The organism is Neisseria sp. P0008.S010 (assembly GCF_051962715.1).
Taxonomy (GTDB): Bacteria; Pseudomonadota; Gammaproteobacteria; order Burkholderiales; family Neisseriaceae; genus Neisseria; species Neisseria elongata.
Genome location: NZ_JBQCVA010000001.1, coordinates 1 through 55024, shown reverse-complemented (window position 1 = coordinate 55024; position 55024 = coordinate 1). Strand labels below are relative to the sequence as shown.

Annotated in this window: 62 protein-coding genes, 2 tRNA genes and 2 pseudogenes (1 of these 66 cut by a window edge); 28 read left to right on the top strand and 38 right to left on the bottom strand. The window is 55.4% G+C overall.

Going from position 1 to position 55024, the window contains the following annotated elements:
- The 4 genes from carB to ACTHSL_RS00315 all read right to left on the bottom strand — a co-directional run.
- Positions 1 to 117, bottom strand: the 5' portion of a protein-coding gene (carB, locus tag ACTHSL_RS00330; protein ID WP_440379905.1) for a carbamoyl-phosphate synthase large subunit. Its footprint begins 3099 nt before the window's first position; the window shows 117 of its 3216 coding nt (coding positions 1-117); its start codon is at positions 115 to 117; its stop codon lies off the left edge, out of view.
- A 38-nt stretch (positions 118 to 155) separates the two neighbouring features.
- Complete coding sequence (locus ACTHSL_RS00325; RefSeq protein ID WP_440379904.1) at positions 156 to 1100, bottom strand: FRG domain-containing protein; 945 nt, start codon at positions 1098 to 1100, stop codon at positions 156 to 158.
- A gap of 983 nt (positions 1101 to 2083) precedes the next feature.
- A complete protein-coding gene (locus ACTHSL_RS00320; protein WP_440379903.1) occupies positions 2084 to 2473 on the bottom strand; it encodes an endonuclease domain-containing protein in 390 nt (129 codons plus the stop codon).
- 505 nt (positions 2474 to 2978) lie between these two features.
- The gene (locus ACTHSL_RS00315; protein ID WP_440379902.1) at positions 2979 to 4361 is read right to left on the bottom strand and encodes a nucleobase:cation symporter-2 family protein; all 1383 of its coding nucleotides are present in this window, start codon (positions 4359 to 4361) and stop codon (positions 2979 to 2981) included.
- Between the two features lie 62 nt (positions 4362 to 4423).
- On the opposite strand from ACTHSL_RS00315, the gene ACTHSL_RS00310 reads away from it, so the two are divergent.
- A complete protein-coding gene (locus tag ACTHSL_RS00310) occupies positions 4424 to 4618 on the top strand; it encodes a hypothetical protein (protein WP_440379901.1) in 195 nt (64 codons plus the stop codon).
- Positions 4619 to 4656: 38 nt separating this feature from the next.
- Here ACTHSL_RS00310 and ACTHSL_RS00305 read toward each other — a convergent pair.
- Positions 4657 to 4948 (bottom strand): annotated as a pseudogene (locus tag ACTHSL_RS00305) (DUF2322 family protein).
- 189 nt (positions 4949 to 5137) lie between these two features.
- Between ACTHSL_RS00305 and icd the strand changes: the two are divergent.
- Both icd and ACTHSL_RS00295 read left to right on the top strand, forming a co-directional pair.
- A complete protein-coding gene (gene icd / locus ACTHSL_RS00300; protein WP_440379900.1) occupies positions 5138 to 6376 on the top strand; it encodes an NADP-dependent isocitrate dehydrogenase in 1239 nt (412 codons plus the stop codon).
- Between the two features lie 134 nt (positions 6377 to 6510).
- Entirely contained in the window at positions 6511 to 6855 is a 345-nt protein-coding gene (locus ACTHSL_RS00295) for a cupin domain-containing protein (RefSeq protein WP_440379899.1), read from the top strand.
- Positions 6856 to 7264: 409 nt separating this feature from the next.
- On the opposite strand, the gene hemH is transcribed toward ACTHSL_RS00295, so the two are convergent.
- From hemH to ACTHSL_RS00260, 7 genes are all read right to left on the bottom strand, one after another.
- Positions 7265 to 8275: a ferrochelatase gene (hemH, locus tag ACTHSL_RS00290; RefSeq protein ID WP_440379898.1), complete on the bottom strand. Its 1011-nt coding sequence runs from the start codon at positions 8273 to 8275 to the stop codon at positions 7265 to 7267.
- Positions 8276 to 8321: 46 nt separating this feature from the next.
- A complete protein-coding gene (locus tag ACTHSL_RS00285) occupies positions 8322 to 8579 on the bottom strand; it encodes a hypothetical protein (protein ID WP_440379897.1) in 258 nt (85 codons plus the stop codon).
- Between the two features lie 70 nt (positions 8580 to 8649).
- Complete coding sequence (locus ACTHSL_RS00280; RefSeq protein ID WP_049248405.1) at positions 8650 to 9081, bottom strand: hypothetical protein; 432 nt, start codon at positions 9079 to 9081, stop codon at positions 8650 to 8652.
- Positions 9078 to 9611 carry a hypothetical protein gene (locus ACTHSL_RS00275; RefSeq protein ID WP_440379896.1) on the bottom strand — a complete coding sequence of 178 codons (534 nt, stop codon included), beginning with the start codon at positions 9609 to 9611 and terminating at the stop codon, positions 9078 to 9080. Before ACTHSL_RS00275 ends, ACTHSL_RS00280 begins: the two co-directional genes overlap by 4 nt.
- Positions 9612 to 9666: 55 nt before the next feature.
- Positions 9667 to 12072: a DNA translocase FtsK gene (locus ACTHSL_RS00270; protein ID WP_114922405.1), complete on the bottom strand. Its 2406-nt coding sequence runs from the start codon at positions 12070 to 12072 to the stop codon at positions 9667 to 9669.
- A gap of 96 nt (positions 12073 to 12168) precedes the next feature.
- Entirely contained in the window at positions 12169 to 13302 is a 1134-nt protein-coding gene (locus tag ACTHSL_RS00265; RefSeq protein ID WP_440379895.1) for an anhydro-N-acetylmuramic acid kinase, read from the bottom strand.
- Between the two features lie 276 nt (positions 13303 to 13578).
- Positions 13579 to 14448, bottom strand: a complete 870-nt coding sequence (locus ACTHSL_RS00260) for a c-type cytochrome (protein ID WP_440379894.1) — start codon at positions 14446 to 14448, stop codon at positions 13579 to 13581.
- 269 nt (positions 14449 to 14717) lie between these two features.
- Here ACTHSL_RS00260 and ACTHSL_RS00255 point away from each other — a divergent pair.
- The 7 genes from ACTHSL_RS00255 (at position 14718) to ACTHSL_RS00225 (ending at position 20385) form a co-directional block, all read left to right on the top strand.
- Positions 14718 to 14793: transfer RNA gene (locus ACTHSL_RS00255), tRNA-Arg, on the top strand.
- Positions 14794 to 15083: 290 nt separating this feature from the next.
- A complete protein-coding gene (gene ilvB, locus ACTHSL_RS00250) occupies positions 15084 to 16865 on the top strand; it encodes a biosynthetic-type acetolactate synthase large subunit (protein WP_440379893.1) in 1782 nt (593 codons plus the stop codon).
- The gene (gene ilvN / locus ACTHSL_RS00245; RefSeq protein ID WP_003772004.1) at positions 16862 to 17353 is read left to right on the top strand and encodes an acetolactate synthase small subunit; all 492 of its coding nucleotides are present in this window, start codon (positions 16862 to 16864) and stop codon (positions 17351 to 17353) included. The genes ilvB and ilvN overlap by 4 nt, the downstream gene beginning before the upstream one ends.
- Before the next feature lie 69 nt (positions 17354 to 17422).
- Positions 17423 to 17725, top strand: a complete 303-nt coding sequence (locus ACTHSL_RS00240) for a putative quinol monooxygenase (protein ID WP_440379892.1) — start codon at positions 17423 to 17425, stop codon at positions 17723 to 17725.
- A gap of 47 nt (positions 17726 to 17772) precedes the next feature.
- Positions 17773 to 18786, top strand: coding sequence for a ketol-acid reductoisomerase (ilvC, locus tag ACTHSL_RS00235; protein WP_314934790.1), 1014 nt, complete (start codon positions 17773 to 17775; stop codon positions 18784 to 18786).
- Positions 18787 to 19070: 284 nt separating this feature from the next.
- A complete protein-coding gene (locus tag ACTHSL_RS00230) occupies positions 19071 to 19394 on the top strand; it encodes a hypothetical protein (RefSeq protein WP_440379891.1) in 324 nt (107 codons plus the stop codon).
- Positions 19395 to 19506: 112 nt separating this feature from the next.
- On the top strand, positions 19507 to 20385 hold the full coding sequence (locus ACTHSL_RS00225; RefSeq protein WP_440379890.1) for a prephenate dehydrogenase: 879 nt from the start codon (positions 19507 to 19509) through the stop codon (positions 20383 to 20385).
- 78 nt (positions 20386 to 20463) lie between these two features.
- Here the strand turns inward: ACTHSL_RS00225 and ACTHSL_RS00220 are convergent, their stop codons facing one another.
- Both ACTHSL_RS00220 and rsmA read right to left on the bottom strand, forming a co-directional pair.
- Positions 20464 to 21189, bottom strand: a complete 726-nt coding sequence (locus tag ACTHSL_RS00220) for an amino acid ABC transporter ATP-binding protein (protein WP_003771993.1) — start codon at positions 21187 to 21189, stop codon at positions 20464 to 20466.
- Positions 21190 to 21200: 11 nt separating this feature from the next.
- On the bottom strand, positions 21201 to 21980 hold the full coding sequence (gene rsmA / locus ACTHSL_RS00215; protein ID WP_107885369.1) for a 16S rRNA (adenine(1518)-N(6)/adenine(1519)-N(6))-dimethyltransferase RsmA: 780 nt from the start codon (positions 21978 to 21980) through the stop codon (positions 21201 to 21203).
- 156 nt (positions 21981 to 22136) lie between these two features.
- On the opposite strand from rsmA, the gene ACTHSL_RS00210 reads away from it, so the two are divergent.
- A complete protein-coding gene (locus ACTHSL_RS00210; protein ID WP_159070394.1) occupies positions 22137 to 22271 on the top strand; it encodes a lipoprotein in 135 nt (44 codons plus the stop codon).
- Between the two features lie 37 nt (positions 22272 to 22308).
- Positions 22309 to 22728, top strand: a complete 420-nt coding sequence (locus ACTHSL_RS00205; RefSeq protein ID WP_107885267.1) for a hypothetical protein — start codon at positions 22309 to 22311, stop codon at positions 22726 to 22728.
- Between the two features lie 81 nt (positions 22729 to 22809).
- Here ACTHSL_RS00205 and ACTHSL_RS00200 read toward each other — a convergent pair whose 3' ends face one another.
- Entirely contained in the window at positions 22810 to 23016 is a 207-nt protein-coding gene (locus tag ACTHSL_RS00200) for a glycine zipper 2TM domain-containing protein (protein WP_040665813.1), read from the bottom strand.
- 123 nt (positions 23017 to 23139) lie between these two features.
- Between ACTHSL_RS00200 and ACTHSL_RS00195 the strand changes: the two genes are divergently transcribed.
- Positions 23140 to 23589: a CopD family copper resistance protein gene (locus ACTHSL_RS00195; RefSeq protein WP_003771983.1), complete on the top strand. Its 450-nt coding sequence runs from the start codon at positions 23140 to 23142 to the stop codon at positions 23587 to 23589.
- Positions 23590 to 23913: 324 nt separating this feature from the next.
- Here ACTHSL_RS00195 and ACTHSL_RS00190 read toward each other — a convergent pair whose 3' ends face one another.
- Together ACTHSL_RS00190 and ACTHSL_RS00185 are read right to left on the bottom strand one after the other, a co-directional pair.
- On the bottom strand, positions 23914 to 25419 hold the full coding sequence (locus ACTHSL_RS00190; protein ID WP_107970416.1) for a S41 family peptidase: 1506 nt from the start codon (positions 25417 to 25419) through the stop codon (positions 23914 to 23916).
- A 180-nt stretch (positions 25420 to 25599) separates the two neighbouring features.
- Positions 25600 to 26892 carry a murein hydrolase activator EnvC family protein gene (locus ACTHSL_RS00185; RefSeq protein WP_440379889.1) on the bottom strand — a complete coding sequence of 431 codons (1293 nt, stop codon included), beginning with the start codon at positions 26890 to 26892 and terminating at the stop codon, positions 25600 to 25602.
- 150 nt (positions 26893 to 27042) lie between these two features.
- Here ACTHSL_RS00185 and ACTHSL_RS00180 point away from each other — a divergent pair, with 150 nt between their 5' ends.
- The gene (locus ACTHSL_RS00180) at positions 27043 to 28137 is read left to right on the top strand and encodes a hypothetical protein (RefSeq protein ID WP_440379888.1); all 1095 of its coding nucleotides are present in this window, start codon (positions 27043 to 27045) and stop codon (positions 28135 to 28137) included.
- 250 nt (positions 28138 to 28387) lie between these two features.
- Here ACTHSL_RS00180 and ACTHSL_RS00175 read toward each other — a convergent pair whose 3' ends face one another.
- From ACTHSL_RS00175 to purN, 4 genes are all read right to left on the bottom strand, one after another.
- Positions 28388 to 29182 carry a thymidylate synthase gene (locus ACTHSL_RS00175; protein ID WP_440379887.1) on the bottom strand — a complete coding sequence of 265 codons (795 nt, stop codon included), beginning with the start codon at positions 29180 to 29182 and terminating at the stop codon, positions 28388 to 28390.
- Positions 29183 to 29248: 66 nt separating this feature from the next.
- On the bottom strand, positions 29249 to 29809 hold the full coding sequence (locus ACTHSL_RS00170) for a nitroreductase family protein (protein ID WP_070453001.1): 561 nt from the start codon (positions 29807 to 29809) through the stop codon (positions 29249 to 29251).
- A 15-nt stretch (positions 29810 to 29824) separates the two neighbouring features.
- On the bottom strand, positions 29825 to 30856 hold the full coding sequence (dusA, locus tag ACTHSL_RS00165; protein WP_440379886.1) for a tRNA dihydrouridine(20/20a) synthase DusA: 1032 nt from the start codon (positions 30854 to 30856) through the stop codon (positions 29825 to 29827).
- A 7-nt stretch (positions 30857 to 30863) separates the two neighbouring features.
- Positions 30864 to 31490: a phosphoribosylglycinamide formyltransferase gene (gene purN, locus ACTHSL_RS00160; RefSeq protein ID WP_049252315.1), complete on the bottom strand. Its 627-nt coding sequence runs from the start codon at positions 31488 to 31490 to the stop codon at positions 30864 to 30866.
- A 191-nt stretch (positions 31491 to 31681) separates the two neighbouring features.
- Here purN and recD point away from each other — a divergent pair, with 191 nt between their 5' ends.
- The 5 genes from recD (at position 31682) to ACTHSL_RS00135 (ending at position 35442) form a co-directional block, all read left to right on the top strand.
- On the top strand, positions 31682 to 33409 hold the full coding sequence (gene recD, locus ACTHSL_RS00155) for an exodeoxyribonuclease V subunit alpha (RefSeq protein ID WP_440379885.1): 1728 nt from the start codon (positions 31682 to 31684) through the stop codon (positions 33407 to 33409).
- Between the two features lie 107 nt (positions 33410 to 33516).
- Entirely contained in the window at positions 33517 to 34014 is a 498-nt protein-coding gene (locus ACTHSL_RS00150; protein ID WP_440379884.1) for a hypothetical protein, read from the top strand.
- Positions 34015 to 34201: 187 nt separating this feature from the next.
- The gene (locus ACTHSL_RS00145) at positions 34202 to 34645 is read left to right on the top strand and encodes a DNA polymerase III subunit chi (RefSeq protein ID WP_440379883.1); all 444 of its coding nucleotides are present in this window, start codon (positions 34202 to 34204) and stop codon (positions 34643 to 34645) included.
- Positions 34646 to 34649: 4 nt separating this feature from the next.
- On the top strand, positions 34650 to 34901 hold the full coding sequence (locus ACTHSL_RS00140) for a DUF1289 domain-containing protein (protein ID WP_003771954.1): 252 nt from the start codon (positions 34650 to 34652) through the stop codon (positions 34899 to 34901).
- Positions 34902 to 34929: 28 nt separating this feature from the next.
- Positions 34930 to 35442 carry a DUF6636 domain-containing protein gene (locus tag ACTHSL_RS00135; protein ID WP_440379982.1) on the top strand — a complete coding sequence of 171 codons (513 nt, stop codon included), beginning with the start codon at positions 34930 to 34932 and terminating at the stop codon, positions 35440 to 35442.
- A gap of 152 nt (positions 35443 to 35594) precedes the next feature.
- Here ACTHSL_RS00135 and ACTHSL_RS00130 read toward each other — a convergent pair whose 3' ends face one another.
- The 12 genes from ACTHSL_RS00130 to lolA all read right to left on the bottom strand — a co-directional run bounded on the left by ACTHSL_RS00130 (position 35595) and on the right by lolA (position 42703).
- Entirely contained in the window at positions 35595 to 35924 is a 330-nt protein-coding gene (locus tag ACTHSL_RS00130) for an NGK_0946 family protein (RefSeq protein WP_440379882.1), read from the bottom strand.
- 43 nt (positions 35925 to 35967) lie between these two features.
- Positions 35968 to 36216 (bottom strand): hypothetical protein, encoded by a 249-nt coding sequence (locus tag ACTHSL_RS00125; protein WP_440379881.1) that lies wholly within the window; start codon positions 36214 to 36216, stop codon positions 35968 to 35970.
- Between the two features lie 486 nt (positions 36217 to 36702).
- Positions 36703 to 37041, bottom strand: a complete 339-nt coding sequence (locus tag ACTHSL_RS00120; protein ID WP_440379981.1) for a hypothetical protein — start codon at positions 37039 to 37041, stop codon at positions 36703 to 36705.
- Between the two features lie 144 nt (positions 37042 to 37185).
- Entirely contained in the window at positions 37186 to 37686 is a 501-nt protein-coding gene (locus tag ACTHSL_RS00115; protein ID WP_107918776.1) for a DUF1841 family protein, read from the bottom strand.
- Between the two features lie 89 nt (positions 37687 to 37775).
- On the bottom strand, positions 37776 to 38234 hold the full coding sequence (locus ACTHSL_RS00110; RefSeq protein ID WP_003771941.1) for an NfeD family protein: 459 nt from the start codon (positions 38232 to 38234) through the stop codon (positions 37776 to 37778).
- A 145-nt stretch (positions 38235 to 38379) separates the two neighbouring features.
- Entirely contained in the window at positions 38380 to 39381 is a 1002-nt protein-coding gene (holA, locus tag ACTHSL_RS00105) for a DNA polymerase III subunit delta (RefSeq protein WP_440379880.1), read from the bottom strand.
- Between the two features lie 68 nt (positions 39382 to 39449).
- The gene (gene nqrM, locus ACTHSL_RS00100; RefSeq protein ID WP_003771937.1) at positions 39450 to 39662 is read right to left on the bottom strand and encodes a (Na+)-NQR maturation NqrM; all 213 of its coding nucleotides are present in this window, start codon (positions 39660 to 39662) and stop codon (positions 39450 to 39452) included.
- Entirely contained in the window at positions 39659 to 40714 is a 1056-nt protein-coding gene (locus tag ACTHSL_RS00095) for an FAD:protein FMN transferase (protein WP_440379879.1), read from the bottom strand. Before ACTHSL_RS00095 ends, nqrM begins: the two co-directional genes overlap by 4 nt.
- Positions 40715 to 40776: 62 nt before the next feature.
- Positions 40777 to 40869: transfer RNA gene (locus ACTHSL_RS00090), tRNA-Ser, on the bottom strand.
- A gap of 140 nt (positions 40870 to 41009) precedes the next feature.
- Positions 41010 to 41372 carry a hypothetical protein gene (locus ACTHSL_RS00085; protein WP_440379878.1) on the bottom strand — a complete coding sequence of 121 codons (363 nt, stop codon included), beginning with the start codon at positions 41370 to 41372 and terminating at the stop codon, positions 41010 to 41012.
- A 45-nt stretch (positions 41373 to 41417) separates the two neighbouring features.
- Positions 41418 to 41972 (bottom strand): DUF1287 domain-containing protein, encoded by a 555-nt coding sequence (locus tag ACTHSL_RS00080; protein ID WP_440379877.1) that lies wholly within the window; start codon positions 41970 to 41972, stop codon positions 41418 to 41420.
- 110 nt (positions 41973 to 42082) lie between these two features.
- Positions 42083 to 42703: an outer membrane lipoprotein chaperone LolA gene (gene lolA / locus ACTHSL_RS00075; RefSeq protein WP_049252203.1), complete on the bottom strand. Its 621-nt coding sequence runs from the start codon at positions 42701 to 42703 to the stop codon at positions 42083 to 42085.
- Between the two features lie 237 nt (positions 42704 to 42940).
- Here lolA and ACTHSL_RS00070 point away from each other — a divergent pair, with 237 nt between their 5' ends.
- On the top strand, positions 42941 to 43783 hold the full coding sequence (locus ACTHSL_RS00070; protein ID WP_440379876.1) for a ferritin-like domain-containing protein: 843 nt from the start codon (positions 42941 to 42943) through the stop codon (positions 43781 to 43783).
- Positions 43784 to 43807: 24 nt separating this feature from the next.
- Here the strand turns inward: ACTHSL_RS00070 and ACTHSL_RS00065 are convergent, their stop codons facing one another.
- Positions 43808 to 44062, bottom strand: coding sequence for a hypothetical protein (locus tag ACTHSL_RS00065; RefSeq protein WP_440379875.1), 255 nt, complete (start codon positions 44060 to 44062; stop codon positions 43808 to 43810).
- A 243-nt stretch (positions 44063 to 44305) separates the two neighbouring features.
- On the opposite strand from ACTHSL_RS00065, the gene ubiA reads away from it, so the two are divergent.
- The 7 genes from ubiA (at position 44306) to ACTHSL_RS00030 (ending at position 50240) form a co-directional block, all read left to right on the top strand.
- Entirely contained in the window at positions 44306 to 45202 is an 897-nt protein-coding gene (gene ubiA, locus ACTHSL_RS00060; protein WP_440379874.1) for a 4-hydroxybenzoate octaprenyltransferase, read from the top strand.
- 200 nt (positions 45203 to 45402) lie between these two features.
- Positions 45403 to 46476 (top strand): MBL fold metallo-hydrolase, encoded by a 1074-nt coding sequence (locus tag ACTHSL_RS00055; RefSeq protein WP_440379873.1) that lies wholly within the window; start codon positions 45403 to 45405, stop codon positions 46474 to 46476.
- Positions 46477 to 46709: 233 nt separating this feature from the next.
- The gene (locus ACTHSL_RS00050; RefSeq protein WP_049248904.1) at positions 46710 to 47849 is read left to right on the top strand and encodes a PilT/PilU family type 4a pilus ATPase; all 1140 of its coding nucleotides are present in this window, start codon (positions 46710 to 46712) and stop codon (positions 47847 to 47849) included.
- 78 nt (positions 47850 to 47927) lie between these two features.
- On the top strand, positions 47928 to 48245 hold the full coding sequence (locus tag ACTHSL_RS00045) for an HLGFF motif protein (protein ID WP_440379872.1): 318 nt from the start codon (positions 47928 to 47930) through the stop codon (positions 48243 to 48245).
- Positions 48246 to 48247: 2 nt separating this feature from the next.
- Positions 48248 to 48442: a cbb3-type cytochrome oxidase assembly protein CcoS gene (ccoS, locus tag ACTHSL_RS00040; protein ID WP_003773124.1), complete on the top strand. Its 195-nt coding sequence runs from the start codon at positions 48248 to 48250 to the stop codon at positions 48440 to 48442.
- A 15-nt stretch (positions 48443 to 48457) separates the two neighbouring features.
- Positions 48458 to 49753 (top strand): MFS transporter, encoded by a 1296-nt coding sequence (locus tag ACTHSL_RS00035; RefSeq protein WP_440379871.1) that lies wholly within the window; start codon positions 48458 to 48460, stop codon positions 49751 to 49753.
- A gap of 121 nt (positions 49754 to 49874) precedes the next feature.
- Complete coding sequence (locus ACTHSL_RS00030; RefSeq protein WP_440379870.1) at positions 49875 to 50240, top strand: YkvA family protein; 366 nt, start codon at positions 49875 to 49877, stop codon at positions 50238 to 50240.
- 453 nt (positions 50241 to 50693) lie between these two features.
- On the opposite strand, the gene ACTHSL_RS00025 is transcribed toward ACTHSL_RS00030, so the two are convergent.
- The 4 genes from ACTHSL_RS00025 to ACTHSL_RS00010 all read right to left on the bottom strand — a co-directional run bounded on the left by ACTHSL_RS00025 (position 50694) and on the right by ACTHSL_RS00010 (position 54531).
- Complete coding sequence (locus tag ACTHSL_RS00025; RefSeq protein WP_440379869.1) at positions 50694 to 52142, bottom strand: dihydrolipoyl dehydrogenase; 1449 nt, start codon at positions 52140 to 52142, stop codon at positions 50694 to 50696.
- A gap of 289 nt (positions 52143 to 52431) precedes the next feature.
- Positions 52432 to 53184 (bottom strand): glutathione peroxidase, encoded by a 753-nt coding sequence (locus ACTHSL_RS00020; RefSeq protein WP_214038370.1) that lies wholly within the window; start codon positions 53182 to 53184, stop codon positions 52432 to 52434.
- Positions 53185 to 53339: 155 nt separating this feature from the next.
- Complete coding sequence (locus ACTHSL_RS00015; RefSeq protein WP_440379868.1) at positions 53340 to 54011, bottom strand: 1-acylglycerol-3-phosphate O-acyltransferase; 672 nt, start codon at positions 54009 to 54011, stop codon at positions 53340 to 53342.
- A gap of 268 nt (positions 54012 to 54279) precedes the next feature.
- A complete protein-coding gene (locus tag ACTHSL_RS00010) occupies positions 54280 to 54531 on the bottom strand; it encodes a hypothetical protein (RefSeq protein WP_440379867.1) in 252 nt (83 codons plus the stop codon).
- Positions 54532 to 54590: 59 nt separating this feature from the next.
- Between ACTHSL_RS00010 and ACTHSL_RS00005 the strand changes: the two are divergent.
- Positions 54591 to 55024, top strand: a pseudogene (locus ACTHSL_RS00005) (transposase family protein); the annotation flags it as partial.

Below are 55024 nucleotides of genomic sequence, written 5' to 3'. Positions count from 1 at the left end.
TTCACGCAAAGCCTTGCAGGCCTGTGCGCCCGAATAGTCAAATTCGCAGGCCTGACCGATAACGATAGGGCCGGCGCCGATGATAAGGATGGATTTTAGGTCGGTACGTTTGGGCATGAGTGGGTCTCTTTAAACTGAATTGAATGATAAATGATTTACATGAATTTTTTTATATAACGTGCATGGTTTATAATCTCAGGGAAAATGGTGGCATCATTAATCGACATGAGTTTATCTAGTTCTATTTTAAGATCTTTTTTTTGTCCGGCAGATATTTTCAATTTTCTTATAGGAATGATTTCTTTTTCTTCTTCTAAACTATTTAGCCCACATAGTAAGAATGCGCCTTGTTGAGCCAATATTCTTCTATTATTCATTTTTCCCTTAACAATATAATTTGAAAGTAGGTCTTTGGGATTAATATTGTCATCAAAATGATTTTTTTCCATTTTAATAAAATGGAGAAGTCTTTTTACACTAGGAGTCGAATTAAATTCGTTTATAGCTGTTTGACGTTCTTGTACAGCAGTGGGTTCATTTTTTACAAAATTTACACATAAATCTTTAATTTCTTCCCTTTCTTTTTGTGTTAGAAATGCCAAATTTGCAAGACAACTTACTGTATCACTATCATAATATTTCAAGATGCTTTTTTTGACTCTGAAAATAAAAACACATCCATCAGCCTTTTCTGGATCGCCGTTTTTATCATATATTGGTTCATTATTTTCGTTCTTTTTATCAGCAGGATTAAGAGAAAAATATAGTGCAACCAATGGATTAAATGTTAAATCTATTAATCGGGTAGGTAATTCATAATGCTGAGCTTTTATTAGCTGTTCAAAAGTTGTATTTGTATCTGAAAATTCATTTGGATACGAAGAAATAAGTTCTTTGATAAAAACATTTTCTTTCCCATCTAATCCATCTCTTTTAATAGATGGTACTAGCTCCCATTGAATACTTGATTGCCCTCTATATAATAGAATCTCATCATCTGGAACATCTTTAATGTTATTTAAAGTCTTAATTAAAGTCTTAATTATCCCATTTAAATCTGAATGAGGGCGTTTTGATTGTTTAGTCTTTTGAGTACTCATGAATTTTCCTAATGAAATGATTATATTGTTAAAACATAGTAAACGTAGCGAGTTGTAGCCAGAATACAGGGTGTATGCGCGGTACGCACGCACGCATTCTCCATTTTCCCTGCAACCCCAACCCACCGCGTGCGTGCCTTGCAGCACACACCCTGCCGATGGGTTCAAAGGTCGTCTGAAAAAACGTTCGCGGCGTTTGTTCCATCTGCCTTGCGATAAAGGCTACCTGAAAAATTCTCGCTGTTGATGTTTCGGGCATTCTTTTTCAGATGACCTGTAACGCTTGAATCTGCTGCAACCTGCTCCCTCCCCGTGGGGGAGGGCTGGGGAGAGGGCATTCTCCAAATTTCGGCAACCTTTCCCAACAACTCAACCACTCAAAATACAAGCCTTGCGGCTTGTTGCCCTCTCTCTAGCTCTCTCCCACGGGAGAGAGGACGGGTGGCTGTTGAGCAAGCCGTAGCCCGCATGTAGGGTGTGTGCGGTACGCACGCACGCGTTCTCCATTGTCCCTGCAACCCCAACCCGCCGCGTGCGTGCCTTGCGGCACACACCCTACCGATGGTTCAAAGGTCGTCTGAAAAAACGCTTGCGGCGTTTGTTCCATCTGCCTGATGATAAAGGCTATCTGAAAAATTCCCGCTGTTGATATTTCGGACATTCTTTTTCAGACGACCTGCAACGCTTGAATCTGCTGCAACCTGCTCCCTCCCCCGTGGGGGAGGGCTGGGGAGAGGGCATTCTCCGAATTGCGGCAATCTTTCTCAATACCTTCACCGCCCCAATACAAGCCTTGCGGCTTGTTGCCCTCTCTCTAGCTCTCTCCCACGGGAGAGAGGACGGGGTGGCTGGGGATTAAGGGTTCTGCAAGGAAAACAGGTTGTACAGGCTGTTTTTTACTTTTCAAACAACCTTTATAAATACTCAATTCAGGCAGCCTACACACTATAATTTTCAAAAATCCAATCAAAATCAGCCATCTGCTACCGTGCAGGCTGCTTTTCCAATTCTTGCAACATGCGCAGGATTTCCGCCAGTACATCGTTTGTCTGCTGCAAAATCTCGTGATTCCAAAAACGCAGCACAGTAAAGCCCAGGCTGTTGAGATATGCCGTCCGCGCGTGGTCGTATGCGGCTCGTTCTGTGTGCTGCCCGCCGTCTGCTTCGACAATCAGCTTGGGCGTTACGCACATGAAATCAACAATATAATTTCCCATCGGCTGCTGGCGGCGGAATTTATGGCCGTTCAGACGGCCTGCCCTCAGGTGCTGCCACAATTTTGCTTCCGCCTCGCTCATTTTTTGACGCATGGCTTTGGAGCGTTGATGCAGGGCGGGGTTATCGGCAGTCAATAGTTTTTCGGGCGGGGTCATTTTTGTTGTCGGGTGGGTGTTTGTGCAATCCTTCCGGCTTGCTGCCCTCTCTCTAGCTCTCTCCCACGGGAGAGAGGATGGGCAGCTGTTAGGGTTCAGGTTTACTGTAATGGAAACAAATGGTGCAGGCTGCTTTTTCAGACGGCCTTTGATGGGTTGGATTCAGGCATCCTGCAAACAGTTTCTTATTTTTCAATTATTTCTGTTTGTTGCTGTTTATACAAGCCTTACGGCTTGTTGCCCTCTCTCTGGCTCTCTCCCACGGGGAGAGAGGACGGGGCGGCTGTTGGGATTAAAGGTTCTGTAAGGAAAATAGGTTGTGCAGGCTGCTTTGTGTTTTTCAGACGGCCTTTTAAACGTTCAATTCAGGCAGCCTGCACTTTAATAATCTTCAAAAATCCAATCAAAATCAGCCATTGCCGTCATACAGGCTGCTTTTCATTCCTGCCGCCGCACTCCGCCATTATACGCCCAACGCCGCCTGTTCCGGCCATCTGAAACGGGTTTACACTTCCAAATCGTCGCTGAGATAAACGCGGCTTGCGTTGTCGTCCGGCATCACGAGGTTCATCAGCAGCGCGGCCAGCCCGCCCATGCAGATGGGGTTTTGGAACAGCTCTTTCAGCGGCAGTTGGCCGAACACTTCGGGTTTGAAGCTCACGCCGAGGCCGAGTCCGATGGAGGTGGCGGCAATCACCATTTCGCGGCGGTTGATACCGTGGCTCATGAGGATGCGCACGCCGGCCACGGTAATCAGGCCGAACATCAGCACCATTGCGCCGCCGATAACGGGGCTGGGAATGGTGGTGAAGGCGCGGCCGACGACTGGGAACAGCCCCAACAGCACCAAAATGGCGGCGATGAATTTGCCGACATGGCGTGAGGCGACGCCGGTCATCTGAATCACGCCGTTGTTCTGCGCGAAGGTGGTCAGGGGCAACGAGCCGAGTGCGGTGGCAATCACGGACACCAGCCCGTCGGCCAGCACGCCGCCGCGCAAACGCCGTCTGAACGCTTCGCCTTCGTAATCTTCGCCGGACACCATGGCGGTGGCGGTCAAGTCGCCCACGGCTTCGAAAATGCTGAGCAGGTACACCAGTCCGGCCACGAAAAACGCCGTCCAATGGAATTCAAAGCCGTATTTGAACGGCACGGGCAATGTGAATGCAGGCAGGTTTTGCAACACGGAAAAATCGACCATGCCCATTACCAACGCGGCAATATAGCCCGCCACCATGCCAACGGCGATACCGCTCATCCGCAGCAGCGGATTTTTCATGCAGTTGAACACCAGCACCACGAGCAGCACAAACGCCGCCAGCCCGATGTTCTGCATCGAGCCGAAGGTGCCGTTGCCCAACGCGGCAAATCCGCCGCCGAATTCGGTAATCGCCACGCTAATCAGGCTCAGGCCAATCATCATTACCACCACGCCGCTGACGGTGGGCGTAATCACTTTTTTCAGATACGGCAGCAGCCAGGCCGAACCGGCCACCAGAAACGCGCCGACAAAGGCCACGCCCAAAAGCGCGGACATCATGGCGTTGGTGTCCATGCCCTGCTCTTTCATGCCGCTGCCCAGCGCAATCATCACGCCGACAAAAGAAAAGTTCACCGACTGGATGGACAGCAGCCCCGAACCGACCGGCCCGAAGCGGTTCACCTGCAAATAAGTGCCGACGCCGGAAGCGACCATCGCCATCGACACCAGATAAGCGGTCATTTCAGACGGCAGTTTCAATGCGCCGCCGACAATCAGGGCAGGAGTAATCATGGGGACGAAAATCGCCAGCAGGTGCGTTACCGCGCTGAGCAGCGCATTGGCAAACGGCGGCTTGTCTTCGAGGCGGTAAACCAAATCGGTGGTGGGGGATTTCGGTGCGGACATTCGGATTCCTTACAGTTGGCAGATACGGCAAAGCCGCTGCCGTAAATCCGGTGCGGCTTGCTGTGAAGATTTGTAAAGGCGGCATTATAGGCCGTTTGCCGGCGGCGGGCAATTCTCTGCTGCTGCAAATGAGCCGGCTGTTTTATTTTTCAGACGGCCTATATGTTGCCACCGCCATCCATATGTTCGGAGGCCGTCTGAAAACGGCTTACGACCGATTGCGGCAGGTTTCTGCAAATCTAAAAAAGGCCGTCTGAAAAAACGTCGTTCCGTTTTTCAGACGGCCTCTGCATCGTCAGTCGGCAACAAGCGGACGGAGCCGCAGTTTCAAACCTTCGTTTTTCACTTTGAACAGCAGGTCGATGTTTGGATGTTTACCTGGATTGGCCTGCGCGTCGGCAACATGTTCGGCAAACCATTCCAAGCCCTGCTCCGCCGCTTCGCCGTCCAATATGCCGCCGAAGCGTTCGGCCAATGCGTTATACAGCTTCCGAACCGAGTTTGCCCGGCGCGGCCGGGATGTGGTGGAGGACGCCGCCGTTTTCACCGCATATGTCCAGCCCGCTCAGGCGGAAAATGTCGGGCATGACGGCCAGATTGTCTTGAAAAGCCATTTTTGTTTCCTTTGAACAGATATGATTCGGAGGGCGTATGGTAACAAGTAATTATTGGCACGCCCTAGCAAAAGTTTACCAAATCAAGCATAATCGCACGGCACGCGTATCCGTGCCGATATGCGTTTCAAAAGAAAATGATCAACTGTTTTAGGAGACACCATGAGTCATATCAAAGTACCGGCGGAAGGCAAAAAAATCATTCCGGGCCAAGCCGTTCCCAACAATCCGATTATCCCCTTCATCGAGGGCGACGGCATCGGCGTGGACATCACGCCCGTCATGATCGACGTAATCGACGCGGCGGTTGCCAAGGCTTATGGTGGCGAGAAAAAAATCCACTGGATGGAAGTATATGCTGGCGAGAAAGCCACCAAAGTGTACGGCGACAACGTTTGGCTGCCGCAGGAAACCTTGGACACACTGAAAGAGTATTCCGTATCCATCAAAGGCCCGATGACCACGCCCGTGGGCGGCGGCATCCGCTCACTCAACGTCGCGCTGCGCCAAGAACTCGACCTCTACCAATGCGTGCGCCCCGTGCGCTACTTCAACGGCGTGCCTTCGCCGCTGAAAGACCCGAGCAAAACCGACATGGTAATCTTCCGTGAAAACACCGAAGACATTTACGCCGGCATCGAATGGGAAGCCGAAAGCGAAAAATGCAAAAAAGTCATCGACTTCCTGCAAAACGAAATGGGCGTGAAGAAAATCCGCTTCCCCGAAACCTCGGGCATCGGCATCAAACCCGTTTCCAAACAAGGTACGCAACGCCTGGTCCGCGCTGCCATCCGCTACGCCATCGACAACGACAAACCGAGCGTTACCCTGGTGCACAAAGGCAACATCATGAAATTCACCGAGGGCGGCTTCCGCGACTGGGGCTATGAACTGGCGCAAAAAGAATTCGGCGCAGAGCCGATCGACGGCGGCCCGTGGTGCAAATTCAAAAATCCGAAAACCGGCAAAGACATCATCGTTAAAGATGCGATTGCCGACGCCTTCCTGCAGCAAATCCTGCTGCGTCCTGCCGAATACAGCGTCATCGCCACCCTCAACCTGAACGGCGACTACATTTCCGACGCGCTGGCGGCACAGGTCGGCGGCATCGGCATCGCCCCGGGTGCGAACATTTCCGACGAATACGCCATCTTCGAAGCCACGCACGGCACCGCGCCGAAGTATGCCGGACAAGACAAAGTGAACCCCGGTTCGCTGATTCTGTCGGCAGAAATGATGCTGCGCCACTTGGGCTGGAAAGAAGCGGCCGACTTGGTAATCGAAGCGATGGAAAAAGCCATCGGCGACAAACAGGTAACCTACGACTTTGCCCGCCTGATGGACGGTGCCAACGAAGTTTCCTGCTCCGCCTTCGGCAAAGCGATGATTGAGCGCATGTAAAAATCCGTTCGGCCAATAACAAAGGCCGTCTGAAAACCCGTTGCAAGATTGAACTGCACCCTAAAGGCCAAATACGCACTCTGGCCGGTTAGGGTACAGTTTTTTATGATTCGATCCATGCAAGGAGCAATGGCATGAAACTCCCGCAAATTATCCGTTTCGCCGATTTTTTACAACAAAACCCCACCGAAGCCGTGCGCACCGTGCTGCATCAAGACGGGCATGACAACATGGTGCTTTGGCAGATTCCGCCACAAACCATGCTGCCCGCCCACCGTCATCCGCGCGGTGCGGACATCTGGATTGTATTGCAGGGCGAAGCCGAGCTGGTGGACGACGCACAAAGCGGCCGCATCATCCGCGCAGGTGAGAGCGTGATAGTCGGCAACCACCAAATCCACGGTGCGCGCAACAACGGCAAAGAAGACTGCATTTTGATTTCGGTTATCAGCCCGAAAGCAGGATTTGAACAGGTATAACCTTTTTCAGACGGCACCAATCTATCGAAGGCCGTCTGAAAACAGATCAACCATAAAAATTTCAACATCCCAAAAATGAAAACCCCATCAGACTGTGCCGCCATTTTCTCATCCTTATCGACAGGGAAACGGGCAAAGTGATTGGGTTCGGCCTTGGAAGGCGGACAGGAAAATTTGAAAATTCCATCAAAGGGAGCAGACTCAACAACTGACAGACTGCCGTCTAAAAGGGCTTTTATCGGTTGCCGATATTTGGAGCCGTTCATGCTCCCTCAATCCCACACCCTTCCACACTGTCCGCATACAGGGGAAACGCGGACTTGCACCCGCTGATGACGACACGAGCATGTCAATTTGAATCGGCCGGAACGGCAAGGTGCAGCGAAGGCCGGTTCATCCACCGCACGCCTTACAGCCAGCCGGCGGCTTCTTCCCTAACCAAAGTTTCCAAAGCGTCTATCCAAGCCGGATTGTCGTTCAGACAAGGAATGTAGCGGAATTCGCGCCCGCCTGCGGCATGAAAAGTTTCACGTCCGGCAATAGCGATTTCCTCCATGGTTTCCAAACAGTCGCTGACGAAGGCGGGACAGATGACGTCCAGCCGGTCGGTACCGTTTCGCGGCAGGCTGATGAAAAGGTCTTGCGTGCTCGGTTCCAGCCAGCGTCCGCGCCCGAAGCGGCTTTGGAAGGAGACGGTGTATTCTTGCTTGTCCAAACCGAGTGCGGCAGCGAGCAGGCGGGCGGTTTCGCCGCATTCGTCGGGATAGGGGTCGCCCGCGTCGTGATGCGCCTGCGGGATACCGTGAAAACTCATCATCAAGTGCCCTCCCCTGCCGTGCTGCTGCCAATAGGCGGAAACCTGTTGGCGCAGGGCCTCGATGTAGGCGGGGTGGTTATAGAAGCTGCGGACGGTACGCAGCCCGACTTGGTTGCGCTGGCGCAACATGGCGCGGAACACTTGATCCAATGCCGCACCGCTGCTGGAGGACGCGTATTGCGGATAAAGCGGGACGGCCAAAATCCGGGTAACGCCCTGCGCTTTGAGTTCGGCCATGGTGTCGGCCACGCCGGGCAGGCCGTATGTCATGGCTGGACGCACCAACACGCCGGGCAGGCGTTGCGCCAAGGCATCGGCCTGGCGGCGGCTGTAAATGTAGAGCGGCGAGCCCTCCTTCAGCCAGATTTTTTTGTAATTTGCCGCGCTGCTTTTTGCGCGGAAAGGCAAAATTGCGCCGCGCAATATGGGCTGCCACAGGGCGGGCTTGAGTTCGACGACGCGCCGGTCGGACAGGAAATCACGCAAGAAGGGACGGACAGCTTCCGCAGTGGGCGCGGACGGTGTGCCGAGGTTGATGAGGAGGACGGCGGTTTGCGGCTGCCGGTCGTGCGGCAGGGCGGGTTCGGTCTGGAAACGGGTCACGTTTTTCCTTTCAGACGGCCTGTTATGCGGCAGGCGGACGTTGGGTTTAGGGTTGGCCTTCCGTCGATGCGGCGGAAGCGGCAGAAGCGGCGGTTGCGTGTTCGGCCGATGCGGCAGACGCATCGTCTTCCGGCACATCGGCCGGCGCAGTATAGTCTTTGCTGCCTTCTTCGATAACGGTGGCCGCTTCCTGCGCCTGGATTTCGGACGCACTCAGTTCGGGCTGGGGTTGGCTGTTGCAGGCAGCCAGCACCAGCGTTACCGCTATCAGGCAGACAGATCGGGCGGTTTTCGGATTGCTCATGTTTTATCGCTCGGAAGCATGGTTTCAGACGGCCTCCCTATTATAGGCCGTCTGAAAGCCTTATTCGGGTTTAACGGGTTTGCAAGGCCTGCACGCTGTCCAGCAGCCATTGCTGTGTTTCTTTGATTTTTGCTTTGGCGGCATCGCTGCAACCGCCCGTTTCGGCAAACAGGCGTTCTTTCTTGCCTTTGCCTTGCGCGTAGGCGCGGGCGGTGATGATTTGGATGTCGTTGTCGTTCATATCGAGTTTGAGTTTGGCCGCCGTCTGTTTGATGCCTTTCAGCAAGGCGGTGTGCAGTTTCCCACCCGGTGCGTAGAAGGGATCGTCCTGACGGCTGATGCCGCATTCCATCGCCTCTTTGTGCAGAATACCGCTCAATTCGGCCATGTCGAACAGGTTAATCAGCCGGGCCTGATCTGCCGCTTCGCCTGCGGCGGATGCGGGTGCGGCAGAGAGTGTCAGCGGCAGCAGAATCAGGGCGGCAAGCAGGTGTTTTTTCATCTTTCATTCTCCGGTTGGTCGGCCACGGGCTCTCCGTTGTCTTCAAGCCAGCGGCGGTGTTGGAAATCGTATTGGTAGTGCTCGAACAGCAACAGCGGGTCTTTGCACAGCAACAGCGGTTTGCCGTCTATCCAATGATAGCGCAGGCAGGATATTTTCCCGCCCAAACCCGCTGCGGCCAACGTTTCGGGATAACGCCCGTGCCGTGCATAATATTGCCCGAAAGCGGCAGCCGAAACGGCCATTTCGTGCCGCGCATGGTAATAGTTGAAGATATTTATCCCCACCGACAAAGCAGCCGCGATTATCCACACAATGTTTCTGAGCCGTTCTTTCCGTGCCGCCTCCGGCCGTTGCCGGACCGACCTTGATGCGGACAGGCGGACGGCAAACAACAGGGGCAAGGCGAAAACCAGCATGTAGGCCGAACCCGGCGTCGCGGTTATGCCGAGGAAGAAAGCAATGCCTGCCAAAGTGGCGGAACAGGAAATGACCGTCATCACAACAGACTTCAAGCTGTTTCTTTCCATCGCCTCTCCGTATCCGCTTTTCAGACGGCCTCAAGCATCGGAGGCCGTCTGAAAACTATAAATCATCTTTCCGCGCCAACACCTTGCGGCTGCCGCCGACATCGGCGGGCGACACCACGCCCGCTTCTTCCAAGGCCTCCATCATATTGGCGGCGCGGTTGTAGCCGATTTTCAGGTGGCGTTGCAGCGAGGAAATCGAGGTTTTGCGCGTTTCGATGACAAAAGCGACGGCTTGGTCGAACAGTTCGTCCGCACCCGCGTTCGGATTGACCGCATTGACGGTTTCCATCGCCGCTTCGCCCGACAGCAGGCCTTCGACATAATCGGCCGGAGCCTGCCGTTTGATGTGGGAGACGACTTCATGCACTTCGTGGTCGGATACAAACGCACCCTGCAGGCGGGTCGGCTCGGCATTGCCGGGCTGGAGGAACAGCAGGTCGCCGTATTTCAACAGGTCTTCCGCGCCCATTTGGTCGAGGATGGTGCGGCTGTCGATTTTGCTCTGCACGGTAAAGGCCATGCGCGTCGGAATGTTGGCCTTAATCAGGCCGGTAATCACGTCCACACTCGGCCGCTGGGTGGCGATAATCAGGTGGATGCCGGCGGCGCGGGCTTTTTGCGCCAGGCGGGCAATCTGTTGTTCGACCGCCTTGCGCTCGGTCATCATCAGGTCGGCCAATTCGTCAATCACCACCACAATCAGCGGCAGTTTTTCCAGCGGCTCCGGCTCGTCGGGATTCAGGCTGAACGGATTGGGGATTTTCTGCCCTTCTTCAGCCGCTTTGGCGATTTTTTCGTTGTAACCGTCCAGATTGCGCACGCCCAAATGCGACAGCAGGCGGTAGCGTTTTTCCATTTCGGCCACACACCAGTTCAAGGCCTGCCCCGCTTCGCGCATATCGGTTACCACCGGGCAAAGCAGGTGCGGAATGCCGTCGTATACCGACAACTCCAGCATTTTCGGGTCGATCATGATAAAGCGCACTTCGTCGGGCGTGGCTTTGTAAAGCATGGACATAATCATACCGTTCACGCCCACCGATTTGCCCGACCCGGTCATACCCGCCACCAGCAGATGCGGCATTTTGGCCAAATCGCCCACCATCGGCACGCCAGCGATGTCTTTGCCCAGGGCGACGGTGAGCTTGGATTTGGCTTCTGCAAACACGGGAGCGGCCAGGATTTCGCGCAGGGTAACTTCCTGACGACGGTCGTTCGGCAACTCGATACCCATGGTGTTTTTGCCCGCAATGGTCTCGACAATACGCACAGACTGCAACGACATCGAACGTGCCAAATCTTTGGCCAGATTCACAATCTGACTACCCTTCACGCCCTGCGCCGGCTCGATTTCATAACGTGTGATGACAGGGCCGGAAGTGGCGGAAACCACCTGCACTTCAATACCGAACTCGGCCAATTTGCTTTCGATGCGTTCGGCCGTTTGTTGCAGTTTGTCGGGATCAATCGGCAGCGCCTCGCCTTTCGGATTGCTCAACAGGCCGAGCGCGGGTTTGACATATTCGCCCGTCGGCGGTGTTTCGACCGCTTCGCCCTTGCTGTCAAACAAGGCCGTCTGAACGGGAACGGGCGGGGTGACTTCCAACGCCACGGTTTTTCGGTTGCTGCTGGCGGCAACGTGCTTGTCCAATGGTTCGGCCATGATGGTTTCCGCTTCTTTCACCATGCGCCGCGTGGTTTTTGCATCAGGCAGGTCTTTGATGTAGGGCGAATGGCGGCGGGTGATTTTTTCCCACAGCCATTCCAGCCTGCTGCCGATGTTTTCCAGCATATCCAGCCAAGAAATCTGCGCGACAAAGGAAAAAGCCAGCAATACGATGACCAGCATCACCAAGAAACTGCCGCCGTTGCCGAGCAGATGGCTGAATATGCTGCCAATCAGCAAACCTGCCAGACCGCCCGCCCCGGTGGGCAGGGAATCGCCGAGCTGCTGCTGCCACAAGGCATATTCCAAAACCGGGCTGCCCAAAAGCAGCACCGTCAGCCCCGCCACAGCCAGTTTCACACTGTACGGACGACTGTCGGGCGAACGCAGCGGGCGGAAACTTTTCCACAGCCACACCAGCGCGGCCAACACCAGCCACCACACCGACAATCCGAACAGGTAATAACCGACGTCGGCAAAATACGCGCCAAACAGGCCGCCGAGATTGTGGATGGTCTCGTCGGCAATCACGCTGCGCGACCATGCGGGGTCGTTCATATCGAAACTGGCCAGCGTGATGGCGAAATAGATGGTTACCATCAGGCCGAACAGCCAAAAGGTATCGCCGATTAAATTGGCAATGTGCTCGGAACGGCGGCGGACGGCCTCATTGCTGACTACGCCCGTGCCGCGCCCGCTTTTGCCGTCGTCCTGCTTTTTCTTTTCTGCCGGCGTCCGGCGGCGCGTGCCTGTGGTTTTGCGTGTGCTTTTTTGGGGTTCGGGTTTGCTGCTCATAAAAACTTCAAGATTATTCGAATAGGCCGTCTGAAAACAGGGACGGCGGTAAAAACGCGGAATTATATAGTATTTTCAGACGGCCTGAATGACGAGTCAGGCAAAATGGCCGCAACCGAGGATGCAGTCGTGCCGCGCACCTGTGGCACGGCGCGGGTTGGACGGGATTCGGTTGACCCAGCAGGCGGCCAGCCAGCCGAAGGCGGCGGCCTCCACCCACTGCGGATCAAGATTGAGTGCCGACGTACCGAGTATTTCGCATTGCGGCAGGCGTTCCGCCAAATCCGCAGTCAGCAGGGGATTGCGGATTCCGCCGCCGCAAACGTAAACCCGTCGGCACTCCGGCGCGGCGCGGCGGATTTCGGCGGCGGCGGTTTCGGCGGTAAAGGCGGTCAGCGTGCGCAAAACATCGTGCGGATTTTCCCCGCCGGAAAGCCGTTCGGCCAAATACGGCAGGGCGAACAATTCGCGGCCGGTACTTTTGGGCTGCGGTCGGGAAAAATAGTCATGGCAAAGCAGGTTTTCCAGCAATGGCGGCAGCACCCTGCCCTGCGCCGCCAGTCGGCCGTCTTCGTCGTACGGCTTCTGCCAAAATTTCTGCGTCCATGCGTCCATCAGCATATTGCCCGGCCCGGTATCAAATCCGAAAGCCGGCGCGTCCGGCGGCAGTACGCTGATATTGGCGATACCGCCGATATTGAGCAGCACGCGGGTTTCGTCGGGTGAGGCAAATAATGCCTGATGAAACGCCGGAACCAGCGGCGCACCCTGCCCTCCCGCCGCCAAATCGCGGCTGCGGAAGTCGCCGACGGTAAAAATCCCCGTCAGCTCGGCCAGCAACGGCAAGTCGGCAAGCTGGATGCTGTAACCGTGCTCCGGCGCATGGCGTACGGTTTGCCCGTGGCAGCCGACTGCGGCAATATCAGACGGCCGCAAGCCTTGCCGTTCCAGCAGTTGCTCCACGGTATCGGCATACAGGCGGCTTAACTGTTGCGCCAATATCCTGCTGCGGTGCAATTCGTCCCCGCCGCTGTCCTGCAAGGCCAGCAGTTCGCTTTTCAGACGGCCCGGATACGGTAAAAAACTGTGCGCTTCCGCACCCAGCCAGCGGCCGCCGTCCATACGGATTAACACGGCATCCGCGCCGTCCATGCTGGTGCCGGACATAATGCCGATATAGAGTTGGCTGCTTGATGCCGAATCGGTTTGGCTTGTAGAAGTGTGTGTCATGATTGAGGCCGTCTGAAAAATAATGATGGGCTGCCGATTAAGGACAGCCCGTATTGTAACGCGCTTTGCCGCCTGCGGCAGAATCGGCAAACAAAGGAAAGGCCGTCTGAAAACCAGATTCGGCATTCAGACGGCCTTTCCATAATCATATGAAGCTGGAGCTTTAAAAATTTCTCCGTCCCCAATATGAATTGCAGACATCAAATCCCAATGCAATATGCGTCGGCCGACAAAAAAGGGCATGCAGTTTTTGCATACCCTTTTATTATCGCATTTTTAGAATTTGCCGCCGGATTCGTTTACCATATAAACAACGGCCGCTTTCACTTCGTCGTCGCTCAATTCGGTGTTTCCACCTTTGGCCGGCATCATGCCTTTATCTTGGAAACCTTCGAGAGCATGTTTAAACAAGGTATCTTTGCCTTTTTTGATACGCGGAGCCCATTCGTCTTTATGAGTGACACGCGGCGTATCCGGGATGGCGGAATTGGCACCATGGCAGCCGAAGCACAAGCCGTCAAACACTTTTTTACCGGTTGCCATCACATCGCCGTTTCCACCTTCGGCAGGAGCAGCAGCTTCGGATTTCCCGGCAGCCGGCGCAGTACCGGATGCGGCGGCCTCGGACGCGGCACCTGAAGCAGCCGATTCGGTTGGGGCAGGCGCTTTGTCAGGATCAGGCAGATTACCGCCGGATTGATTAGCCATATAAACAATCGCGCGCTTCAACTCCAGTTCGGTCAGGTCGGATTGACCGCCTTTTGCCGGCATGGCGTTAAAGCCGTTCAAGGCATGATTGAACAAGGTGTCGAAACCTTGAGCCAGGCGGGGAGCCCAATCGGCATTGTGCGTGATTTTCGGGGAACCTGCCGTCGAGCTGTCGGCAGCATGACACTGGTAACAAACCTTAGCGAAGATTTTGTCGCCTTTACGCTCGCCGACGGGAACACCGTCCCCCTCGACAACGGAACCTTGCGGCTGAATCCGTGTCTGAGTGGCCGCCTCGGTAGTTTCTTCAACCGTTCCGTGATAGCCGCTACTGGCCAATTTGACCAAAAAATAAAGGGTAGCCAACAGAATGACGATGCCGCCGATCAGCGTGGTTAGGGCGGAACCGCGGGCATTTTGGTTGGTAGGATGGTTCATATTTATAAGCCTCGCCGTTTTTTGTTTAGTGATGAGGAAATTGAATTTTATGTGGTGTTAATATCAATTAACAATAATTTGCGGATTATACTGAATCCGTTCCGTCTTTCCAATCTCTAAATTTTGGCCTATCTCAAAAAAATAGGAAATATCCGCGCAGGCCATACAGAATAAACCCGATTAAATTTCAATGCTTCGACAACAAGTTGCCGAAACCATAAAGATTGATTTTGTGAAACAGCCGAAATGTGGGATAATGCTGGGACTTTGTACCCGTAGCTCAGTTGGAAGAGTGTCAGCCTCCGAAGCTGAAGGTCGCTGGTTCGATCCCAGTCGGGTGCGCCAATTCCCAACAGGCCGTCTGAATTTTTTTCAGACGGCCTGTTGTTTTCCTATTATTTCAAGACAGCCTCCGCCGCGTAATCAGTGCTTGCCTGTTACCCAAGTTTGCGTTATCTTATGCGCTCTTTACTTTTTTAAACACTTTGCGCTCTAAGCGCGATTCTGAAACCCGCAAGCTGTCGCCGGCTCATCCGTTCGCGTACCATAAACCGCCGTCCGGAAAACCGGCATTACCGTTGCATCGCGAAGCACGGGTTTATTATCGCCTTACAGGCAGAATTAAAGAGGCAATCATGCAACTATCCGGTGCACAAATTCTTGTGCAAAGTCTGAAGGCGGAGAACGTCGAATACGTTTTCGGCTATCCCGGCGGCGCGGTACTCGAAATCTACGACGCGCTTTTCCAACTCAACAAATTCAAACACATCCTGGTAAGACACGAACAAGCTGCGGTACATGCGGCCGACGCCTATGCCCGTGTCAGCGGCAAGGTTGGCGTGGCTTTGGTGACTTCGGGTCCCGGCGCGACCAACGCGCTCACCGGTATCGCCACGGCCTATTCCGATTCGATTCCGCTGGTGGTGATTTCCGGCCAGGTCGGCTCGCCCGCCATCGGCACGGATGCGTTTCAGGAAATCGATATGGTCGGCGTATCGCGGCCGTGTGTGAAGCATAATTTCCTGGTCAAGAATATCGATGATTTGACCACTACGGTAAAAAAAGCCTTCCAAATTGCCCGCAGCGGCCGTCCCGGCCCGGTGGTTATCGACATCGCCAAAGACGTTACCCAGTCTATGGCCAAGTTCAGCTATCCTCAGGAAGACATTTTTATCCGCTCCTACCAGCCGGTTCTCAACGGACACATCGGTCAAATTAAGAAGGCCGTACAAATGCTGGTGGCAGCGAAACGGCCTTTGGTGTATTTCGGCGGAGGCGTGGTTTTGGGTAATGCTGCCGACGAGCTGACGGAGTTTGTCAAACTCGCCGGCCTGCCCTGTACCGCGACGCTGATGGGCTTGGGCGCGTATCCGTCCGATGACAGACAGTATTTGGGCATGCTGGGCATGCACGGCACTTACGAAGCCAATCTGGCCATGCACAATGCCGATGTGGTTTTGGCAGTCGGGGCGCGTTTTGACGACCGTGTGGTTTCCGTTCCCGCCAAGTTTTTGGAAAAGCCGAAAAAAATCATCCATATCGACATCGACCCGTCCAGTATTTCGAAACGCGTCCGCGCCGATGTACCGATTGTCGGCGACGTGAAGAATGTTTTACGCGAGATGGCGGCGATTTGGAAAAGCCAAAATCTTCAGGTAAACAGCCAGCATTTGGAAAAATGGTGGCATAGCCTGGAAAGCTGGCGCGCGCGCGATTGTCTGCGCCTGCCGCAGGCGACCGACAATATTATTCTGCCGCAGATGGTGATTAAAACTTTGGCCGAAGTAACCAACAACGACGCCATCATCACATCCGACGTCGGTCAGCATCAAATGTTTGCCGCCCAGTTTTATCCGTTCAGACGGCCGCGCCAATGGCTTAATTCGGGCGGTCAGGGCACGATGGGGGTGGGCCTGCCCTATGCAATGGGCGCGTATTTGGCCGACCCGTCCAAAGATGTGTGCTGCATTACCGGCGAAGGCTCGATTCAGATGAATATCCAAGAATTGAGCACCTGCTTCCAATACCGCCTGCCGGTAAAAATCATCTGCCTGAACAACGGTTATCTGGGCATGGTGCGCCAGTGGCAGGAGCTTTATTACGGCGAACGCGAATCGGAAACCTATTTCGACTCGCTGCCTGATTTTGTGAAACTCGCCGAAGCCTACGGCCATGTCGGTATGCGTATCGAGAAGCCGTCCGATGTGGAAGACGCGCTGCGCGAAGCCTTGGCCATGAAAGACCGCTGTGTGTTCTTGGACTTCATCACGGACAAAAAACAAAATGTTTTCCCGATGGTCGGCAACGGCAAGGGCTTGGACGAGATGGTACTGCCGCTGCACATGCGCGAAACCAAGGCCGACAGCGATGTCAATGATGTAAACGACCGCGATTACGATACAAGGAGCGTGCCATGAGACATATCCTATCCGTTTTGATGGAAAACGAATCGGGCGCGATGAGCCGCGTGGTCGGCCTGTTTTCGGCGCGCGGCTACAATATCGACTCGCTGTCGGTATCGGCCACCGAAGACAAAACGCTCTCGCGCATGACCATCGTTACCCACGGCGACGATGTGGTTATCGAGCAAATCACCAAACAACTCAACAAATTGATTGAAGTGGTCAAAGTGGTCGATTTGAACGAAAGCCGCTTTGTCGAACGCGAACTAATGCTGGTAAAAGTCCGCGCCGTAGGCAAGGACCGCGACGAAATCCTGCGCCTGACCGATATTTACCGCGGCCAAGTGGTCGATGTTACCGACAAGAGCTATACCGTCGAAGTAACCGGCACGACCGACAAACTCGATTCTTTCTTGGAAACCGTTGGCAAGCCGCTGATTTTGGAAACGGTGCGTACCGGTGCGGCAGGCATCGGGCGCGGCGAACGGATTTTGAAGATTTGAGTTTTTGGGCTTTCAGACGGCCTGAAACGATTCAAAAGCCGTCTGAAAGCCGCCCCGAAAGGAAAAAACATGAGCAACATCAAAATTACCGCAATCATCACCGTCAAGGCCGAACACCGAGCCGAACTGCTGGACGTGTTCACCGCACTGGTCGGCGAAAGCCGCAAGGAAGGCGGCAACCTGCGCTACGATTTGCATCAAGACCTGCAAAACCCGAACCGCTTCGTTTTCTTTGAAAACTGGAAAGACCAGGCCGCCGTGGACAGCCACAACGCCAGCGTCCATTTCCAAAACTTCCTGAAAGCCATCGACGGCAAAACCGAAGCCGTGGACATCGTCATGATGAAAGACGTATCCGACAACGGCAACTGATTCCCCCTCCAACCGATTTACTTTTAATCAAACTTAAGGAAAAAACAATGCGAGTTTATTACGACAAAGACGCCGACCTGTCCCTGATCAAAGGCAAAACCGTCGCCATCATCGGCTACGGCTCACAAGGCCACGCCCACGCAGCCAACCTGAAAGATTCGGGCGTAAACGTAGTGGTCGGCCTGCGCCAAGGCGGTTCTTGGAAAAAAGCCGAAGCGGCCGGTTTCGAAGTATTGTCCGTGGCCGATGCCACCAAAAAAGCAGACGTGGTGATGATTCTGCTGCCCGACGAAAACCAGCCCGTCGTGTACAAAAACGAAATCGAGCCCAACCTGAAACAAGGTGCGGCACTGGCTTTCGCCCACGGCTTCAACGTCCACTACAACCAAATCGTGCCGCGTGCCGACTTGGACGTGATTATGGTCGCCCCCAAAGGCCCCGGCCACACCGTGCGCAGCGAATTTTTGAAAGGCGGTGGCGTACCTTCGCTGATTGCCGTTTACCAAGATAAAAGCGGCAAAGCCCGCGACATCGCCCTGTCTTACGCCGCAGCCAACGGCGGCACCAAAGGCGGCGTGATTGAAACCAACTTCCGCGAAGAAACCGAAACTGACCTCTTCGGCGAACAGGCCGTATTGTGCGGCGGCGTGGTCGAGCTGATCAAAACCGGCTTCGAAACCCTGACCGAAGCAGGCTACGCGCCCGAAATGGCATACTTCGAATGCCTGCACGAAATGAAGCTCATCGTTGACCTGATCTACGAAGGCGGTATCGCCAACATGAACTACTCTATTTCCAACAACGCGGAGTACGGCGAATACGTTACCGGCGTGGAAGTCATCAACGACAAATCGCGCGAAGCCATGCGCAATGCCCTCAAACGCATCCAAACCGGCGAATACGCCAAAATGTTCATCCAAGAAGGTGCCGTCAACTACGCCAGCATGACCGCCCGCCGCCGCCTGACTGCCGACCACCAAATCGAAAAAGTCGGCGCGCAACTGCGTTCCATGATGCCTTGGATTGCCAAAAATAAATTGGTGGACCAGGATAAAAACTAAACGTTTGGGTTGAAAAAACCGAAAGAGGCCGTCTGAAAACTGGGAAATGGGTTTTCAGACGGCCTTAATCTTTTGATTTGTATGCACAGATTGCCGTTTTTCATTTCGCGGTACAATGCCGTCTGAAAACGCCCTGCCCGGCTGCCCAACTTCATTCTCGATACAAAACAGCAAACCGCAGGCACGCATACAAAAGCGATTTTCCTGCCGTCCCGATGCCTTTAAACCAAAAGGCAACAGCGGCACAACAAAGCCGAACCCGCCAACTGCCTCAGGACAAAACCATGAAAAAACTCATCCTCACCCTCTGCCTAACCGCCGCTGCCGCTACATCCGCGGCCGCATCCGACGAAGGGCGCATCGCCGCATTAGAAGCCCGAATCGCCGATTTGGAACACCGCATCGCCGCATTGGAGCGCAACGACAACACGGCATACCGCCCGAACCGTTCGGTTTACGTATGCAGCATTACCCCCTTCCAAAAAACTTTCGAAGCCGCCGACCGCAACGAAGGACTGGCACGCAGCAAAGTCTGCCGCGCCTGCAACGCCGAAACCTCGGCCATGTTCTGCGAAGACCGCGACATCCGCTGCAAACGCTTCGATTAAACCGCTCCGCGCTTGCAGCGGCAGACTGCGCTCGGTTAAGATTCAGGCCGTCTGAAAAACACGCCCGCCGTCTTTTCAGACGGCCTCCATCCATACTTTTACATCAACCCTTATGAACCCGCCCATCCTCAACCAAATCACCCTGATCGGCGTCGGCCTGATCGGCGGCTCGTTCGTCCTTGACCTGAAACGGCTGGGCTTGGTGCGCCACGTAACAGGCATCGATGTAAACGAAAGCAACCTCGAACGCGCACTGGAACGGAAAGTCATCGACAGCGCAGCCGTCGGCATCCGGGCCGAACACATCGCGGCGGCCGATTTGGTGCTGATTGCCACGCCGGTCTCCACACTCGGCAACATCTGCCGCACCATCGCGCCGTTTTTACAGCCCGACACCGTCGTCAGCGACGTCGGCAGCACCAAACAATCCGCACTGGCCGCCTTCGCCCAACACCTGCCGCAACACCTGCCGCAATGCGTGGCCGCCCACCCGATTGCCGGTTCCGACCGCAGCGGTGCGCTGGCGGCACAATTCGGCCTCTATCAAGACAAAAAACTGATTCTCTGCCCGCACGAAACGCAAAATCTCGAAGTGGAAGCACTCGTCGGCAGATTATGGCAAGCGGTCGGCGCACAAATCTTCCGCATGAGCGCGCAAGAACACGATGCCGTCTTCGCCGCCGTTTCCCACCTGCCGCACATACTGGCCTTTGCCTACGTCCACCAAATCCTCGACCATGCCGACGGCGCAACCTATCTCGATTTCGCCGCCACCGGCTTCCGCGACTTCACCCGCATCGCCTCCAGCCACCCCGCCATCTGGACGGACATCTGCTTTGCCAACCGCGACAGCCTGCTGAAACTGCTCGAAGGCCAACAACGCCAGCTGGAAAAAATCGCAAGCCTGCTCCGCAACGGCGATTCAGACGGCCTCTACCGCTATTTCGCCGAAGCGAAACAAACGCGGGACGACTGGCTGGAACGGCAATAATCCGTCGTCCGCAAAAAGGCCGTCTGAAAACATTCCGACGAAACCGAAACGTTTTCAGACGGCCTGACCGCCACTCGATTAGTGCATCACTTGCGCGAGAAACTGCTTCGCCCGCTCGCTTTTTGGCCGGGTAAAAAACTCTTCCGGCGGCGCGTCTTCGACAATTTGGCCGTGATCGACAAAAATCACCCGGTCGGCCACCTCGCGGGCAAAGCCCATTTCGTGGGTTACGCACATCATGGTCATCCCGCTTTGCGCCAAATCCTTCATCACCTTCAACACTTCGCCGACCATTTCCGGGTCGAGTGCGGAAGTCGGCTCGTCAAACAGCATCACGCGCGGCTCCATCGCCAGCCCGCGCGCAATCGCTACACGCTGCTGCTGCCCGCCGGACAACTCCCCCGGCAGGGCATCTTTCTTGTGGGACAAACCGACGCGTTCCAACAGGTGCAAAGCCTTGGGAATCACATCTTCCCGCCGCTGCTTTTTCACCACCACGGGCGACAGGATGATGTTTTCCAACACGCTCAAATGCGGATAAAGGTTAAAATGCTGAAACACGAAACCGACTTCGGTGCGTACCTTGTTCAAATCGGTTTGCGGGTCGGCCACATTGATGCCGTCCACCCAAATTTCGCCGCTTTGGATGCTTTCGAGTTGGTTTACCGTGCGGATCAAAGTCGATTTGCCGCTACCCGAAGGCCCGCAAATCACCACCACTTCGCCCTGCCCGATTTCCAAATTGACATTATTGACCACGTGCAGGTCTTTAAAGAATTTATTGACGTTTTTGAATTTAATCATGTTTATTTCTTTCAGACGGCCTTACGGACCAAATAATTGCTCAGTTCCACATATTTTTCCGGCGCGATGTGTTCGGCGCGGTCTTGCGGATTGATGCCGACTGCCTGCAAATCCTCGTCGCCGGCCAGTTCTTTCAGATTGTTGCGTATGGTTTTGCGGCGTTGGTGGAAGGCGAGTTTCACCAGTTTGGCAAAATGCTCGAAATCGTCCGCCTTGCCGATGCGGTGTTTCAACGGAATCATGCGCACCACCGCCGAATCCACTTTTGGCGCGGGGTCGAACGATTCGGGCGGCACGTCAATCAACAGCTCCATATCGAAAAAATATTGCAGCATCACGCCCAAGCGGCCGTAGTCGTTGCTTTTCGGCGCGGCGACCATGCGCTCGACCACTTCTTTTTGCAGCATAAAGTGCATATCGACGACATCGTCCGCCACTTCCGCCAGCTTGAACAAAAGCGGCGTGGAAATATTGTACGGCAGGTTGCCGACGATTTTCTTTTTGCCCGCTATGCCGTTGAAATCAAACTGCAACACATCGCCTTCGTGAATCACCAGTTTGTCGGCAAACGGCAGCGTTTTCAGACGGCCTACGATGTCGCGGTCGATTTCGATAACGTGCAGGCGGTTCAGCTTTTTCGCCAAAGGTTCGGTTATCGCCGCCAAGCCCGGCCCGATTTCAATCACCACATCTTCGGCCTGCGGGCGCACGGCATTGACGATATCGGCAATGATGCGCGTATCCTGCAAAAAATTCTGCCCGAAGCGTTTTCTGGCTTTGTGTTCTTTCATGATGCTGACAGGTGGGGAAAACTGCGTATTGTAGCCCAAACCGCATCAGGCCGTCTGAAAAATCCGCCGTAACGGCGGTTTTCGATATAATGCGGCGGCTGACGGGCCGAGATACCCAAAAGCCGTCTGAAAACCAAGCCATCCAAAGGGATTCATATGAAAAAGATTGTTTTCACGATTGCCGCTGCCGCCATATTGGCCGCCTGTGCCGCCCATCATTCTAACGGCGGCAATGAGTTATACGGCGAAATCAAAGGCGGCGTCAGCGTCGGCCATACCCACACCCGTTAGGCAACCACCTGCCGCGCCGCAAAGCAGATCGCCCGTTATGAAGCATCCGCATCCGAATGATCCGCCGCCGTTGTTTGCCTGGCTGTCCGAGCATGGCCGTTCGGCTTTGCCCGCATTGGCCGCATTATCGTTGGACGAAAAAGTGCGGGTGCAGAATTTTGCGGCATTAAAAACGGTATTCGGACGGCAAAACGCCCGTCTGCTTCCCGCACAAATGGATTTCGGCCTGACCGAGCTGCTGGATTACGCCATCTTCGAACCGCACGGCCGCCCGTATGCCTACACGGCCGCCGTTCTGCTAAACCTGCAATACGGCATCGAACACAAACGCCCGAGCATGGATTTGGCACTCTGCCGCGATGCCTATACCGCCCGTATCCGCGCCACGCTGCCGCAGGATATGCAAACCGCGCTGGACGGTGCGTTTGCCCTTGCGGCAGAACATGGGATACTTTGACCAACTATTCCGATGCGCAAGATAGATAATGAAACAGGCCGTCTGAACTTTTCAGACGGCCTGTTTGTCTACAGATAGTGTTTAGCGGTCGATTTGGCTGCCGATTACGCCACCCAGGGCAGCACCGCCCAAAGTCGCGCCGGTTGTACCGCCGATCAGATTCCCGGCTACACCGCCGATGGCTGCACCGGCGGCAGTATTGCGCTGGGTGCGGGTCATGCCGTTACAAGCAGTCAGGGAAACGGCCAAAGCGGCTAATACGGCGGTTTTCAAGAATAAAGATTTCATTGTGAAACTCCTTGTTTTTATGGGAATGAGAAACACCATTTGCTAAAATGGCGATGTAAGGATACACGTCTGTCGTGCGTATTGCCGTCTATTTAGGTTAAATTCTCCAAAGGTTCGTTAGCTATGCCGGATTATGCCTGGGCGCATCTTGCCCATTTGTTTTTCGCCGTGATTTTTGTCGGCGGTGTTTTTTTCGAGGCCTTGGTTTTGAGCGTGATGCACACCTCGGCCGTTTCGCGCGAATCGCGCCGCGAAGTCGAACGTGCTTTGTCCCGACGCGCCGTAAAGGTGATGCCTTGGGTGGTGGCGGCCGTATTTTTGTCCGGCCTGACCATGGCTTACCTGCGCTATCTGCCGAACTTGGCCGCGCCCTTCGCTTCTTCCTTCAACCTGCAACTGACGCTGAAAGTGATTATTGCGGCAAGCATCCTGCTGCATTTTGTCGTGGCCGTTACGAAAATGCGGCGGCACACGCTGACCAAAGCCTGGTCGCGCTATATCCATACCGCCGTGCTGTTGCACATGACGCTGATTGTGATACTGGCAAAAACCATGTTTTATTTTGTATGGTAAACCCGTCATACATCCCAACTTCCACGCCAATAGCGGTGGCAAATATCGCAGCCTTCTTTTTTCCGAATGGCTGACACTTTGGAATGGAAGCCGAACAGATGGCGGATTTACCCGCCCCGCCCCAAACAGTTTTATTGACTGTTGCACGTGCCGCCTTCCCGACAGGGGAAACCGCCATATCGTTCGAGGGCATTTCTCCCTCCGTCGGCAGTCTTTGCACGGATATTTCCGCCTGCTTGCTTTAAACGCGGGTCGGGACGTAAAAAGGCCGTCTGAAAAACATCTTTCAGACGGCCTTTTTGCTACAAACTATATCCGACGGGTTTATTTGTCTTCTTTAGTTGTTTCTTTTTTGTCTTTTTTTGCCGGTTTTTTGGCAGCCAAACCGAGCGATTCACGCCATTTGGCCGGGTCTTTCACCAAATCCAGCGCGGCTTTCAGTTGGGCATCTTTCGCAGGATCGGGATTGTGGCGCGAAGAGAGTTCTTCTTCCGCCTCTTTCTCTTTATCCTTGCCCTTGTTTTTGCCTTTGGCAGCCTCTTTGTCGGCTTGGGATGCGGCTTTTTCTTCAACGGCATCATCGTGCACCGCGCCGTTTACTTCTTCCCCGCCCAACGGATTGCCGATGTGTCCGGCCAAATCGGCCTCGCGGCTTTCGTAGGTTCGGTTTTTATCTTTGACTTCCACATCCGGCACGATGCCTTGCGCCTGAATCGAGCGGTCGTTCGGCGTGTAGTAGAGCGAAGTGGTCAGCTTGATGGCACTGCCGTTGGATAGCGGCAGCACGGTCTGCACCGAGCCTTTGCCGAAACTCTGCGTGCCGACGATGACGGCGCGTTTGTGATCCTGCAGGGCGCCGGCGACAATCTCCGAAGCGGAGGCCGAACCGGAATTGATCAATACGGTTACCGGGATGTTTTTGACTTCGGACGGCAGGCCTTTGAGCGGGTCGGCATGGCCGGAGAAGATGTAATCTTTCGGCAGGGCGGACAGGCTCATGCCGTCTTTGCCGTCGCGGCCTTTGGTGCTGACCACTTTGGCACCTTCGGGCAGGAAGGCGGCAGATACGCCCACCGCGCCGTTAAGCAGGCCGCCGGGGTCGTCGCGCAAGTCCAAAATCAAGCCTTGGAGCGGGGCTTTGTTTTCTTTGGTCAGCTTTTGCACTGCTTCGCGCAACGAGGCGACGGTACGTTCTTGGAACTGGCTGATGCGGATGTAGCCGTAGCCCGGCTCGATCAGTTTGGAGCGCACGCTCTGCACCTTGATGATGGCGCGGGTGAGTTTGAAGGTCAGCGGTTTGGAAGAGTCTTTGCGCGAAATGGTCAGTTCGATGTTGGTGCCGGGTTTGCCGCGCATCTTTTTTACCGCTTCGCTCACGCTCATGCCGCGTGTCGAAACGCCGTCGATTTTCGCGATGTAGTCGCCGCTTTTGATGCCGGCACGTTCGGCCGGGGTGTCTTCAATCGGAGCGATGATTTTGACAAAGCCGTCTTCGGAGCCGATTTCCATCCCCAAGCCGCCGAATTCGCCGCTGGTGCTTTCCTTCAGGTCGGCATAGTCTTTTTTGTTCATGTATTCGGAATGCGGGTCGAGATCGGCCACCATGCCTTTCGCGGCACTTTCGAGCAGGACATCGTCGGTTTTGTCTTCATAGTAGTTGGCTTTAATCTGACTGTAAACTTCTGCCAACGTACGGATGGACTGTACCGGCAGCGCATCCTGTTTTTTGCCCTCGGAGGCGGCGAAACCCTGCACGCCGACGGTCAGCAATGCACCGCTGAACGCGCCCAATGTGTAGAGTGCGACTTTTTTCAAAGTGGAATTTGCCATGTTTGTATATTCTCGTTTGTTTCTGAATGCCGACCTGCGGCAAAGATGCGAACTGTATTGGATTTGATGTTGTCCATCAACTGCTTTTATCAAAAAATACAATAGGCGGAAAAACGAAAAGGCCGTCTGAAAACGGGCGGCCGGACTTTCAGACGGCCTCTATGCTTCCGCCTCCCCGCCCTAGCGCAGCCAGGCGGCGGGGTTCATTGCCGCAAGCCGGTAGCGGATTTCGAAATACAGGCCTTGCTCGCCCGACGGCAGGCTGCCGCTGGTGCCGATTGTCGCGCCCGTTTTCACGCTGCCGCCGCTGCCGACGGCGATGGACGACAGGCCGGAATAAACGCCGGTGTAGCCGTCGCCGTAGTCGATGACGACGGTATTGCCGTAGCCGTTCAGCGCGCCTGCGTAAGCCACGGTGCCGTCGGCCACACTGCGGACGGGGGACGGGGCCGTGGCGAAAAACAGGCCGCGCCAAACGCCGCCGTCCGGCTTCGGTTTGCCGAAACGGCCGGTGATGCTGCCGCCGACCGGATGCGGCAGGCGGCCTTGGAGGCGGCTGAAGGTGTTTTCGGCCTGCGCGGCATATTCGCCCTGCAAGGCGCGGTCTTCTTCCGTCAGGGTGGAAACGGGCGATTTGGCCGGCGCGGAGGCGGCCTTGTCTTCAGCGTTGTCAGGTTTTGCCGGACGGTTTTTCGCTTTTTCCGCCGCCAGCCGCTCGCGGGCGGCTTTGGTGCGGGCGGCGGCTTCCTGTTTGCGTTTGGCCGCATTGCGGCGGGCGATGTCGGCAAGGATTTGGTTTAATTTCGATTCGTCGGCACGCAGTTTGTTCAGGTTTTGGTTTTGCTTGTCGATTTCGGCATTCAGACGGCTGTTTTCGCGCTGTGCGGCCGAATTGTGTTTGCCCAGCCTGCTCAACGCGGCTTCTTTTTCCGCTTTCAGTTTGGCCAGCTTCGCCAGTTCGGCATCGATTTCCTGTTCGCGCCGGTGCAGTTCCTGCTGCTGGACGACCAGTTCGGATACCACGTTGCGGTTTGCACTGCCGATGCGGCGGGCGTATTCGAGATAACGCGATTTCCTCCCCGGTTCGGCGTTTTTCAGAAACAGGATGACGGCGTTGTTTTGGCGGTTTTTGTAGTGGCCGTTCAACAGGCGGGCAACTTGCGCTTTGCGTCCCGCGATTTCGGTTTTCAGCCCTTCAAGTTCGTTTTGCAGCGTTTGCAGCTTCTGTCGCGAGTCTTGCTGGCGGCGAGTGATGCCGGCCAGTTCGCGCTGCGCCTTTTCCAGTGCGGCACGGGTTTTGGCCAGCGTCTGCTGCGCCTGCCGCTGCGCCTGCTGTTTTTGCTGCAATTCCGACTGCGCCTCGTCGATGGCGTGGCGGATGCTGTTCAAATCGCCCCCGTCCGGCGTTTCGGGAGCGGCGGACAAAGGCAGGGCGGCAAGCAGTACGGTCAATATCAGCGGGCGCGGGGACATAGCGTAAAACGGGTCATCAAAACGGTGGATTATAGCGGAATTTGGCGGCTTCGGCTTTTTCAGACGGCCTCCTTCCGCCACGCCGCACGCCATCGGGACGGCGGTTTCACTATATAATCACGCCGTCCAATGTTTTTTCAGACGGCCCCTATGCCACGCCTCATCTTCTCCCTCGCCACGCCCGACGACGACGACGCTCTGCGCCGCCTGTTGCGGGAAAACGTTATGGAAGGCGGCATCAGCGTCAGCTTCCGCCGCGAACCGTCTTACTTCCTCACCTCGTCGATTCAGGGCGAACAGGCGGAAATTTACAAAGGCTGCAATGTCGAAACGGGCGAAATCGCGGTATTGGGCAGCCGTTTCCGCCGTGCCGCCTATTTCAACGGCAAACGGGAAACGCTGGGTTATCTGGCCGACCTGCGCCTCAACCACCGCTACCGTTCCGGCCACTGCCTTTTCCGGGCCTACCGCGAACTGGGCAACGTCATTGCCGCCGACCCGCTGCCGCTGCACACCAGCATGATTCTGCACGACAACGCCGCCGCCCTCTCCACCATCGCCGCCAACCGCCGCGGTATGCCGCACTACATCCCGCAAGGCCTGGTGCACACGCCGTTCATCCGCCTTGCCCGCCCGCGCCGCCCGATTGCGCCGGAGGGGGTGGAACTCCGTTTCGGCCGTGCGGATGAAGAAGGTGAACTGACCGATTTTCTCAACCGCGAGGCCGCCCGCCGCCAATTTGCGCCGCATTATGAACCGGCCGACTGGCACAACGGGCGGCTGCGCGGGCTGTCCGTCGGCGACGTCTGCATCGCGCGGCGGGACGGCAGGATTGTCGGCGCGCTGGCCGGCTGGGACCAGCACGGCTTTCGCCAAATCCATGTCGAACGGTACAACGGCCTGTGGCGTTTGGGCAAACCGTTGTACAACGCCGCCGCCCGCCTGCTGCGCCTGCCGCTGCTGCCCGACGAGGGCGGGACGATACGCTACGGCTATCTGGCTTTGACCGCCGTCGAAAAAGACGATGCCGACATTTACCGCGCCCTCCTGCGCGCGCAATACATCCGCTGCCGCAAACTCGGCTGGCACTACATGGTCGGCAGCATGCACGAAAACGACCCGCTGCTGCCCGTCATGAACGAATATCCACATCTGGCGGCGGGCGGCAGGCTGTTCGTCGTCGCCTTCGATACGCCGCCCGAACCCGACGGCCGCGTGCCCTATGTCGAAGCGGCCACGCTTTAAGGCGGGGCATTTGGAACGGCAAGAGGCCGTCTGAAAACCGGTTTTCCGTTTTCAGACGGCCTCTCTCATCATGGCTTCGCCGCGAAACACCTGCCGCTAAAATGCCGCCTTCTGAACCGACGGCATATATGGCGGATTCACTTTAAACCGGTACAGCGCTGCCCCGCCTTGCCGTACTGTTTGTACTGCCTGCGGCTTCGCCGCCGCGTCCTGATTTAAACTTGACCCACTATGATTTAAAGTGTTTTTTTCAGACGGCCACGGCGGCTTTGATGTGCGGGTGCGGGTCGTAATCCGCCAGTTCGAAATCTTCGAATTTGAAGTCGAACAGGTCGGTTACGGCGGGGTTGAGCTTCATCTTCGGCAGCGCGCGCGGTTCGCGGGCCAGCTGCAATTCGGCTTGCTCGAAGTGGTTGCTGTAAATATGCGCGTCGCCCAGCGTGTGGACGAATTCACCCGGCTGCAAACCGCACACTTGGGCAATCATCATGGTCAGAAGCGCGTAGCTGGCGATGTTGAACGGCACGCCGAGGAAGATGTCCGCGCTGCGCTGGTAGAGCTGGCAGGACAGTTTGCCGTCGGCAACGTAAAACTGAAACAGTGCGTGGCAGGGCGGCAAGGCCATTTCGTCCACCAGCGCGGGATTCCAGGCCGACACAATCAGGCGGCGGGAATCGGGGTTTTTCTTGATTTGCTCCACCACGTTGGCGATTTGGTCGATGTGGCGGCCGTCGGGTGCGGGCCAGCTGCGCCACTGGTAGCCGTAAACCGGGCCCAAGTCGCCGTTTTCGTCCGCCCATTCGTCCCAGATGGAAACGTTATTGTCTTTCAGGTATTTGATGTTGGTATCGCCTTTGAGGAACCACAGCAGCTCGTGGATAATCGAGCGCAGGTGGAGTTTTTTGGTGGTCAAAAGCGGGAAACCCTGCGCCAAATCGAAGCGCATCTGGTAGCCGAACACGGAGCGCGTACCGGTGCCGGTGCGGTCGGATTTGTCGTGGCCATTTTGCATGACGTGGCGCATCAGACCGAGATATTGTTTCATGTGTATGTCCCTTCGGTTGAGGCCGTCTGAAAAATACGGATGCCGTTTTCAGACGGCCTTTTCATCTTACCAATAGCTGACGAAGCGTTCCAAATCGGTATTTTTTTCTTCTTTCGGGAAATCGTGCTGCGCCGTGCCGACCATGATCAAACCGATGATGCGGTCTTTTTCGCCGCAGTTCATGGCTTCGCGCAACACGGGGCTGCCGCACCACAGGCCGGTAATCCACACGTTGTCGTAACCCAGCGCGTTGGTGGCAAGCTGGACGGCATAAGCCGCCGCGCCCGCACTCATCAGCTGCTCCCATTCGGGCTTCGGTTTTTCGGCGGCGGTGTTCGGCGCGGCAATCACGGCGATAATCATGGGGGCGAAGTTGGCGACTTTTTCCGCCTTTCTCATCGCGTCCTCACCCAATTTCATCACTTCCACCGTTTCTTCCAGCGCGCGGCGGAATTTCTGTTTCGCCTCGCTGCCCGTGATAACGACGAAACGCCACGGTGTCAGGTTGCCGTGGTCGGGCACTTGGGTGGCCGCCTGAAAAACGGTTTCTAGCTCGAGTTCGTCGGGGGCGGGTTCGACCAGTTCGCGCACCGAGCGGCGGGTGGTCAGCAAATCTAATGCGTCCATTTTGTTTCCTTTCGTTTACTCTTTACTCACAGGGAGGCCGTCTGAAAAATCATTCGCCCGTTCCACTTGTTCCCAGGCGCGCAAAATCAAATCGGGGTCGTTCGGTTTCAGCAGTTCGGCATCCGACAACATGCGCCGCCAATGGCGCGCGCCGTTCAGGCCGTGCATCAGGCCGAGGTAATGGCGCGCCATGTGCCGCAAAATCGTGCCGCGTCCGGCGGCCAGTTGCGCGGCGGCATAATCTTTCAGACGGCCTGCCAGTTCGGCGTAGGAGACGGGCGCGCGGTCGTCGCCGTAAAAAAGCCTGTCCCAGTCGCGCATCAGCATCGGATTGTGGTAGCACTCGCGCCCGACCATCACGCCGTCCACATGTTGCAGGTGCGCGGCGATTTCGTCATTGGTTTTGATGCCGCCGTTGATGATGATTTCCAACGCGGGAAACTCGCGTTTCAGGCGGTAGACATAATCGTAGCGCAACGGCGGAACGTCGCGGTTTTCCTTGGGCGAGAGGCCTTCCAGCCAGGCATTGCGGGCGTGGACAATGAAGGTTGTGCAATCGGTTTTTTCCGCCAATGTGCCGACAAAATCGGCCAGCGGCTGATAATCGGTTTCGCGGTCGAGGCCGATGCGGTGCTTGACGGTAACGGCACAGTCGGGTGCGGCTTCCTGCATCGCGTTCAGGCAGTCGGCCACCAAATCCGCCTCCTTCATCAAGCACGCGCCGAACGCGCCTTTCTGAACGCGCGGGCTGGGGCAGCCGCAGTTGAGGTTGATTTCGTCGTAGCCGTAAGCGGCGGCTTTGGCGGCGGCTTTGGCCAAATCCTGCGGCTCGCTGCCGCCCAGTTGCAGCGCGACGGGGTTTTCGCCGTCGTTTTTCAGCAGGAAACGGTTGGGGTCGCCGTAAATCACCGCGCCAACGTTAATCATTTCGGTGTAAAGCCAGGTATGGCGGGTGATTTGGCGCGCCATATGGCGATAGTGCCGATCAGTCCAGTCCAGCATGGGGGCTACGGATAGGCGGCGAGGTGGCAATGTATTGTTTTTCATCGTCTTGTCAAGCCAGGAATTGCGCTTCGGAATCGGCGGCACGGCTGTTGAGCACACGGTTTCCGTCGATTTTCAGACGGCCTGCGGCAAAATCGGCCACGGCCTGCGGCAGCAGTTGGTGCTCCACTTTCAAGACGCGCGCGGCGATGTCGTCGGCCGTATCGCCGTCGAGAATCGGCACCACGCCCTGCGCAATCACGGGCCCGCAATCGAGTTCGGGCGTAACGAAATGCACCGTGCAGCCGGCCACGCGGCAGCCGGCGGCCAAGGCGCGTTCGTGGGTGTGCAGGCCGGTAAAGGCGGGCAGCAGCGAGGGATGGATGTTGATCAGGCGGCCTTCGTAATGGGCGCAGAAGGCGGGCGTGAGGATGCGCATAAATCCGGCCAGCACGACCAAGTCGGGCTGATGGCGGTCGATCAATTCCATCATGGCGCGGTCGAAGGATTCGCGGTCGGGGAAGTTTTTGTGGTTCAGCGCGGCGGTGGCGATGCCGCGCGATGCCGCCCACGCCAGTCCGGCGGCGTTTTCGTTGTTGCTCAATACGGCGCGGATGTCCGCATTCGGAACGGCGGCCTCGACGACGGCCTGCATATTGCTGCCGCGTCCGGAAATCAGGATGACGATGTTTTTCATAACGGGGAAATCGGATTGGGAAAGATGATTCATGGCTCTAGGGCGGCGTATTTTAGCCGAAAGGCCGTCTGAAAACACCTTTAAATCGCGCAACCTGCTGTTCAGACGGCCTCCCTCCGCATCAGGCCGTCTGAAAACGGCAGCCGCTTCCGCTATAATCCGCCCGTCCCTTTCTTTAAATTGCCGCCGCCATGAACGACGACGAATTCCAAACCGCAGCCGCCGATGCCGCAGACGAACTGCTCCGCCGCCTTTATCCTGCCGCCGCCGAGGTGTGCGCCCCGTTTTTACGCCGCCTTTTCGCCGCGCTGGAAGACGGCCACAACTTTATCTGGCTGACCGACGAAGAGGCTGGAACACTGGCGCAGGCCGCGCCGCTGACCGATTCAAAAGGCCTTGCACCGCTGGTTTTGCGCGGGCGGCGGCTGTTCCTCGGCCGCTTCTACCGGCTCGAACGCGACTTAGCCGGCGAAATCCGCCGCCTGGCCGTCCCACCGGCCGAAATCCCCGAAACCGCCCGCGCCGCCGAATTGCTGGCGGAATGGTTTGCCCAAGCCGGCAGCGAAGGCCAGCAGGCCGCCGCCGCGCTGGCCCTGCTGCAAAACTTCATCTTAATTTCCGGCGGCCCCGGCACGGGCAAAACCACCACCGTCGCCAAACTGCTCGCCCTGCTCTGCCAAGGCCGCGAACGCCTGCCGCGCATCGCGCTGGCCGCACCGACGGGCAAAGCGGCGGCACACATGGCGCGCGCCCTGCACAAAGCCCTGACCGGCTTTTCCCTTTCAGACGGCCTCAAGCGACATCTCTCGGCACTCGAAGGCCAAACCGTCCACCGCCTGTTGAAACTGCGCCCGCCGCAAATGCAGCCGCAGTTTGATGCCGACAACCCATTGCCGCTCGACATCCTGATTATCGACGAAGCCTCGATGCTCGACCTCGCCCTGATGCTCAACCTCCTGCGCGCCGTGCCCGACGGCTGCCGCGTCATCCTGTTGGGCGACGAAAACCAGCTTCCTTCCGTCGGCGCGGGCGCGGTATTGGCCTCTTTGGCGCAAACCACCATCTTGGACGGCGAAACGGCAGGCCGTCTGAAAACCCTGATGCCGCAACGCGAAAACCCTTTTCAGACGGCCTCAAACCCGCCCGCGCTTTCGGCCAACACCGCCCGCCTGACCATCAGCCACCGTTTCGGCGAACACAGCGGGCTGGGCTGTCTGGCGCGCGCGGTGTGCGCCGGAGACGAGGAAACCGCTTGGGCGCAGTTTGACCGTTTCCCCGACCAACTGTCCGTCCGCACGGCCTCCGTCGAACAACTGGCCGCCGACTTCTGCCGCCAGCAGGCAGACTACTGGCAGGCCGCCGAACATGCCGACATCGCGGTGGCCTTCGACTGCCAAAGCCATCTGGCCGTACTGGCGGCAAGGCGCGACGATGCCGCCCGCTTCAACCTCGCCTGCCGCAACCACCTGCAACGGCACGGGCGCATACCGGCGGATGCACAATGGTTTGCCGGACAAGTCATCATGATTGAACGCAACGACTACCCGCTCGGCCTCTTCAACGGCGACATCGGCCTGATCCTGCGCGATACCGACGGCGGCGACGGCGCGCTGGCGGCCTATTTCCCCGACGGCAGCACATACCGCAAAATCCCCCTCAGCCGCCTGCCTGCCTACGAAACCGCCTTCGCCATGACCGTGCACAAAAGCCAAGGCTCGGAATACCGCGACGTTTGGCTGCTGCCGCCCGCCGATGCCGAGGGCCTCAACCGCGCCCTGCTCTACACCGCCATCACCCGCGCCCGCGAAAAATTTACCTTTGTCGGCGGCAGGCATGCCTTTGCCGCCGCCTGCAACCGCAACGAAACCCGCCGCAGCGGCCTGCGCGACATGCTGGCGGATGAAACGGAACGGATATAGGTAAAAAGGCCGTCTGAAAAACACCGGCTGCCGTATGCGGTTGAATGTAAAAAAACGAGCTGACAATCTGTATAATCCACATAAACCTTACCGGACAAAAAATAACCATGAAACGAATATTGTGCTTGATTTTGCTGGCCTTATCCGGCACTGCGGCAGCGCAGTCGTGCGAAGCGGAAGTGGCGCGCGCCGATTTGAGAGGCTTGAAATTGGACGAACCTTTGGCGCAGTTCAAAAAACGGTTTCCCCAAGCGCACGACACGACGGCCGCGCTTGAAAAACGCGAAACGGAAGAAGGTGGGATTCATCTTTTCGCGAACGAACACCCGTTGGGCAAAGATATAAATTCTGCCTTCCTGATTTATCAGGACAGAAAAATCAGCGACATCAACCTGTTCATCCACTATAACAAGCGGAAGCTCTTTACCGCGCGGGCTGAACAGGCGAAAAAGCGGTTCAGGCTGCCTGAAAAAGGATGGCAGGCATTTGACAATGGGCAGCAGTTTTACCGCTGCCAAGATTACGAATGGATACTGACGGAACAGTTTGAATCTGACGGTACGCAGATTTTGAGCATCTCGTTGAATAAGGTTGCGGGAAAATAGGCCGGTTGATGGCTGAAAGGCCGTCTGAAATATGTGCAGTACAACCGCCAACCCTGCAAACGTTGCCCGAACCGCGCCCTTGCCCGAAACTACCGCCCAAACTTTTACACAGCGAAAAAAACATTAAATATCCGTACTATATAAGCAACGCATCATCCATACCGCCGTTTCCATTGCGAGCCGCACCATGCCCAGAGCCACCTTCTACGTCCACATAACCGACCCCGCCGCCTTCGCCTGCAAACTCACCCGCCGGGCCTGCGGCCAAAACGAACGCCTGCTGATTTGGTGCGGCAGCGAAGCAGAAATGCGCCGCTTGGACAAAGAGTTGTGGCAAGACCCGCCCGAAAGCTTCCTGCCGCACGAAATATGGTTTGAAAGACACCCCTATCCGCAAGATGCCGCCGCCGTTTTGGCCTGCGGCAACCGCCTGCCGTCACTGCCCGAGGGCACCGTCGTCCTCAACCTGACCGACGACTTTTGGCACACGGCGCAACCGCTGCCGCAACGCGTGCTCGAAATCGTCGGCAACAGCGCGGACGAACTGGCCGGAGCAAGGGAACGCTTCCGCGCCTACCGCGACGCGGGTTTCACCGTCGAACACCACAACATGCAGGGAAAGGCCGTCTGAAAACATGGAACAGCCCGACTTCTTCGCCATCCCCAGCCCCTGCATCGGCGTCTGCCGCGCCAACAACAAAGGCTACTGCATCGGCTGCCTGCGCAGCCGCGAAGAACGTCTCTACTGGCAGCAAATGAACGATGACCAAAAACACCAAGTCATGCGCCTGCTGGCCGTACGGCGCAAAAAAATCGAACAGGCCAAATGGGAAAAAGGACGGGATTTCGGCACAACGCCCGAACAGGAAAACTTCGAATTCGATTAGCCCCAACCGTCAGCCCGATTGAGGCCGTCTGAAAACCACTTCCCAATCTTTCCGACAGGAAACATTCATCAAGGAAACCACCATAAAATATCTGACCCTTCTGTTACTCTCTGCCGCCGCACCCGTCTTTGCCGGCTCATCCGGCATCTATTTAAACGATGACTACCAACACGTTTTCGCCACCCCCAGCGGCAATATCCTATGCGGCGGCAACAGCCATAAACACGCCAAGGCCGACAAACGCTATACCAACGACTTGTATTGCTTCATCGGCCTGAACAAAGCCATGCCGAAACACTGTAAAAAACAAGGCGAAGGCTTGGACTTCACGCTTAACGCCAAAGGTAAAGCCGCTATGAGCTGCGCGGGTTTCGAATTTGTTCCCTACAACGAAGGCTACGAAAAAACACGCGTACTGAAATACGGCGAAACCGTCAGCGGCAACGGTTGGAGCTGCCGCAGCGAAACATCGGGCTTAAGCTGCAAAAACAACGACGGCCACGGCTTTTCAATCAACCGCCAAGAATACCGCCTGTTTTAACCATTCAGGCTGCGCCCCCGCTTTGCCGAAGGCCGTTTTCAGACGGCCTTAATTTGAAAGGGTATGCTTTGCGACTATTAAGAAGCATTGTTGAAAAATAAAAAACGGCTGTCGATAACCGACAGCCGTTTTGCTTCGTTTGTTCAAATGGTTTAGAACCATGCTCTGATGGCGGCAGCCGTACCGGCAATACCGCCGATCAAGCCAACCGCACCTGCGGCAGTACCCATTGCACCGTTGATTTGATCACGTTTGTTGGCGCGTTTTTCGCGTTCCAATGCCAATTCTTCGGAAACGTTTTGACGCTGACGTCTGTGCTGTTCCAGTTCCGCACGTGAAAGTTGGGCAGAAGCGCGGTTACGGCCGGCTTTGATGGCAGCAGAGTCATCCCCTATGGCCAAATCGCCGACAGAGCTTCCCTGAGCGGCGCAGCCGGTTAAAATAATTGAAGTCAGAAGGACAAGCACTAGTTTATTTTTCATAATAAATACCTGAAATACAAAACAAATCGAATAAATCTAAAGATTAATGAAGGATATAGACTTTTCTGTTGCCATAAGCACGGTTGATGGCATCGGCCTCGTCCATCATTTCTTCACGGCGCTCCCTGCGGCGCTCCGCACGCTCTGCACGCTCATCGTTCTGAACACGGCGCGAATCAGCCTGCATTGCGGCCTCTTGCTCCGGAGAAGGGATAAAACGCTGGCTGCCGTAAGTAACGCAACCTGTCAGTGACAATAAAACAGCACATACCAAAACAGTCTGTTTGACCATAGTTTAAAACCTCACATTTAAAAAGCTTACATTATCATTTTGCATTAAAGATTTGTAAATTTCAAATTTAAATAAAGCATTAAAGCATGATGTTTGATAAAAATATTTAATTAACACAGGATATTGGATAGCGCTAAATAATTGAATATCTTATTTTTTTAACGTCTAAGTCCCTGCTTATCCAATTTGGCCGCAAAAAATAGACATGCTGAGACCTTTGCAAAAATAGTCTGTTAACGAAATTTGACGCATAAAAATGTGCTAAAAAATTTTCAATCGACTAAAACCTTTCTGATACTGAGAAAAAAGTGGAAGAAATCAGGGAGGTTCCTCATTTTGAAAATGGTGTTGAGCATAAAATTTTAATAACTTATGTTATCGTAAAGGTCTCAGGCTGTTTTTACCTTCAAGTACAACATATATGACAACAGGGGTGCCGGCCATTATGCCGACTCCCCTGTTTGCCCGATATTTTATCGGTCTGAATTATGCAACGATTTCCACCGGGCCGTGGTCATCGCAATGATCGCCGTGCTGGTGATGCAGACGGCCGTTGACCAAGTAATCGATATGGTCGCCGTGAGGGACAACTTCATGTCCGCAACCTTCTCCGTGGACATGGCCCGCACAGATATCGAGCGGGATGCAGGCATCGGGGTTGGTTTCATTTACCGGCAGGGTGTGCTCGTCGTAATGGCCGTTGTGCTCGTGGTGCAAGTGGCCGTCGTGCAGGTAGTCGATATGGCCGTCATGTTTGATGGCGGTATGACCGCAGCCGCTGCCGTGAACATGGGCGTGGTCGCGATGAATGGTGCAGTGTGTCATGATGCTTCCTTCGATTTGATTAAGGTCGGGCATGGTCTTACCCGGTTGTAGGGAAACGCGATAATAGTCTCCCAAAACGGAAAAGTAAATACCTAAGCATATGTTTTTTATGAAAATTTTGTTATAGTATATCAACCGCTGCCATTATTCTCCGATGGCCGCCTGCCCAAGTCCGACTTCATGCGGGTTGAGCCGTGCCCGCTCTTCCTGACCTAGCCCGATGGCTTTTCTCAGGCGGGTCATGTAGGCGTTTACGTCCAATCCTCGGCCGTAACGTTGCGCTTCCCAAATGGTTTCGGCCAAAGCTTCCATCATGTGGTGCTCCGCCCGCACCCAGTCGCCGTTATGGCGGGCGCACAGGGTTTGGTGGATGGCGCGGATACCGGGCGGCTGGTCGATGGCGGCCTGTTCCTGTATCGAGAGGTGCAACGAAAGGTGGAGGAAGGGGTTTTCCCTGCCGCCTTCCGGTTTCCATTCCGTGTCCAAATAGTCCTCGATATTTTCCAGATAATCGGCATATTCCTGATGGGCTTCGAGAATCCGCAATGCTTTTTGCTGCAATGCGTCCAGTTGCAGCGGGGTAAACCGCTGCCGCCAAACGTCGGCGAAGAAGCGGCGCACATCATGGGTGTTTACGTCATACATGGTTTGCTTTTCCGTAAAAAGAGGCCGTCTGAAAATGGTTTTGACCCGGCAAAACGCTTTTCAGACGGCGTGTATCGTTATTCGGCATTTCAGCGGAATCCGCCCTTGCCTTTTCCTTTGCCTTTGCGCTGCTGAGCCTGCATTTCCTGCATGGCTTTCATCTGCGCCTGACGGGCGTTCGGGTTGAACATCGACATTTCTTTAAAGGCTTTGTGCGCATCGGCTTCGGGGCAGTTGTTGTTCGCCATGCAGTAAATCATCACTGCGTCTTTTTGCGCCTGGCCGCCGCTGTTGTACATGCGGCGCAGGTCGGCCGGATTGATGCGCCCGCTCTCGGGGTCGATGTTGAATGCTTTGAGGCGTTCGGTAAACTGGCGGCGTTGGCGTTTGATGACCCACACGGCCAAGAGTGCGATAACGGCAATGATGCCCAGTACGCTGAGCAATGCCACCCACCATCTGACACCGAACAGTATCAGGATGCCGATGATGACGGCGGCGATAACCGAGATCCGGATGGCGGGTTGGATAAACATTTTCGGGTTCATGTCTGTCTCTTAAATTTGTGTTTGGTTCGAAGTGCGGATTGTAAACCGAATTAACATTTTCGGCATCTTTTCAGACGGCCTCAACGGCGGATCCATACATTTCAATATTGCCGTACGGTTCGCTTCATTGACGGCGACGGAAACGCTAGACCGCCAAGCCGTAAACCATTTGGCGGAAGGCCACCCAAGCATCGCCGTCCTCCGCGCCCTTTATCATCCGGTCGATACGGGCGCACTCCTGCAATGCGCCAATCAGGCGGCTGACGGACAACCGCTTGACGGCCAACGGGGCGAGTGTCTGTTTATCGCCCCACAGGCGCAGGCTGTTGCGCACAGACTGTACGCTCTGCCCCTGCTTGAGTGCGGCGGCCAGCCTGATCAGGGTGCGGAGGTCTTCGGCCACTGCCCACAGCAGCAGCACGGGTTCTTCCCCTTCGGCCTCTAAACCTTCCAGCAGATGCAAAGTCCGTACGGCATCGCCTTTCATCCAGGCCGACGCCAGTTGGAATACGTCAAACCGCGCCACATTCGCCACAGCCAGCTCGGCATCCGCCACGCTGATGATGCTGCCGCTCGGGTGCAGCAAAGCCAATTTGTCGATTTCCTGTTTGGCCGCCAGCAGGTTGCCTTCCACCCGCTCGGCAAACAAGGTCAAGGCATCGGCCTCGATATCTAATCCCTCGTTTTTCAGACGGCCTTTAATCCAAGCAGGCAGTGCGTTGCCTGAAACGGCTTTGGCTTCCAACACCACGCCCTGCCGTGCCATCGCCGCAAACCATTTGGCCTGTGTCTGCGCCTTTTCCAGTTTGGGCAGCATGACGACGGTTACAGTATCGTCGGGCAGGTTTTCCGCCAGGCTCAGCAATGCCTCGGCGCCAGTTTTCCCCGGCTTGCCATTCGGAATATGAATCTCCACCAGCTTCAAGTCTGCAAACAAACCCATGCTGTTGGCAGATGCGAGCATTTCGTTCCAGTCGAAGGCGTTGTCCGCAGTGTACACCTCGCGGTTCAAATAGCCCTGCTGCTTGGCGGCGGCACGCAGTTTGTCCAACGCTTCCACGCGCAACAGGTCTTCTTCGCCGTGGATGACGTAAAGCGGTTGCAGCTTGTCGGCGGCGGATATGTGTTCGATGTTTTGGACGGCCATGATGAAAAACCGGTTCGGGCGTTGGGTAAAACGATATGAAACCGCCGGAAAGCAATCCGGCGGCTGATTTATTGGTCGACGGTAATTTTTTCCGATGCCTCGCGATCCAGTTTTTGCTGCAACGTATCGCACGGCGTTTCGCAATCGCACATTTTTTTCATGCCCAGCGCGGTAATGCCGCCGCAACTGCCTTTAATCGAGCGTTTGGAAAAAATATAACCGACCGACATGCCCAATATAATCAATAAAAACAGACCGAAAGTCAGGAGAATGGTGCTCATGATTTATCCTTGTCGCGTAGCAGTTGTTTGAATGCGGAAGACATTTCCGTGCGGTAGCCGCTGCCGTCGCGGATAATCAAGAATACCGCCAAACCCTGCTGTTCGGCAAGCTGCAGGGCGCGCTGCTCGCCCAACACGAACAAAGCGGTGGAAAGGCCGTCGGCGGTGGTCGCGCTGTCGGCAATCACGCTGACGGAGGCAAGGTTGTGGCTGATAGGGGCGTGCTTTTTCGGGTCGATGATGTGCGACAACCGCCTGCCGTGCGCGTCGACATGGAAATTGCGGTAGTCGCCCGAAGTGGCCAGCGAATGATTGGCCAACGGAACGACGATTTGCGTATTGCCGCCTTGCAGGATTTGCGGCTGCTCGATACCGATGCGCCAAGTTTCGCCGCGTTCGTTCTTGCCGCGCCCGCGCAATTCGCCGCCGATTTCCACCAAATAGTTTTCAACACCCAGGCCTTCCAGATGGATGGCCAGTTTGTCCACGCCGAATCCTTTCGCAATCGAGGAAAGGTCGAGATAGGTGCCGGCAACTTTTTTGGCCAGCGTCTGTTTTCCACTCCCGCCGGCCAGGATGATTTTATCCGTACCGACCACGGCGGAAGCCTGCCGGATTTGTTCGGCCGTCGGTTCGCGGGTAACGGTTTTGTCAGGCCCGAAGCCCCACAGATTGACCAACGGCCCGACGGTAACGTCCAACGCGCCTTGGGTGAGGCCGTTCAAACGGAAGGCTTCGGCGGTAACGAAGGCAAAATCGTCGGAAATTTCCATCGGCTCGCCGACCGCCTGCAACTGATTGAAGCGGCTGATTTCGGACGACGGATCGTAAGTGGACATTTGGCGGTTTACTTCAACCAGCAATTTGTCCAAATCGGCTTGCACCTGTTCGGGGGGCGGCAAATCTTTGAGGCCGTCTGAAAGATATTTGACGGTATAGGTCGTGCCCATGGTCTTGCCCTGCAAAACCACGGCCTGCCGTTCGGCGGATGGACCGCAGGCGGCAAGCAGGACGATAAGGAAGAATGAAAAAAAAAGACGAATGGCGGGCATAAATCGAAATACGGCGGCAGGTAAAGCAAAACCCCTGAATAACTCAGGGGTTTTGCAAAGACTGGCGGAGTAAGAGGGATTCGAACCCTCGATGCAGGTTGACCCCACATGCCTCCTTAGCAGGGAGGTGCCTTCAGCCTCTCAGCCATTACTCCGTGTTCAGAACCGCGGACTATACGGAATTTGCCCGCCGCTGTCAATCGCCGCAGCCGCTTTTTCAGACGGCCCGGATTTAAGCAAATGAAATGTTAAGGAATTAAGGCATTGTCAAATCGTCCGCATACGGCAAACCCGGCTAGCGGCTGATCTGTCCGCCGATATAGTAGCCGCCGCCTTCATAGGTTTGCCCTATGCTGCCGCTTTGGCCTTCCACGCGGTACACCTGTCTCGGCGGCGGATTGTGGCGCGGATAGCAGCGGCGGCGGTTGCCCCTGTCGTAATAACAGTCGTAACTGCCCTGATAGGCGGAGGCCGGGGTGGCATCGCCGTAAACGACGGTGGTGCCCGGCGGGGCATTGATGGTCACGGTTTTGTTGATGGTGGTGCGGCTTTCCACGGGCAGGTCGATGGCGGCATAACGGCCGTACGGCGTTTCGCTGTACACGCAGCCCGCCAACAGCAGGGCGGATACGGCGGCCAGATATTTGGTTTTCATCATTTACTACTCCTTTTTCAGACGGCCTTCCGTTGTCGTAACAAGGGTTTATCGCGGCAGACGGTAATGGCCGGTGATTTTGTAGCGTCGGAGGATGTTTTCTTCACGGGTCCCACGTCCGATGTTGTGCAGAATAAGGGGTTCTCCTCCCGCGCTTTTGCGGTCGGAAACGATGCCTATGTGGGTAAGGCCGCGCCCCAAATCCCAGGTAACGATGTCGCCGGCCAGAAATTTTTCGTCATGGGTTTGATAGCCTTTGCGTTGGAAATAGGTGGCGATGTTGGGTACGCGGCGGTGGTCGATGTTGCGGTCGGGATGGGTCAGGCCCCATTTTTTCGGGTAGGCGGCAAAATTCTTGCTCATGTCTTCATGTATCAACTGCTGCAAATCGATTTTCTGCCGCCGCAGCGAACGGACGACGACATCGGTACACACGCCTTTGTGCACGGGCACATCCCCCATCCGATAGCCGATATTGCTGTAGGCGGGATCGTAGGCGGTGGTGCGGCCGATTTGCTGGCGTGCCTCCCACACCAGCTTTTGCGCCGAGACGGCATGCGCTTGGACGGCAGCCATCGAAAGAGCCAGTGCGAATATTTTCATCCGTATCGCCCTATTTTTTGTCTTCATTCCTTCCCCCCTGCGCGGCCGTCCGTTTTCAGACGGCCTGAAAAACATTCGGAGCCGCCGTAAAGCCGGCAGCTCCGTTTTGTTTATTGACTCAACACGTCCACACCTTTGGGCGGCACGAATTTGAAATTGCCGCGCGATAAGTTGGGATGGGTGTTTACATTGCTGAATTTGATGCTGGTCTGATTGCCGAAACCGTCTTTCAGCTCCATTGCCGCCAGCGTGTCGCCCTTGAAGCCGATGCGGATGAACTGGTATCCGGCATTGTTTTTCTTCGGCGTGGCGAGCACATAATCAATGCCGTCGCCGGAGCCGTCTTCCTTCAGGCTGTAACTGGAATCCAAAGCGTTTTTGTCCGACAGGATGGATGCGGGGCTGTCGCCGATGGCCTGCGACTGGTCGGATTTGGTTACCTGTTTCAAATCGACGTCGTACAGCCAAATATGCTGGCCGTCGCCGACTATCGTTTGTTTGTAGGGCTTGCTGTATTCCCAGCGGAAGAGGCCGGGACGCATGATTTGGAACGTACCGCCGGAAGTTTGCGTTTTCTTTTTGTTTTTCACGGTTTGGCTGAACGAGCCGCTCAACCCGTCGGCATCGGCATTGAATTTTTTCAAGGCGTCGATTCCGCCCGCCTGCGCCGCGCCGATTGCCAGGCCCAACATAGCGGCAGCGAAGAATTTCGAATAAGTCGTCTGTTTCATTAAACATTTCCTTACGGCTGGATTGTAACAAAGCGGCAGTATAAAGCCTATCTTCAAACGGGCAAGTGCTTCGGGACGGGTTTAATTTTTGTAAAGCCCTTAAGGATATGTATTGACTGCCGTTTTATTTTCAGACGGCCTCAAGCTTTGACATTTATTTAATTCCCCGTCCGGGCCGGATACGGCCTTGCAGGGGTTTGACCTTATAATAGCGGTTTTTCGCCGTCGGGAAACTTTATGCACTCCCTTTATTCACTGCTCGAACAGGCACTCTTGTCCCGCGACCCGGAACAAAAATGCCGGCTGGTGCGCGAACTGGCCGAGCGTTCGGCACAACGCCCGCCTTTGGAGAAGAATGCCGCGCCGCCGTTGGATTTCCGCGAAGCCGGCCGGCCGGACAAACCCAATCTGGTTCCGCCTTCAGCCGTTACGCCGCGCAAAATGAATACGCCGGAAGGTTATGCCGCGATGCTGCACGCCATCTGCCACATCGAATTCAACGCCATCAATCTCGCGCTCGATGCGGCCTACCGCTTCCGCCTGATGCCCGACGAATTTGCGTACGACTGGATAAAGGTGGCTTGCGAAGAGGAATACCATTTCCGCCTGATGTCCGGCCGTCTGAAAGCCTCCGGCTATGCCTACGGCGATTTCGACGCGCACAACCACTTATGGGACATGGCCTACAAAACGGCTTTCGACCCCCTGCTGCGGATGGCGTTGGTACCCAGGGTGCTGGAAGCGCGCGGCCTGGACGTTACGCCCGGCATACGCGCCAAAGTGGCGCAACGCAGCGATACGGAAACATGCGGTGTTTTGGACATCATTTACCGCGACGAAGTCGGCCATGTGAAAATCGGCAATTACTGGTATCAGCATTTGTGCCGCCAACGCGGCTTGGAACCGATGGCCTTATTCCGCAACCTGTTGTCGCGTTACGACATGTTCGTATTTCGGGGATATGTGAATCTGGATGCGCGGGAGAAAGCCGGCTTCAGCCGGTTTGAACTGGAGCTGCTGCACGATTTCGAACAGAGCATGAAGACGGACAACCCGCCCGAAGGGAAACAGGCCGTCTGAAAAGACACGGCGGAACGGATGGGATTAGCGGGTACGGTCGAAATAATGACGGCATTTCGCGCCGCAACGTTCGAACAACTTGCGGCAGAAAGGCAGCAGCGGCGAAGCAAACAACACCGATGCCGCCAAAGCAACCGTCATCACGACTACCTGCGGCTTGGCAAACACAGTAAACCGGAACACCTGCTCGGCAATATAATTGACGGCACAGGTAAACAGCACGATATAAATCAGCCCGACAGCGGCCAGCAGCATCGGACAGAGGACGGAGCGTTTCATAGTCCAAAACCAAACACAGCGAAGGCGTTATTATAGGCAGCCGAACCGCCAAGTAAAGCAATGGCGGCATTAAATCGGGTAAAGATTAACGGCATATCACGCCGACAAACGGCAAATTATTATCATATCGAACACACCGCCGCCCCCGCAGGCAAAAGGCCGTCTGAAAAACCGCCCCGCTTTCAGACGGCCTCCAAAGCATTTTGCCCGACACGGGCGGTTTCAAACCAACGGAAACACACCATGAACAACACAACAGCCGAACGCCTGAAAATCTACGGACAACTGATGCGCACAGACAAACCCATCGGCACCATGCTGCTGCTGTGGCCGACCCTGTGGGCATTGTGGATTGCGGCACAAGGCATGCCGGACTTGACCATCCTCTCAGCCTTCGTCATCGGCACCTTCCTGATGCGCAGCGCGGGCTGCGTCATCAACGACTTTGCCGACCGCAACTTCGACGGCGCGGTCGAGCGCACCAAAAACCGGCCGTTCGCACGCGGCGCAGTCAGCAAAAAAGAAGCCCTGCTGCTGACCGCCGCGCTCTGCCTCGCCGCCGCGCTCTGCCTGCTGCCGCTGAACCGCCTGACCTGGCTGATGAGCCTGCCCGCACTGTTTTTGGCCATGAGCTACCCGTTCACCAAACGCTTCTTCCCCCTGCCCCAACTCTACCTCGGCCTGGCCTTCTCCTTCGGCATCCCGATGGCTTTTGCCGCCGTTACCGGCCACGTCCCACACACCGCCTGGCTGCTCTTTGCCGCCAACGTCCTGTGGACGCTGGCCTACGACACCGCCTACGCCATGGCCGACAAAGAAGACGACCTCAAAATCGGCATCAAAACCTCGGCCATCACCTTCGGCCGCCGCGATGCCGAAGCCGTACTCGCCTGCCACCTCGGCTTCACCGCCCTCATGATCTGGCTGGGCCTGACGATTTCCGCCGCCTGGCCGTATTGGCCCGCCGTCCCCCTGGCCCTCTACTGGCAAATCAAACAATACCGCGCCATCCGGCAGCGCGACCGCAACGCCTGTTTCCGCGAATTCCTGGCCAACAACCGATTGGGCGCACTCTGGTTTGCCGCCCTGCTGGCCAACTACCTCTATTTCAAAATTGCCGCCTTTGCCTTCGGACAATAAACCGCCGCACACCCTAAAGGCCGTCTGAAAAGGCCGTCTGAAAACTGCAAACAACCTTTCAGACGGCCTATCGATGCCGCACTCCTCAGGCAAAAATTAAGTTAATTTATTACCCCGTTCAGTAAAAAATAAAACCGGCCCTGCCCTGCTGCTACAATTCGGGCTGTCTGAAAACGGCGCAACCGCCGAAACGCACCACCATGAAGCACAAGAAAAAACTCGCCACCCTCACCGCCGCCTGCGCCTTATCGGCCTACGGCCTGTATCCCGACCGCCATCCCGTTTACCCCGCAAGCGACCACTACGACCCGGAAACGCAAACCTTCTTCAATCCCGAACCGCAGCAAAAGCCGACCGGTCTGGCCGGCGCGTTTTGGAAAATCCTGACCGACCCGCAGGCGACCCGCCCGCCCAAACTTCTGCCCACCGTCAAACCCGACTGGCCGGCCTTCCTCGCCGCCCCCGAAGGCAAAAGCCGCTTTGTCTGGTTCGGCCACTCCACCCTGCTGATGCGCATCGGCGGGCAAACCGTCATCACCGACCCCGTATTCGGCGATTCTGTCTCCCCCGTCCCCGTCATGATGAAACGCTTTCAGCCCGCCCCCGCCGAAATCGGCGAACTGCCGCCCGTCGATGTCGTCCTGATTTCCCACAGCCACTACGACCACCTCGAAAAAGACAGCGTGCAGGCACTCAATTCAAAGGGCAGCCACTTCGTCGTCTCGCTCGGCATGGGCGTACTGCTGGAAAAATGGGGCGTGCCGCGCGAACGCATCACCGAACTCGACTGGTGGCAGCATACCGAACGCAACGGCATCCGCTACACCGCGCTGCCCTCCCGCCACGACTCCTCCCGCACCCTGACCGACCGCAACCAAGCCCTGTGGTCGAGCTTCGCCATCGAACACGGCAACGAAAAATTCTATTTCCACGGCGACTCCGCCCACGGCAGCCATTTCGACAAAATTGCCGAAAAATTCAACGGCTTCGACATCGCGTTTATTGAAAACGGCCAATACAGTGAACATTGGCCCAACAACCACCTCTTCCCCGAACAAACCGCCCGCTATGCCGCACAGCTCTCGCCCAAACGTTTCATGCCCATCCACTGGGGCGCGTACTCGATGGCCTTGCACGCTTGGAACGAACCCCTATTGCAAAGCCTCCCGCTGGCGCGCAGCCTGGGCGTGAACCCGCTGACCCCGCTGATGGGGCAGGTATTCGATGCCGACACCGCCACACAAGATTGGTTTGCCGAACCTGACAACGAATAAAGCCAATCCCGCTAGGCCGTCTGAAAACCCGGCTCGGACAAACAGCGGAAAACAGCACTGACCAAAAGTTTTCCAACTGCATCGAAGAGCGTACTTTCAGACGGTCTACCGTATGAAACACGGTAAAAACCGCCTACCGACCGCACAAATCACAGTATAATCGCCATCTTTCAGGCCGTCTGAAAAACAGGCGGATTATCGGACGGAAAACCAATTATTACAGGGAATACATCATGCAAACTCAAAAACCAACCGAGCCGCTGAGCATCAAAGAAACCATCTTCAACTGGCTGCGCTATATGTACGAACAAAAAGCGTCAGACCTCTTCATCACGGCCGAATTTCCGCCTGCCATCAAACTCGACGGCAAGCTGACCCCCATCAGCGACCGCCCGCTGACGGCAGGTACCTGCGGCGCGATTTCTCAGGCCATCATGACCGAAAAACAGCGCGAAGAATTCGAAAACACCAAAGAATGCAACTTCGCCATCAGCCTCGACGGCGTGGCGCGTTTCCGTGTCAACGCCATGATTCAGCGCGGCGCGGTGGCACTCGTCATCCGCATCATCAACAGCGTGATTCCGAAAATGGACGACCTGAAACTGCCCGAAGTGCTGAAAAAAGTCTCCATGCAAAAACGCGGGCTGGTGATTTTCGTCGGCGGCACAGGCTCGGGCAAATCCACTTCGCTGGCTGCCATGATCGACTACCGCAACGAAAACAGCTACGGCCACATCATCACCATTGAAGACCCGATCGAATTCGTCCATCCGCACAAAAACTGCATCGTTACCCAGCGCGAAGTCGGCGTGGACACCGACAACTGGTTCGCCGCCCTGAAAAACACCCTGCGCCAAGCACCCGACGTCATCCTCATCGGCGAGATTCGCGATCAGGAAACCATGGAATACGCCCTGGCCTTCGCCGAGACCGGCCACCTCTGCATGGCCACGCTGCACGCCAACAGTTCCAACCAGGCACTCGACCGCATCATCAACTTCTTCCCCGAAGAACGCCGCACCCAGCTTCTGACCGACCTCTCGCTCAACCTGCAGGCCTTTGTTTCGCAACGGCTGGTTCCGAAAGAAAACGGCAAAGGCCGCGTGGCCGCAGTGGAAGTGCTGTTACAGTCGCCGCTGATTTCCGACCTCATCCTGCGCGGCGAGGTGCACGGCATCAAAGACATCATGAAAAAATCCACCGACATCGGTATGCAGACCTTCGACCAAGCCTTATACGAACTGTTCGAAAGCGGCCAAATTTCCTATGCCGAAGCGATTAAAAATGCCGATTCCGCCAACGATTTGCGTTTGGCCATCCAATTGAAGAGCCGGCGCGGACAAAATGCCGGCATCGACTTCGAACTGCTGTAACCCGCGATTTAGGCCGTCTGAAAACACATTCCTACTTTTTCAGACGGCCTTTTTCCTTTCTCACCACGTTTATCCGCCATGCATTATTTCAGCCTCCACACCGACAACGGCAGCCACATCGGCTTCCTGATTATGACCGCCGACGACGAAAGCGAACAGCCGCCGCAATCGGGGCAGTTCCTCGTCAAACTGCAAAGCGAAACACCGCCGCCCGCCGACATCGCCCGCCTGCTCGAACCCTTTACCGACAGCGGGTCGGCCTGCCTCTGGCAAACGGAAAAAGACCACGTCGCACTTTATGGCGGCGATGGCGGCATCGAAGGCCGAATCCGCAACGAATACCTTACCCTGTCTGGAAAAACCTTCCTGCTCAACGATTTGACCGGATTGATTTGATTATGGAAAGCATGTACATCCTGGTGCCCATCAGCCTGATTCTCGGCGCCGTCATCATCTATTTCTTCTGGTGGTCGGGCAAAACCGGCCAGTTCGACGACCTCGAAGGCCCCGCCCACCGTATCCTGATGGACGACGACAACTACCACGAACCGGCAGGACAAACACAGGCGGATACGGCCGAATCAGACGACTAAAACCAAGGAACAGCCATGAAACCAAACGATTTTTCTTTTGCCAAAAGCCGCCGCTTCGCCCCGCTGTTCGGCACACAGTTCCAAGGCGCGCTGAACGACAACCTGTTCAAAACCGCCCTGTTCGTCATGATCAGCTATCACGGCCTGGGAAAAAACAGCATCCTGCCGCCCGCGCAAATGCTGAATCTCGGCGCGCTGCTGTTTATCCTGCCCTATTTCCTCTTTTCCTCCATCTCCGGCCAACTCAGTACCCGTTACGACAAAGCACGTTTCGCCCGCATCATCAAAATATTGGAAATCGTCATCATGGGCGTGGCGGCCTACGGTTTTTATATCCAGTCGTCCGTATTGCTTTTGGCCATGCTGTTCTGCATGGGCGCGCAGTCCACGCTGTTCGGCCCGCTGAAATACGCCATCCTGCCCGACTACCTCGAAGAAGGCGAACTGATGATGGGCAACAGCCTGATTGAGTCGGGCACCTTCATCGCCATCCTGTTCGGCCAAATCATCGGCACCGTCGTTGCCGGCGCGCCGCATTGGGTTGTCATGACCCTCGTCATCCTGATCGCCGTCGGCGGCATGCTGACTTCCTTCTTCATGCCCTATGTCGGCGCGAAAAACCCGCACCAGCCGATAGACCTCAACATCTTCCGCAGCACCAAGCAGCTTTTGAAAGACACTTTCGCCCAACGCGAACTCTACACCGCCATCATCGGGATTTCATGGTTTTGGCTGATTGGCGCGGTTTATACCATCCAACTGCCCACTTTTACGCAAAAACACCTCGGCGGCAACGACAATGTCTACAACCTGATGCTTACCCTGTTTTCCATCGGCATTGCCGCAGGCTCGATATTGTGCAGCAAACTCAGCCGCCACCGCCTGCACCTCAGGCTGGTCAGCGTCGGCACCCTCGGCCTGACCGCCTCCGGCATCCTGCTGGTATGGCTCACCCACGGCAACCACTACCAAGCCGGACAATTCCAAGACATATTCGGCTTTCTGTCCAACGGTTATGCCTATCCCGTAATGGCCTGCATGATTGCCATCGGCTTCTTCGGCGGCTTTTTTTCCGTGCCGCTCTACACTTGGCTGCAAACCGCCAGCAGCGACGAATTCCGCGCCAATGCCATCGCCGCCAATAACATCATCAACGGCCTGTTTATGGTGGCCGCCGCCATCATCAGCGCGGTTTTGCTGTTCCTGTCAGACAGCATCACCCTGCTCTACCTGGCCGTTGCTGTCGGCAACCCGTTCCTGCTGGCTTATTTGATCAGGCTCGACAAACGCTTCATCCGCCGCGCGCCCTAACCTGATTTTGCATAAAGGGGTATTGAGATAAGGCCGTCTGAAAACCATATAGCGGGTGTTTTCCGGTATTCGACACCACGGAAACGCCCGTTTGTTTTTTTAAGAAGAAAGGCCGTCTGAAATGAACCAATCCGCACCAGAAGACTACATCCCCTCCTTCCGCCGCCGCAAACTGGACGAACCCGGCCTGCTGCGCAAAATCGCCCGCTACGCCGCCCGCCTCGGCGCACCGGTGGTCAAGCAGCTATACGCGCTCTACTACCTCTACCGCTCCCCCGCCACGCCGTCCAAGGCGAAATGGATTATTGCCGGCGCGCTGATTTACTTCCTCAGCCCGATAGACAGCATTCCCGATATTCTGGTCCCCTTGGGCTTTACCGACGACATCGCCGTACTGGCTTTGGCCTACGCCCAAATCAAAGCCTACCTCACTGCAGACATCCTCGACCGCGCCCAAGCCGCTACCGACGAACTGCTGCAACGCTGAAGCTTCTAAGTGCCGACGGAAACCATCAGGCCGTCTGAAAACCCGTAATCAGGTTTTTCAGACGGCCTTCGATTTACTTTCTGCAACCCAAGCGGTATGGCGGGATTTTTGCCGCTGCATGATATAGTGGATTAAATTTAAACCAGTACGGCGTTGCCTCGCCTTGTCCTGATTTTTGTTAATCCACTATAGATGAACCGGCAGTAATCATGTGTCTGTTATTCATTAACAGCCCTTCCGTTCAAAAACATCATCAGGCCGTCTGAAACACATTGTATTTGTTACGCCAGGCAACGAATCGACGCCATACCGCTTAGCACGCTGCCCTCTTCCGATTTACAATCTTCGGCTGTTTAAGCCAATCCATCAACGATTGCGACAAATACACAAACAAAGGCCGTCTGAAAACCGGTTTTCGGGCTTTCAGACGGCCTCAATGTATCAAAACACGACTTAGTCGCCGACACATTCCTTACATTCGCTATGCATTTCGCCGCCGATTTTCAGCTTGGTCATCACGTCGCGCAGGGCGGTTCTCAGGCCTTCTTCGATAACGGGATGATAGAACGGCATATCCAGCATCTGCGGAACGGTCATACCCGCCTGATGCGCCCAAGCCAGCAGGTGCGCCAAATGTTCGGCGGCAGGGCCGAAGATTTCCGCGCCGATGAAGCGGCCGCTGCCCTGTTCGGCATACACGCGCATATGGCCTTTGTTTACCAGCATCACGCGGCTGCGCCCCTGATTGCGGAAGGAAACTTCACCGATGGCGACGCATTCGGGATTTTTGTAACGTTGGCGCACTTGGGCGTAACGCAGGCCGATGCTGGCAATCTGCGGATTTGTAAACACCACGCCGATGGTGCTGCGGCGCAGGCCGTTTGCGATATTCGGATAGCGTCCGGCATTGTCGCCCGCAATTTTGCCTTGGTCGCTGGCTTCGTGCAGCAGCGGCAGTTGGTTGGATGCGTCGCCGGCGATGAAGATGTGCGGGATGCTGGTCTGCATGGTCAGCGGGTGGGCTTTCGGCACGCCGCGTTCGTCCAATTCGATATTCAGGTTTTCCAAACCGATGTTGTCGGTATTCGGACGGCGGCCGACGGCGGCCAGCAGGTATTGCGCGGTGAATGTGCCGCTTTGTCCGTCTTCGTGCCATTTGACTTCCACATTGCCTTCGCCGTTCAGGCCGACTTCGGTGTCGGCGTTCAGGTACAGGGTCAGTTCTTCGCCGAACACGGTTTTGGCTTCTTCCTGCACCACGGGGTCGGTAATGCCGCCGAGCGAACCGCCGCGCCCGAAGATTTCGACTTTCACGCCCAATCGGGAAAGTGCCTGTCCGAGTTCCAAACCAATGACGCCCGGGCCGAAGACGGCGACGCTTTCGGGCAGGGTATCCCATGAGAACACATCGTCGTTGACAATCAGGCGGTCGCCCAAAGCCTGCCATTGCGGCAAAACAATCGGGCGCGAACCGGTGGCGATGACGATGCGGTCGGCACGGATTTGGGTATGGTCGTCGATTTGTACGGTGTGCTCGTCGATGAATTTGGCCGAACCCATGATGCGTTTTTCAGACGGCCACGCTTCCACGTCTTCCACCACGAACCCGACGAAGCGGTCGCGCTCGGATTTGACGCGGTTCATCACTTCTTCGCCGTTCACTGTGATGCTGTCTTTATCCAAATGAATGCCGAAGGGGTCGGTATGCAGGGCGTGATGGCGTGCTTCGGCGGCGGCAATCAGCAGCTTGGACGGCATACAGCCGACGCGGGCACAGGTCGTGCCGAAAGCATGGTTTTCGATTAGGTAGACATTGTCGGTGTATTGGCGGGCATTTCGGAATGCGCCCATGCCGGCTGTGCCGCCGCCGATGACGACGACGTCTGCTTGCAGTTGTTTCATTGCGTTTCCTTCCATATTGGTTGGCGAAGTTGCCGTCGATATGGCGGCTTGATGTTTGGGGCTGCGTTTGGCAATATTGTCGAGGCCGCATGTTTTTTCAGACGGCCTTTTGTGATGTGTGCGTGCTTGGGTGTATTTGCGCCTTGCGCAGCCCGATCAAGATGCCGTGAGGACGGCATGATAATGAAAAGGGTTATTCGGGTAACACGGCACGGCGGGTCGAGTTACCCGAATAACCCTTGGGTTATCCGTCGGGCGGCGGTTAAACCGCCCGTTTACAGCGGAAAACTTAGTTTTTAGCCAAGTAAGCTTCCAAGTCTTCGCTGCCGCCGATGTATTGGCCGCCGATGAATACTTGCGGTGCAGTCGCTTTGCCTGTAATCGCGCGCACGGCAGTAGTGGTCGCATCTTTGCCCAAAACGATTTCCTCGTAAGCCAAGCCTTTGTCTTGCAGGGCTTTTTTGGCCTTGGCGCAGAACGGGCAGCCCGGTTTGGTGAATACGGCAACCGAAGGCTGTTCTTTCCAAGAAGGGTCGATGGATTTCAGCATGGTGTCCGCATCGGATACTTCAAACGGATCGCCGTCTTTTACCGGCTCTACGAAAGCTTTTTCAATCACGCCGTCTTTAACCAGCATGGAGTAACGCCAAGAGCGGTCGCCGAAGCCCAGTTGGTCTTTAGAAACCAGCATGCCCATGCCGCGTGTGAATTCGCCATTGCCGTCCGGCACGACGGTGATGTTTTCGGCTTCCTGATCGGCCAACCATGCGTTCATCACAAAAGTGTCGTTTACGGATACGCACAAAATGCTGTCCACGCCGCGTTTGAAGAATTCTTTGGCCAATTCGTTGTAGCGCGGCAGGTGGGTAGAAGAGCAAGTCGGGGTAAATGCACCGGGCAGGGAGAATACGACCACGGTTTTGCCTTTAAACAGGTCGTCGGTAGAAACGTCTACCCAAGCGTCGCCTTGGCGGGTGTGGAATACGACTGAGGGTACTTTGGTGCCGACCAGCTGTTCTGAAGTTTTAATGTTGATGCTCATATCAATCTCCTAACTTAAATGGTTCAAGGGTAAATGGAATACGGGAAATGCGTCTGACCCGTGGAATTTCAATAGGTGCATTCTAAAACACCTTGTGTGATTTGTATAATTTATTGTTCAAATTTTTTTAATTGCTTTATGCTATTTATTAGAATTTATTCTGCCAAAACTTCATAAATTTTACCGACTTCCCTGCCAATCGCGGCCTCAATTTTATCCTTTACCTCATACCTGTCACCCTGCGGTTTTTCAAGCGGCAAAAAGTCCACATGCACTTCTATTTCTTGCATGGAAACAATGCGCCACAATGAAACGAATAAATTGACTTCACTGAATGAAGGCTGCGTGGTCCGCCGTTTTTGGCTGTCGAAATATCGCAAGGCCAAAGGCTGGATTTTGGAACCGGCATCAATTGCGGATTGAAACAACGCGGCTTTGAACGGCAGGATGCCGTTACCGCTGGAAGTACGCGCTTCAGGGAAAAAACAGACGTTCTTTCCCTCTGCCAGCGAACGGCAAATCGCTTCATTGATGATATTGATGTCTTTTCGGTTGCTCCGGTCGATAAATACCGTATCCGCATTGCGCGCCACCCGCCCGATTACCGGCCAACGGCTCAATTCCTTCATGGCGATAAAACTACTCGGGCAGAGTGCGGTAATTGCAAAAATATCCAGCAACGATATGTGGTTGGCCACCACCAATACGCCCTTCAAACTTTCAGACGGCCTGTTACTTGCAATCAAACGAACATTCAATATGGAAAGTGCTTCGGCACAAATAGCCGAAAATTCGGCATTCCGTTGTTCGACAGAAGCTTTGTCCAACCGCCTGATCCGCCGTACTGTTGAAAACAGCCAAAGAAGCATTTTAAACAGTCGGGAAAAGCGGGTTAAAAATGGCGTGGAATAGTCTTTCATACAAAAATGAACAATCCATAAAATACAAAACGGGTGCGATACTAAATTCAGACGGCCTATCAAGCCAGATGTTTTTCGGTTTTTTGCATAAACGGCCGTACCCGAATCCATACCTCTGCCGCTGAAGAAATAAAACCCCTCAATCATTAGGATTGAGGGGTTTGACTTTCAGCTATTAACCGAGGAATTCAACATGTTTTTGCAATACGCTATCCAATGTTTCACCACTGGACAAACCGTTGAATGTAACGCTGTTGCTGTAAGTATGGCCATCTTTACCTACACCGCTGAAGCTCAGTGTATGAGAAGCATCATCCCAAATTGCGTTGGAGAGTTTGTCTGCACTGACCACATCTGCAAAGACAACCTTATCCGAACCCGCTTGGAAATCAGTAATGACATCCTTACCACTGTTGCTGTTGGCCAAGAAGACGAATTTATCATTAGACCTCTTGCGAAAGTATCCTGAAGATTTACAATTTCCAAATGAAATACGAAAACCTAATCCAAAGAAGCAACAGGGAATTCAAACGGCTCACAGGTGTAACGCCCGTCCTTTTTCATGAAATGCTGCAAGTCACCACAGAAGCAGAAAGCCGGAAGGTCAAGTCGGGCAGGCCGCATACGCTCGGTTTGGCAGACCAACTGCTGCTTACCCTAAGTTATCTGCGCCATTACCATACCCAACTCGAATTGGCCGCTATCTACGGCCTTTCCGAAAGTAATGTCTGCCGCACCATCCGTAAAACCGAGGACGCCCTCATCCGTTGCAAACGCTTTTCCCTGCCAAAGCACAAGAATCCGGGCGATCAAACGGTCATCATTGATGTTACCGAAAGCCCAATTGAACGTCCCAAAAAAACAGCGGCAGTATTACAGCGGCAAGAAAAAGCGACACACGGTTAAAATCCAGGTCATAT

Coding starts and splice junctions, on each gene's coding strand:
- ACTHSL_RS00270 (WP_114922405.1), bottom strand. CDS start 12,072: ATGAGCAGCAAACCCGAACCCCAAAAAAGCACACGCAAAACCACAGGC.
- ACTHSL_RS00035 (WP_440379871.1), top strand. CDS start 48,458: ATGAAACCAAACGATTTTTCTTTTGCCAAAAGCCGCCGCTTCGCCCCG.
- ACTHSL_RS00280 (WP_049248405.1), bottom strand. CDS start 9,081: ATGAAAAAACACCTGCTTGCCGCCCTGATTCTGCTGCCGCTGACACTC.
- ACTHSL_RS00225 (WP_440379890.1), top strand. CDS start 19,507: ATGAACCCGCCCATCCTCAACCAAATCACCCTGATCGGCGTCGGCCTG.
- nqrM (WP_003771937.1), bottom strand. CDS start 39,662: ATGAGCACCATTCTCCTGACTTTCGGTCTGTTTTTATTGATTATATTG.
- dusA (WP_440379886.1), bottom strand. CDS start 30,856: ATGAAAAACAATACATTGCCACCTCGCCGCCTATCCGTAGCCCCCATG.
- ACTHSL_RS00070 (WP_440379876.1), top strand. CDS start 42,941: ATGCACTCCCTTTATTCACTGCTCGAACAGGCACTCTTGTCCCGCGAC.
- ACTHSL_RS00240 (WP_440379892.1), top strand. CDS start 17,423: ATGAGCAACATCAAAATTACCGCAATCATCACCGTCAAGGCCGAACAC.
- recD (WP_440379885.1), top strand. CDS start 31,682: ATGAACGACGACGAATTCCAAACCGCAGCCGCCGATGCCGCAGACGAA.
- ACTHSL_RS00175 (WP_440379887.1), bottom strand. CDS start 29,182: ATGAAACAATATCTCGGTCTGATGCGCCACGTCATGCAAAATGGCCAC.
- ACTHSL_RS00140 (WP_003771954.1), top strand. CDS start 34,650: ATGGAACAGCCCGACTTCTTCGCCATCCCCAGCCCCTGCATCGGCGTC.
- ACTHSL_RS00195 (WP_003771983.1), top strand. CDS start 23,140: ATGCCGGATTATGCCTGGGCGCATCTTGCCCATTTGTTTTTCGCCGTG.
- ACTHSL_RS00030 (WP_440379870.1), top strand. CDS start 49,875: ATGAACCAATCCGCACCAGAAGACTACATCCCCTCCTTCCGCCGCCGC.
- ACTHSL_RS00065 (WP_440379875.1), bottom strand. CDS start 44,062: ATGAAACGCTCCGTCCTCTGTCCGATGCTGCTGGCCGCTGTCGGGCTG.
- ACTHSL_RS00150 (WP_440379884.1), top strand. CDS start 33,517: ATGAAACGAATATTGTGCTTGATTTTGCTGGCCTTATCCGGCACTGCG.
- ACTHSL_RS00265 (WP_440379895.1), bottom strand. CDS start 13,302: ATGACACACACTTCTACAAGCCAAACCGATTCGGCATCAAGCAGCCAA.
- ACTHSL_RS00200 (WP_040665813.1), bottom strand. CDS start 23,016: ATGAAATCTTTATTCTTGAAAACCGCCGTATTAGCCGCTTTGGCCGTT.
- ACTHSL_RS00125 (WP_440379881.1), bottom strand. CDS start 36,216: ATGGTCAAACAGACTGTTTTGGTATGTGCTGTTTTATTGTCACTGACA.
- ACTHSL_RS00170 (WP_070453001.1), bottom strand. CDS start 29,809: ATGGACGCATTAGATTTGCTGACCACCCGCCGCTCGGTGCGCGAACTG.
- ACTHSL_RS00020 (WP_214038370.1), bottom strand. CDS start 53,184: ATGAGCATCAACATTAAAACTTCAGAACAGCTGGTCGGCACCAAAGTA.
- ACTHSL_RS00145 (WP_440379883.1), top strand. CDS start 34,202: ATGCCCAGAGCCACCTTCTACGTCCACATAACCGACCCCGCCGCCTTC.
- ACTHSL_RS00120 (WP_440379981.1), bottom strand. CDS start 37,041: ATGACACACTGCACCATTCATCGCGACCACGCCCATGTTCACGGCAGC.
- ACTHSL_RS00025 (WP_440379869.1), bottom strand. CDS start 52,142: ATGAAACAACTGCAAGCAGACGTCGTCGTCATCGGCGGCGGCACAGCC.
- ilvC (WP_314934790.1), top strand. CDS start 17,773: ATGCGAGTTTATTACGACAAAGACGCCGACCTGTCCCTGATCAAAGGC.
- ACTHSL_RS00220 (WP_003771993.1), bottom strand. CDS start 21,189: ATGATTAAATTCAAAAACGTCAATAAATTCTTTAAAGACCTGCACGTG.
- ACTHSL_RS00085 (WP_440379878.1), bottom strand. CDS start 41,372: ATGATGAAAACCAAATATCTGGCCGCCGTATCCGCCCTGCTGTTGGCG.
- ACTHSL_RS00130 (WP_440379882.1), bottom strand. CDS start 35,924: ATGAAAAATAAACTAGTGCTTGTCCTTCTGACTTCAATTATTTTAACC.
- ACTHSL_RS00325 (WP_440379904.1), bottom strand. CDS start 1,100: ATGAGTACTCAAAAGACTAAACAATCAAAACGCCCTCATTCAGATTTA.
- ubiA (WP_440379874.1), top strand. CDS start 44,306: ATGAACAACACAACAGCCGAACGCCTGAAAATCTACGGACAACTGATG.
- ACTHSL_RS00320 (WP_440379903.1), bottom strand. CDS start 2,473: ATGACCCCGCCCGAAAAACTATTGACTGCCGATAACCCCGCCCTGCAT.
- ACTHSL_RS00080 (WP_440379877.1), bottom strand. CDS start 41,972: ATGAAAATATTCGCACTGGCTCTTTCGATGGCTGCCGTCCAAGCGCAT.
- ACTHSL_RS00260 (WP_440379894.1), bottom strand. CDS start 14,448: ATGAACCATCCTACCAACCAAAATGCCCGCGGTTCCGCCCTAACCACG.
- ACTHSL_RS00180 (WP_440379888.1), top strand. CDS start 27,043: ATGCCACGCCTCATCTTCTCCCTCGCCACGCCCGACGACGACGACGCT.
- ACTHSL_RS00190 (WP_107970416.1), bottom strand. CDS start 25,419: ATGGCAAATTCCACTTTGAAAAAAGTCGCACTCTACACATTGGGCGCG.
- ACTHSL_RS00275 (WP_440379896.1), bottom strand. CDS start 9,611: ATGGAAAGAAACAGCTTGAAGTCTGTTGTGATGACGGTCATTTCCTGT.
- ACTHSL_RS00315 (WP_440379902.1), bottom strand. CDS start 4,361: ATGTCCGCACCGAAATCCCCCACCACCGATTTGGTTTACCGCCTCGAA.
- purN (WP_049252315.1), bottom strand. CDS start 31,490: ATGAAAAACATCGTCATCCTGATTTCCGGACGCGGCAGCAATATGCAG.
- lolA (WP_049252203.1), bottom strand. CDS start 42,703: ATGAAACAGACGACTTATTCGAAATTCTTCGCTGCCGCTATGTTGGGC.
- ACTHSL_RS00285 (WP_440379897.1), bottom strand. CDS start 8,579: ATGAGCAATCCGAAAACCGCCCGATCTGTCTGCCTGATAGCGGTAACG.
- ACTHSL_RS00230 (WP_440379891.1), top strand. CDS start 19,071: ATGAAAAAACTCATCCTCACCCTCTGCCTAACCGCCGCTGCCGCTACA.
- ACTHSL_RS00210 (WP_159070394.1), top strand. CDS start 22,137: ATGAAAAAGATTGTTTTCACGATTGCCGCTGCCGCCATATTGGCCGCC.
- rsmA (WP_107885369.1), bottom strand. CDS start 21,980: ATGAAAGAACACAAAGCCAGAAAACGCTTCGGGCAGAATTTTTTGCAG.
- ACTHSL_RS00050 (WP_049248904.1), top strand. CDS start 46,710: ATGCAAACTCAAAAACCAACCGAGCCGCTGAGCATCAAAGAAACCATC.
- icd (WP_440379900.1), top strand. CDS start 5,138: ATGAGTCATATCAAAGTACCGGCGGAAGGCAAAAAAATCATTCCGGGC.
- ilvB (WP_440379893.1), top strand. CDS start 15,084: ATGCAACTATCCGGTGCACAAATTCTTGTGCAAAGTCTGAAGGCGGAG.
- ACTHSL_RS00095 (WP_440379879.1), bottom strand. CDS start 40,714: ATGCCCGCCATTCGTCTTTTTTTTTCATTCTTCCTTATCGTCCTGCTT.
- ccoS (WP_003773124.1), top strand. CDS start 48,248: ATGGAAAGCATGTACATCCTGGTGCCCATCAGCCTGATTCTCGGCGCC.
- ACTHSL_RS00295 (WP_440379899.1), top strand. CDS start 6,511: ATGAAACTCCCGCAAATTATCCGTTTCGCCGATTTTTTACAACAAAAC.
- ACTHSL_RS00115 (WP_107918776.1), bottom strand. CDS start 37,686: ATGTATGACGTAAACACCCATGATGTGCGCCGCTTCTTCGCCGACGTT.
- holA (WP_440379880.1), bottom strand. CDS start 39,381: ATGGCCGTCCAAAACATCGAACACATATCCGCCGCCGACAAGCTGCAA.
- ACTHSL_RS00185 (WP_440379889.1), bottom strand. CDS start 26,892: ATGTCCCCGCGCCCGCTGATATTGACCGTACTGCTTGCCGCCCTGCCT.
- ACTHSL_RS00110 (WP_003771941.1), bottom strand. CDS start 38,234: ATGAACCCGAAAATGTTTATCCAACCCGCCATCCGGATCTCGGTTATC.
- ilvN (WP_003772004.1), top strand. CDS start 16,862: ATGAGACATATCCTATCCGTTTTGATGGAAAACGAATCGGGCGCGATG.
- ACTHSL_RS00205 (WP_107885267.1), top strand. CDS start 22,309: ATGAAGCATCCGCATCCGAATGATCCGCCGCCGTTGTTTGCCTGGCTG.
- ACTHSL_RS00055 (WP_440379873.1), top strand. CDS start 45,403: ATGAAGCACAAGAAAAAACTCGCCACCCTCACCGCCGCCTGCGCCTTA.
- ACTHSL_RS00045 (WP_440379872.1), top strand. CDS start 47,928: ATGCATTATTTCAGCCTCCACACCGACAACGGCAGCCACATCGGCTTC.